48 protein-coding genes, 1 other RNA gene and 1 riboswitch (1 of these 50 only partly in view) are annotated in these 57,671 nt (G+C 60.0%); of the genes, 33 read left to right on the top strand and 16 right to left on the bottom strand.

From position 1 onward, the window contains the following. The first annotated feature begins 125 nt into the window (after nt 1-125). From ACDK93_RS09765 to ACDK93_RS09780, 4 genes are all read left to right on the top strand, one after another. Nucleotides 126-1,241, top strand: coding sequence for an alkene reductase (locus ACDK93_RS09765; protein WP_458068294.1), 1,116 nt, complete (start codon nt 126-128; stop codon nt 1,239-1,241). 201 nt (nt 1,242-1,442) lie between these two features. Next, nucleotides 1,443-2,330, top strand: a complete 888-nt coding sequence (locus tag ACDK93_RS09770) for an EthD domain-containing protein (RefSeq protein WP_458068295.1) — start codon at nt 1,443-1,445, stop codon at nt 2,328-2,330. Between the two features lie 65 nt (nt 2,331-2,395). Continuing rightward, nucleotides 2,396-3,151, top strand: a complete 756-nt coding sequence (locus ACDK93_RS09775; protein WP_458068296.1) for an alpha/beta fold hydrolase — start codon at nt 2,396-2,398, stop codon at nt 3,149-3,151. Between the two features lie 192 nt (nt 3,152-3,343). Then, nucleotides 3,344-6,370: an ATP-binding protein gene (locus ACDK93_RS09780; RefSeq protein ID WP_458068297.1), complete on the top strand. Its 3,027-nt coding sequence runs from the start codon at nt 3,344-3,346 to the stop codon at nt 6,368-6,370. A 477-nt stretch (nt 6,371-6,847) separates the two neighbouring features. Here ACDK93_RS09780 and ACDK93_RS09785 read toward each other — a convergent pair whose 3' ends face one another. Beyond that, nucleotides 6,848-8,692 carry an ATP-binding protein gene (locus ACDK93_RS09785; protein WP_458068298.1) on the bottom strand — a complete coding sequence of 615 codons (1,845 nt, stop codon included), beginning with the start codon at nt 8,690-8,692 and terminating at the stop codon, nt 6,848-6,850. Further along, the gene (locus ACDK93_RS09790; RefSeq protein ID WP_458068299.1) at nt 8,692-9,864 is read right to left on the bottom strand and encodes an SIR2 family protein; all 1,173 of its coding nucleotides are present in this window, start codon (nt 9,862-9,864) and stop codon (nt 8,692-8,694) included. Before ACDK93_RS09790 ends, ACDK93_RS09785 begins: the two co-directional genes overlap by 1 nt. Before the next feature lie 932 nt (nt 9,865-10,796). On the opposite strand from ACDK93_RS09790, the gene ACDK93_RS09795 reads away from it, so the two are divergent. From ACDK93_RS09795 to ACDK93_RS09830, 8 genes are all read left to right on the top strand, one after another. Beyond that, nucleotides 10,797-11,729 (top strand): hypothetical protein, encoded by a 933-nt coding sequence (locus tag ACDK93_RS09795; RefSeq protein WP_458068300.1) that lies wholly within the window; start codon nt 10,797-10,799, stop codon nt 11,727-11,729. 568 nt (nt 11,730-12,297) lie between these two features. Beyond that, a complete protein-coding gene (locus ACDK93_RS09800) occupies nt 12,298-13,047 on the top strand; it encodes a MobA/MobL family protein (protein WP_458068301.1) in 750 nt (249 codons plus the stop codon). A 198-nt stretch (nt 13,048-13,245) separates the two neighbouring features. Then, the gene (locus ACDK93_RS09805) at nt 13,246-14,163 is read left to right on the top strand and encodes a hypothetical protein (RefSeq protein ID WP_458068302.1); all 918 of its coding nucleotides are present in this window, start codon (nt 13,246-13,248) and stop codon (nt 14,161-14,163) included. A 255-nt stretch (nt 14,164-14,418) separates the two neighbouring features. Next, the gene (locus ACDK93_RS09810; protein ID WP_458068303.1) at nt 14,419-16,017 is read left to right on the top strand and encodes a DUF2130 domain-containing protein; all 1,599 of its coding nucleotides are present in this window, start codon (nt 14,419-14,421) and stop codon (nt 16,015-16,017) included. Nucleotides 16,018-16,307: 290 nt separating this feature from the next. After that, on the top strand, nt 16,308-17,309 hold the full coding sequence (locus tag ACDK93_RS09815) for a DUF4238 domain-containing protein (RefSeq protein ID WP_458068304.1): 1,002 nt from the start codon (nt 16,308-16,310) through the stop codon (nt 17,307-17,309). Nucleotides 17,310-18,269: 960 nt separating this feature from the next. Then, entirely contained in the window at nt 18,270-18,992 is a 723-nt protein-coding gene (locus tag ACDK93_RS09820) for a hypothetical protein (protein ID WP_458068305.1), read from the top strand. Nucleotides 18,993-20,107: 1,115 nt separating this feature from the next. Then, on the top strand, nt 20,108-20,419 hold the full coding sequence (locus ACDK93_RS09825) for a hypothetical protein (protein ID WP_458068306.1): 312 nt from the start codon (nt 20,108-20,110) through the stop codon (nt 20,417-20,419). Between the two features lie 175 nt (nt 20,420-20,594). Then, complete coding sequence (locus ACDK93_RS09830) at nt 20,595-21,248, top strand: response regulator (protein WP_458068307.1); 654 nt, start codon at nt 20,595-20,597, stop codon at nt 21,246-21,248. A gap of 74 nt (nt 21,249-21,322) precedes the next feature. Here the strand turns inward: ACDK93_RS09830 and ACDK93_RS09835 are convergent, their stop codons facing one another. Next, the gene (locus ACDK93_RS09835) at nt 21,323-24,496 is read right to left on the bottom strand and encodes an Rne/Rng family ribonuclease (protein WP_458068308.1); all 3,174 of its coding nucleotides are present in this window, start codon (nt 24,494-24,496) and stop codon (nt 21,323-21,325) included. A 337-nt stretch (nt 24,497-24,833) separates the two neighbouring features. On the opposite strand from ACDK93_RS09835, the gene ACDK93_RS09840 reads away from it, so the two are divergent. Then, nucleotides 24,834-25,832: an RluA family pseudouridine synthase gene (locus tag ACDK93_RS09840; RefSeq protein ID WP_458072414.1), complete on the top strand. Its 999-nt coding sequence runs from the start codon at nt 24,834-24,836 to the stop codon at nt 25,830-25,832. Here the strand turns inward: ACDK93_RS09840 and ACDK93_RS09845 are convergent, their stop codons facing one another. After that, a complete protein-coding gene (locus ACDK93_RS09845; protein WP_458068309.1) occupies nt 25,833-26,174 on the bottom strand; it encodes a 4a-hydroxytetrahydrobiopterin dehydratase in 342 nt (113 codons plus the stop codon). It abuts the gene before it with no gap. A gap of 149 nt (nt 26,175-26,323) precedes the next feature. On the opposite strand from ACDK93_RS09845, the gene ACDK93_RS09850 reads away from it, so the two are divergent. Beyond that, nucleotides 26,324-26,932 carry an NfuA family Fe-S biogenesis protein gene (locus ACDK93_RS09850; RefSeq protein ID WP_458068310.1) on the top strand — a complete coding sequence of 203 codons (609 nt, stop codon included), beginning with the start codon at nt 26,324-26,326 and terminating at the stop codon, nt 26,930-26,932. Between the two features lie 91 nt (nt 26,933-27,023). On the opposite strand, the gene ACDK93_RS09855 is transcribed toward ACDK93_RS09850, so the two are convergent. Both ACDK93_RS09855 and ACDK93_RS09860 read right to left on the bottom strand, forming a co-directional pair. Continuing rightward, on the bottom strand, nt 27,024-27,377 hold the full coding sequence (locus tag ACDK93_RS09855) for a c-type cytochrome (RefSeq protein ID WP_458068311.1): 354 nt from the start codon (nt 27,375-27,377) through the stop codon (nt 27,024-27,026). A gap of 18 nt (nt 27,378-27,395) precedes the next feature. Next, nucleotides 27,396-27,719 (bottom strand): c-type cytochrome, encoded by a 324-nt coding sequence (locus ACDK93_RS09860; RefSeq protein WP_179476699.1) that lies wholly within the window; start codon nt 27,717-27,719, stop codon nt 27,396-27,398. A 288-nt stretch (nt 27,720-28,007) separates the two neighbouring features. On the opposite strand from ACDK93_RS09860, the gene ssrA reads away from it, so the two are divergent. Further along, nucleotides 28,008-28,362: a transfer-messenger RNA gene (gene ssrA, locus ACDK93_RS09865) on the top strand. A gap of 151 nt (nt 28,363-28,513) precedes the next feature. Here ssrA and ACDK93_RS09870 read toward each other — a convergent pair. Continuing rightward, nucleotides 28,514-29,398, bottom strand: a complete 885-nt coding sequence (locus tag ACDK93_RS09870) for a metal-dependent hydrolase (protein WP_458068312.1) — start codon at nt 29,396-29,398, stop codon at nt 28,514-28,516. Between the two features lie 148 nt (nt 29,399-29,546). Between ACDK93_RS09870 and ACDK93_RS09875 the strand changes: the two genes are divergently transcribed. Then, nucleotides 29,547-30,590: a helix-turn-helix domain-containing protein gene (locus ACDK93_RS09875; protein WP_458068313.1), complete on the top strand. Its 1,044-nt coding sequence runs from the start codon at nt 29,547-29,549 to the stop codon at nt 30,588-30,590. 48 nt (nt 30,591-30,638) lie between these two features. Here ACDK93_RS09875 and smpB read toward each other — a convergent pair whose 3' ends face one another. Beyond that, on the bottom strand, nt 30,639-31,130 hold the full coding sequence (gene smpB / locus ACDK93_RS09880; protein WP_458068314.1) for an SsrA-binding protein SmpB: 492 nt from the start codon (nt 31,128-31,130) through the stop codon (nt 30,639-30,641). Between the two features lie 83 nt (nt 31,131-31,213). Here smpB and ACDK93_RS09885 point away from each other — a divergent pair, with 83 nt between their 5' ends. Then, a complete protein-coding gene (locus tag ACDK93_RS09885; protein WP_458068315.1) occupies nt 31,214-31,645 on the top strand; it encodes a type II toxin-antitoxin system RatA family toxin in 432 nt (143 codons plus the stop codon). Further along, nucleotides 31,638-31,916 (top strand): RnfH family protein, encoded by a 279-nt coding sequence (locus tag ACDK93_RS09890; RefSeq protein ID WP_458068316.1) that lies wholly within the window; start codon nt 31,638-31,640, stop codon nt 31,914-31,916. The genes ACDK93_RS09885 and ACDK93_RS09890 overlap by 8 nt, the downstream gene beginning before the upstream one ends. 22 nt (nt 31,917-31,938) lie before the next feature. Here ACDK93_RS09890 and ACDK93_RS09895 read toward each other — a convergent pair whose 3' ends face one another. After that, on the bottom strand, nt 31,939-32,439 hold the full coding sequence (locus tag ACDK93_RS09895; RefSeq protein ID WP_458068317.1) for an outer membrane protein assembly factor BamE: 501 nt from the start codon (nt 32,437-32,439) through the stop codon (nt 31,939-31,941). A 76-nt stretch (nt 32,440-32,515) separates the two neighbouring features. Between ACDK93_RS09895 and fur the strand changes: the two genes are divergently transcribed. Beyond that, nucleotides 32,516-32,938 carry a ferric iron uptake transcriptional regulator gene (gene fur / locus ACDK93_RS09900; RefSeq protein ID WP_458068318.1) on the top strand — a complete coding sequence of 141 codons (423 nt, stop codon included), beginning with the start codon at nt 32,516-32,518 and terminating at the stop codon, nt 32,936-32,938. Between the two features lie 278 nt (nt 32,939-33,216). Here fur and ACDK93_RS09905 read toward each other — a convergent pair whose 3' ends face one another. Beyond that, nucleotides 33,217-34,815 carry an MASE1 domain-containing sensor histidine kinase gene (locus ACDK93_RS09905; protein ID WP_458072415.1) on the bottom strand — a complete coding sequence of 533 codons (1,599 nt, stop codon included), beginning with the start codon at nt 34,813-34,815 and terminating at the stop codon, nt 33,217-33,219. A 105-nt stretch (nt 34,816-34,920) separates the two neighbouring features. On the opposite strand from ACDK93_RS09905, the gene ACDK93_RS09910 reads away from it, so the two are divergent. Continuing rightward, nucleotides 34,921-35,556 carry a response regulator gene (locus ACDK93_RS09910; protein ID WP_458068319.1) on the top strand — a complete coding sequence of 212 codons (636 nt, stop codon included), beginning with the start codon at nt 34,921-34,923 and terminating at the stop codon, nt 35,554-35,556. A 54-nt stretch (nt 35,557-35,610) separates the two neighbouring features. On the opposite strand, the gene recN is transcribed toward ACDK93_RS09910, so the two are convergent. Then, nucleotides 35,611-37,284, bottom strand: a complete 1,674-nt coding sequence (gene recN, locus ACDK93_RS09915) for a DNA repair protein RecN (RefSeq protein WP_458068320.1) — start codon at nt 37,282-37,284, stop codon at nt 35,611-35,613. A gap of 123 nt (nt 37,285-37,407) precedes the next feature. On the opposite strand from recN, the gene hrcA reads away from it, so the two are divergent. The 6 genes from hrcA (at nt 37,408) to ACDK93_RS09945 (ending at nt 44,674) form a co-directional block, all read left to right on the top strand. Continuing rightward, nucleotides 37,408-38,469: a heat-inducible transcriptional repressor HrcA gene (hrcA, locus tag ACDK93_RS09920; RefSeq protein WP_458068321.1), complete on the top strand. Its 1,062-nt coding sequence runs from the start codon at nt 37,408-37,410 to the stop codon at nt 38,467-38,469. A 91-nt stretch (nt 38,470-38,560) separates the two neighbouring features. After that, nucleotides 38,561-39,106, top strand: a complete 546-nt coding sequence (gene grpE, locus ACDK93_RS09925) for a nucleotide exchange factor GrpE (RefSeq protein ID WP_458068322.1) — start codon at nt 38,561-38,563, stop codon at nt 39,104-39,106. Between the two features lie 155 nt (nt 39,107-39,261). Then, the gene (dnaK, locus tag ACDK93_RS09930) at nt 39,262-41,181 is read left to right on the top strand and encodes a molecular chaperone DnaK (protein ID WP_458068323.1); all 1,920 of its coding nucleotides are present in this window, start codon (nt 39,262-39,264) and stop codon (nt 41,179-41,181) included. Between the two features lie 179 nt (nt 41,182-41,360). Then, complete coding sequence (gene dnaJ, locus ACDK93_RS09935) at nt 41,361-42,482, top strand: molecular chaperone DnaJ (RefSeq protein ID WP_458068324.1); 1,122 nt, start codon at nt 41,361-41,363, stop codon at nt 42,480-42,482. 105 nt (nt 42,483-42,587) lie between these two features. Then, the gene (gene dapB, locus ACDK93_RS09940) at nt 42,588-43,388 is read left to right on the top strand and encodes a 4-hydroxy-tetrahydrodipicolinate reductase (RefSeq protein ID WP_458068325.1); all 801 of its coding nucleotides are present in this window, start codon (nt 42,588-42,590) and stop codon (nt 43,386-43,388) included. Between the two features lie 64 nt (nt 43,389-43,452). Then, nucleotides 43,453-43,609, top strand: a riboswitch (yybP-ykoY riboswitch). 60 nt (nt 43,610-43,669) lie between these two features. Next, complete coding sequence (locus tag ACDK93_RS09945; protein ID WP_458068326.1) at nt 43,670-44,674, top strand: sodium:calcium antiporter; 1,005 nt, start codon at nt 43,670-43,672, stop codon at nt 44,672-44,674. 39 nt (nt 44,675-44,713) lie between these two features. On the opposite strand, the gene ACDK93_RS09950 is transcribed toward ACDK93_RS09945, so the two are convergent. Beyond that, nucleotides 44,714-45,409 (bottom strand): 2OG-Fe(II) oxygenase, encoded by a 696-nt coding sequence (locus ACDK93_RS09950; RefSeq protein WP_458068327.1) that lies wholly within the window; start codon nt 45,407-45,409, stop codon nt 44,714-44,716. A gap of 212 nt (nt 45,410-45,621) precedes the next feature. Between ACDK93_RS09950 and carA the strand changes: the two genes are divergently transcribed. From carA to greA, 3 genes are read left to right on the top strand one after another with little or no spacing between them, the layout of a single operon-like run. Further along, on the top strand, nt 45,622-46,749 hold the full coding sequence (gene carA / locus ACDK93_RS09955; protein ID WP_458068329.1) for a glutamine-hydrolyzing carbamoyl-phosphate synthase small subunit: 1,128 nt from the start codon (nt 45,622-45,624) through the stop codon (nt 46,747-46,749). A 1-nt stretch (nt 46,750) separates the two neighbouring features. Continuing rightward, a complete protein-coding gene (carB, locus tag ACDK93_RS09960; protein ID WP_458068330.1) occupies nt 46,751-49,978 on the top strand; it encodes a carbamoyl-phosphate synthase large subunit in 3,228 nt (1,075 codons plus the stop codon). Then, the gene (gene greA / locus ACDK93_RS09965; protein WP_458068331.1) at nt 49,975-50,451 is read left to right on the top strand and encodes a transcription elongation factor GreA; all 477 of its coding nucleotides are present in this window, start codon (nt 49,975-49,977) and stop codon (nt 50,449-50,451) included. The genes carB and greA overlap by 4 nt, the downstream gene beginning before the upstream one ends. Nucleotides 50,452-50,567: 116 nt before the next feature. Here the strand turns inward: greA and ykgO are convergent, their stop codons facing one another. The 4 genes from ykgO to ACDK93_RS09985 all read right to left on the bottom strand — a co-directional run bounded on the left by ykgO (nt 50,568) and on the right by ACDK93_RS09985 (nt 54,285). Then, the gene (gene ykgO, locus ACDK93_RS09970) at nt 50,568-50,693 is read right to left on the bottom strand and encodes a type B 50S ribosomal protein L36 (protein WP_007508267.1); all 126 of its coding nucleotides are present in this window, start codon (nt 50,691-50,693) and stop codon (nt 50,568-50,570) included. 60 nt (nt 50,694-50,753) lie between these two features. Beyond that, nucleotides 50,754-51,668, bottom strand: coding sequence for a LysR substrate-binding domain-containing protein (locus ACDK93_RS09975; protein WP_458068333.1), 915 nt, complete (start codon nt 51,666-51,668; stop codon nt 50,754-50,756). Between the two features lie 256 nt (nt 51,669-51,924). Next, nucleotides 51,925-53,943 (bottom strand): oxidoreductase, encoded by a 2,019-nt coding sequence (locus tag ACDK93_RS09980; RefSeq protein WP_458068335.1) that lies wholly within the window; start codon nt 53,941-53,943, stop codon nt 51,925-51,927. Nucleotides 53,944-54,027: 84 nt separating this feature from the next. Continuing rightward, the gene (locus ACDK93_RS09985; RefSeq protein WP_458068336.1) at nt 54,028-54,285 is read right to left on the bottom strand and encodes an acyl-CoA-binding protein; all 258 of its coding nucleotides are present in this window, start codon (nt 54,283-54,285) and stop codon (nt 54,028-54,030) included. 125 nt (nt 54,286-54,410) lie between these two features. Between ACDK93_RS09985 and cmk the strand changes: the two genes are divergently transcribed. From cmk to ACDK93_RS10005, 4 genes are all read left to right on the top strand, one after another. Then, entirely contained in the window at nt 54,411-55,091 is a 681-nt protein-coding gene (gene cmk, locus ACDK93_RS09990) for a (d)CMP kinase (protein WP_458068338.1), read from the top strand. Between the two features lie 197 nt (nt 55,092-55,288). Continuing rightward, nucleotides 55,289-56,968, top strand: coding sequence for a 30S ribosomal protein S1 (rpsA, locus tag ACDK93_RS09995; protein ID WP_458068339.1), 1,680 nt, complete (start codon nt 55,289-55,291; stop codon nt 56,966-56,968). 70 nt (nt 56,969-57,038) lie between these two features. Next, on the top strand, nt 57,039-57,338 hold the full coding sequence (locus ACDK93_RS10000; RefSeq protein WP_458068340.1) for an integration host factor subunit beta: 300 nt from the start codon (nt 57,039-57,041) through the stop codon (nt 57,336-57,338). A gap of 163 nt (nt 57,339-57,501) precedes the next feature. Further along, nucleotides 57,502-57,671, top strand: the 5' portion of a protein-coding gene (locus ACDK93_RS10005; protein ID WP_458068342.1) for a LapA family protein. Its footprint extends 88 nt past the window's final position; only the first 170 of its 258 coding nucleotides appear in the window; the start codon lies at nt 57,502-57,504; its stop codon lies off the right edge, out of view.

Below are 57,671 nucleotides of genomic sequence, written 5' to 3' on the forward strand. Positions count from 1 at the left end.
CGATTCTGCGGATCGACCGTCCGCACAGTCCGGCCTTCCAGAGCCATTCAAGCCGGCCTTGCCGCACCCATCTAATGAACCAATGTGGCCGAGCCGAACAGCGCCACGATCATGAGGTTTTTCACATGGACACTCCTGTCACTCCATCCCTTTTCTCGGGTTTCCGGCTTGGGCCGTACGAACTCGCGCATCGTGTCGTGCACGCACCGACCACCCGTCTGCGCGCCGAGCCTGACGAAACGCCCAGCGACATGATGGTGGAGTATTACCGCCAGCGCGCCTCCAAAGGCGGTCTGATCATCACCGAGTCCAGCCATCCCTCGTCGGACAGCCGCGGTTACTACGGCGCGCCGGGGATTCATGCCGATCGCCACGTGGAAGGGTGGGCACGGATTGTTGACGCCGTGCACCTGAAGGGTGGCCGCTTGTTCATGCAGATCTCGCACGATGGCCGGCAGTCGCACAGCGACCTCAGCGAGGGTCGAGCACCCATCGCTCCCTCGGTGGTTCCTTTCGAGGGACAGGCGCTCACCCAAAACGGATGGGTGCCGGTTTCCCCGCATCGCGCGCTCGAACCGCACGAGATACCGGCGCTGATCGATTCGTTCCGCATGGCCGCCGTGCGGGCAAAGGAAGCTGGCCTGGACGGCGTCGAGCTGCACGTGGCCAATGGCTACCTGATGGACGAGTTCCTGCAGGACGGCACCAACAAGCGCACGGATGCTTATGGCGGCACGGTGGCCAAGCGTGCGCGCTTGCCGCTGGAAGTCGTCGAGGCTTTTTCTTCCGTGTTCGGCGCGTCGCGTGTTGGTGTGCGCGTCTCGCCGAGTGGTCAGTGGGGTAGCATCTCCGACAGCGATCCGGAGGCCACGTTTGGCCACTTCGCCGACAAGCTCAATGATTTCGGGCTTGCCTACCTGCACGTCATCGAGCCGCGGGTGATGGGCGTGGAAACTCTGGATGAGCATCAGTTGCCAGTGGCCTCGCACTTTCTGCGTGGAGTGTTCAACGGCCCCATCATTGCCGCTGGTGGCTTCGCCCGTGCCGGGGCGGACGCTATTCTCGAAGCAGGCGACGCCGATCTCGTGGCATTCGGGCGGTTCTTCACCTCCAACCCGGACCTGCCCGAACGCCTGCGTCGCAACCTCCCACTGACGCCGTATGTGCGGGAAGCGTTCTGGGGTGGCACCGAGCTGCACTACACCGACTTCGAACCCTACCGCGAAAGGGTTTCAGCGTAACGACCAAGGGCGTCCTCAGGGGCGCCCTTTTTTTGTGTCTCACTGAAACGTCCACTCGCCCTGACGCGGGGTCCGTGCAAAAGACGGCGCTTTTGACCAAGTTTACGCATCAAGCGCAAGCGGTGATCCGGCCTCGCCTGCAATCCTCGCTTCATGCAAAGAGCTCCCGGCGGGTGAGCCATTCCATGCAGCGGAGGCATCATGAAAAACGCATTTGATTACGGCAGCCGGGATGCGGCCATTCGCACGCAGACCTATTCGGTGGTGCGCCGGCTAAGAGGCCTGCCGCACGCGCTGTTTGCCCAGTATTGGCGCGATGTGCACGGCCCCCTGTGTTCACGACTCCCGGGTCTCGGGTTCTACGTGCAACACCACTTCTCCAGCGAGCGAACCGCGCGTCTGTGGCCGGAAGGTGAGGGCGTGCGGCAGCTCGAGGTCGAGCTTGATGGTGCTGTGGAAATCGGCTTTGCCGACGGTGATGAAGCGGGACGCTTCATTGAAGCCAGCCCGTTGCTGTTCGGCGACGAAGTCAACGTGTTTGGCTGGGATGCTGCATTCAGCCTTCCAGAAGGCTCAAAAACCTTTGTTGATCAAGATCCCGATGGCGCCCCAAACGGAGTGGATCGTCTTTACCGCTTGCACGTGTACTTCAGCGAAAGGGCCGGCAAGCAGCTGGCGCCGTGGCTGACGCAATTCGCGGAAGCGTTGTCCGCACAGCGCGAGGTGGTGAAGTTGAGGCTGCATCTGCCCGAACGGTATGACAACGCGCATCCGCAACCGCCATCGCCGGTACCACACGAGGTGGTCGACGACATGCTGCGGATGGGCGTGATGGAGATCGGTTTCGCCTCCGCGATGGATGCACGCCGGCTGTTCGAGAGCGACGCATTTGCCAAAGCTGCCGCCGATCAAGCCGCGCATGTCCAGGCCTTGGCAGCTGTTCTGGTGACGCACGTCTACACCTTCGTGCGCGACGGTACTCCAACGATGGCCGGTCTTCGCGGCAGCAGCGTGGCGGAGGTCATCGCGTTGATCGGTGCGACCAACCATGCAAGCGACGCGGTCCAGCGGCTATTTGTGCGCGCGTGACTCTGAAACGGTCGCGCAGCCGCACGACCCTGAATTTCCCAACCACCACCTCTGAGGATATGCACATGAAGAACAAACTGGCTTTGGCCATCGCAATGATGGTCAGTGCGACGACAGCCTTTGCGGCGACACCCGCCGCAGGCATCAAGAATGTGGTGCTTGTCCACGGCGCGTTTGCGGATGGTTCGGGCTGGAAGCCGGTAGCCACGATGCTGATGCACAAGGGCTACAACGTATCCATCGTGCAGGAGCCGGAGACGTCGTTTGCCGAAGACGTGAAAGCGACCACGCGCGTCATCGACATGCAGAGCGGCCCGGTCGTGCTGGTCGGGCACAGCTACGGTGGCGCCATCATCACCGAAGCGGGCAACGACCCGAAGGTCGTCTCGCTTGTCTACATCGCCGCCCTGCAGCCAGATACCGGCGAAGTTCCGGGCGCGCTGCTGCAAAAAATGCCCGCTGCAGGCAAGGGTATCAAGCCCACGCCGGACGGTTTCCTGTACATCGACCCGGCATCCTTCGCCAGCGATTTTGCGGCCGACCTGCCCAAGGCGCAGACCGACTTCATGGCGCGCTCGCAGGTGTTCGTCAACGGCGGGGCCCTCGGTCAGCCCATTTCCAAAGCGGCCTGGAAGAACAAGCCGACGTGGGCAATGGTCGCGACGGAGGACCATTCGATCAATCCCGAGCTCGAGCGCTGGATGTACAAGCGGTCCAACAGCCACGTAACCGAAGTCCGGGGATCGCATGCGGTCTACATTTCGCATCCGGCTGAGGTGGTCAAGCTGATCGAGGCAGCGTCGGCAGCAACGGCCAAGTAAGAAAATCACTTGGCAAAGAACGGACGCTTTCGGGCGTCCGTTTTTATGAGGAACGTCTGCTGCGGAGGCCCAACTTGCCATTTACCAATTCAAGATTCTCCGGTTAATTGTCCTGTTGAAAATGCAGGGTTTAGTAATCGCTTGGGTGTAAGGTGTAGTTGCGTTACTGATGGAAGCACTCGGGGATCTATCGTGTTGGTAAAACCATTGAGGTTGCTTGGCCAGCTGCTGGTCATCGCGATTTTGGCCACCGGCGCTCCACCGGGAATGGTACTCGCGACTGATGTGCCTTCCTCGGCTCAGACTATTAAGTCTAGCTATCGCCACACGGCTTGGACTTCGAGGGAGGGGGCGCCCAACGACATTGAAAGTATCGCTCAGACGCGAGATGGCTGGCTGTGGCTTGGTGCCGGCACAGGGTTGTATCGATTTGACGGCGTTACCTTTGAGGCTGTCGATTTACGTCCAGCCAGTAGCACCGCTACGCGAGTTGTTGTTGCCGTGATGGTGGCTTCGAACGGTGATTTGTGGGTGGGCTATAACGACGGTGCGGTTATTGTCGCGCAAAAGGGGGATACCAAAGAGCTTGTCAGCTATCCAGGACTGAACGCTGAGACTTTGGCGTTTTTCTTTTACGAAGACGGCTCTGGCGACGTCTGGGCTCAGACTAACTTCGGTCTCCTCGTTCAAAGAGGGGGCAAATGGGTGAAGCCTGATATGTATCCGGGCTTCCCAACGGGCGACTTTACCGATTGCCTTCTGGATGATGGGCGCAATTTCTGGGTCGTTTCATCGTCTGGAGTTTCTGTGATGCGCAGAGGCACGCATCGGTTTGAAAAGGTGTCGAGCAACATTCGCCAAGGCGAGGACGTTGAACTGTTCACAGGCCGAGATGGCCGACCATGGGCAATCGCAAAAAACAGGGTTTTTCCGTTGATAAGCGACCAGGTTCCGATCGCTCCGCGCGGACCAATGCCGAAACAGGCTCGGCACGAAATACGGACGCACGACGGTAGCCTTTGGACAAATACGTGCGAGCCCGGGTTATGCAGAGCGCAAGATTTCGAGTCATCATTGCCCGGTGTTCAAGACCCGTTCGGATCCGACCGATTCACTCAGGCCGACGGAATGTCCTCCGACTTGCCGGTGGTGATCTTCGAAGATCGAGAGGGCACGGTTTGGGTCGCTACAACCACGGGTTTGGACAGCTTTCGACGAAACAACTTCACTAAGGTTTTGTTTCCTTACCCGGCCATAGATTTCAAGATGGCGCCGTCTGACGATGGAACCCTATGGGTTGGCACGGACGCAAACCTTCCCAGCGGCGACAATTATCTGTGGCACCTAACACCATCAATTGTGAAAATTGATGGGTACCGCAATGGCACTTCGAGCTTGCTACGCGAAAAAAATGGGGACTTACTCCTGAGTGTTCACCACGTCGGAATGATGCGGTATTCAGGAGGCAAGTTTAGCCCCGCAAATTTGCCTCCGACGCCGGTGACCGAAAATAGGCGCGCGTGGTTCTTGATGCGCGATGGCGAAGATAAGCTTTGGGCATCATTCGTCTCGCTTTGCCTTTATCGTCTCGATGGCCATGCGTGGATAAAAAATGGTGGCATCTCGGGACTCCCCGATATTGAGCCCACAACGATGTCTCTGGCTTCGGACGGCAAGCTTTGGCTCGGCTACCAAGATAATGACGTGCGTGTAGTCAGCCACGGCATTGTCGAGTTTATTACGGCAAAAAACGGACTGCAGGTTGGTATTGTTTCCTCGATCCTCACAGGCAAGACCGAGCTCATTGCGGGGGAGCTCGGTGTCAGTATTTTTTCTCAGGGGCGCTGGCACACCCTAAGGACTACTGATCCAAACGCACTCAAGGGTGTAACGGGTATCGAGCGAAGTAAGGACGGCGCGGTGTGGCTTAACGGGAGCGCGGGTGCCGTTCAAATTCAAAGCGACGACTTGAGCCGGGCTGAGATAGACCCGAATTTCGTTTTGCCCGTCAGAGTACTGACAGAGGACGATGGCTTGCCGGGCAGTGCCATGCCAATTTCGTCTAGTCTCGCTCAAACCACTGACGGCAAACTTTGGTTTTCCCAAGAGGGTGGTCTCGCATGGATCGATCCGAAAAATCTATTGCGGAACACTAACGTACCGGCAATATTCGTTCGTTCAATCAGTACTCCGACGATGACTGTCGCCCCAAGCCAACTCGTCACGCTTCCGCCAAAGACGACAAATTTGCACATTGCCTACACCGCATTGAGCATGGCCAATCCCGGCAGAAATCGCTTCAAAGTAAAACTTGACGGCATTGATGTGGGTTGGCGAGACATGGGGACACGGCGCGAAGTTGATTACACAAACCTCGGACCTGCCACCTACCGTTTCCATGTCAAAGGCTCAAATGGCGATGGTGTCTGGAATGAGGCCGGCACCGATATGGTTTTTCGCATTGAGCCAACATTCTTTCAGACGAGCTGGTTTCTTTGTTTCGAAGTCCTCGCATGCCTGTTCGCGCTCTACATCCTTTTCAGGTTTCAAATACGCCGCGCTGCAGCTCGTGAGCGGGAACGAGTGGAAATACGTCATAGCGAACGTGAGCGCCTCGCACGAGAACTCCACGACAGTTTTCTGCAGGTGCTGTCGTTCCTTCTTTTGCGGTTCGATCGTATTGGACAAGGCCTGGATCCCGGCGAGCGGGAACGACTCAAGGTAAATGAAACACTCGACCAAGCTGAGTTGGCACTTGCAGATGGCCGTGACAGGGTCAGCGCATTACGCGATAGCGTGACGGTTTTGACGGACATTGAGCTTTGCCTAGCAGAAGTAGGAAACGCACTATCGCAAGATTATCCAGTGATATTTTCAGTAGCTGTGCACGGTCGTGTTCGGCAAGTCCGCTCCGACGTCGCCGATGAAATATGCAAGATTGGGAGAGAGGCGTTGAACAATGCGTGTCGCCATGCGCACGCAACTCATGTGAGCGTTGAAATCGAATACAGTAGACGCCGTGTCGCGTTGGTCGTTCGGGACGATGGCGACGGCCTCCCTGACACTGTTCAACACGGTCAAAGGAGGGAGGGGCATTGGGGCTTGGTCGGAATGCGCGAAAGGGCAAAAACCATCGGGGCTGAGCTACAACTTCGGACCCATCCTGCAGGCGGCACGGAAGTTATTTTGAGGGTGTCCAAAGCCTACATTTATGGCTAGGGACGAGCTGTGTTGCAACCGAAACTCTTAATCTACGGCTCGCTAAGTCAATCTGTTTTGAAGACGTCGACGGGTTGTTTCGTTGAGCGCAGATGATCCAGAGGCCGTGTATTTGCACGGTATCGACCGCGACACTACCTTCTAGCTATTGGCTGCTGTACCAAAAATGTGTGGACTTTTATAAGTTATCGACCTGAAAGGGCAATTGAGTCGTTCTGTTCAAGGCAAGTACGGATCTCAACCGCCTTTAAGCTAGTCGGCGCGGGCAGTCGATCAGGGAGGGGTAGCCGGGGAAAGGGTAGGCGAGCGTCTGCTCCCGACCCATTTCTCCCGTCCGCGAACGACCGCTTTGCGGCCGGCATCTTAGGTGGCTGCCTATTCCTTGTTGGCCGGTCAGAGACCAGTGATCAGCGGCTGTTGCCCGATTGTCGGTGACCGAATCAGTAGCGGACCTTCGGATCCGCGACATCAGCGTATTTAGCTGCTCATCCGTTTTGCTATCTCGGCGAGTTCTACCTCAGTTAAGCGTGGACCGGACCAGCCTTCCGCAAACTTTGCGTTGTGAGATTGCGGCAGCTTTTCCTTACTCAAATTCATGATCCGAACTCGGGCGGGTAGCGCGGCACCTTCTCCAACAAAAATGGCTTCCTGCTGCCCGAGGTTTGGCAATGACTTGGTCATACCCGAAAGACCGTCTGGAAGGAATCTTGATACATGCTGCTGATCCGCTTGATTGGTGAGTCTTAGTACCAGCCAAGTTCCGCATTGAGCGATTACGGTGCTTTCAACATCAGCGGGTCGTTGACTGACGAGCATCAAGCCCAAACCGTATTTGCGCCCCTCTCGCGCAATGCGTCGGATGGCACCTTGGGCAGCCGCATACTCAGCCTCTCCACGGTCAGGAACGTAACGGTGCGCTTCCTCGCACACGAGCAAGACCGGGTCTTTCGCTCGCTCCTCTTTGGTCTGATACACCTTGTAGCGAAAAAGCAATCGCGCAAGTGCTGCAGTCATCGGCCCAGCAACTTCATTGGGTAAGCCTGAGATATCCAAAATGCGCAAATCACTTTCCGGCGCTTCGGCGATTCGGCCAACGAATTGACCCAGGATGCTCGCAAGAGTTGGCCCCGCCGGATCCCAATCTTTCATCATGAATTGGATGCGGGGATCACGACGAAGCACACCGATTTTATCGAGGATGGACTTGAAGTCTTTCGCAAATTCGCCTGCAGGGACGCTTTCAAGCACATTTCCTTTCGCTCGTGCTGCCTGAAGATAGAGGATGTGGTTTATCAACTCATCCAAATGAAAAGGTCGTGGTTTGTCTCGATCGAATGAGTCGAGCGCTGCTTGGTTGATGCCCACCTTCGAACGAGGAGTATCGGGTGCTCCTCCGTCTGCCGGTACGGGACCACCGTGAGCTGTAGGTGCTTTGTCGACAAGGCCTGCCGCTTGCATACGGGCATGAGTTAGAGCCTTATAGATGATGTTGTGTTGGCTTGTTGCCTCGTGCTCGGTCTTAGCAATGGTTAGAAGTCGAAATTCTTCAGCTGACATAAGCCAATAAGGCAAGTCGATGCTTAACCCTTCTGCCCCTTCATTGCCGATGGGGTCATACGCTCTGTAGACGGTGGCGCGACCACCAAACGAGGTGCCGTATTCCCCATGAGGGTCAATAACAATGATTCTCGGGTGGCAAGTGGTATCCGCTTTGGCCTTATGTGCAAGGATGCTATGCAAAATTGCTGCAACTGCGCCGGATTTGCCTGAGCCCGTGGATCCAAGCACTGCACAGTGCATGCTAAACATCTTGTCGATGTTCGCCCTGCATTGGGCGGCATCTGCACCTACGTAGGTTCCGAATGGAACGAGAGCATCGAACTCGTCACCTTCCCTTTGCCCTTCGGCTGCGGTGTATAGAGCGACTGCCTCATCACGAGTAAGAAGATAAACGCCTTGGCGAGGGAGCGGGAATGTCGTAACGCCTCGCGTGAACTTCAGTGCATGCTGAGGACCTTGCCAGACACCCTCTGAAAAAAGCTCAACTTCCATGATGCGTTGGTCGGCGTCGGGCGGTATGACGTGTCCCTGTTCTATGAGCTCTTCAGAACGCATCCTCAAAAGGGTGACGAATCCGAAGACAATTTGACGACCAAAATGGACCTTTACCACACTACCCATCTGGCCTATGGGGTAGACACGTCCGGCATGAGTACGGGATAGCTCCGTGACATCACCATCGAGCTCGACGCGGATTGAAGTTCCAGACACTTCAACAATGTGGCCGATGCGGAGATCTTTAACTACCTCGAAGTTGGACATCAGTGAGATCCTATCCCGCCGTCCTCAAGGAAACGTGTTGTTCCTTGGAACGTCCACCAGTCGTGTTCACCCTCATCCATTTGGTGAAGAGGTCCCTGCGTTCCCCAGTAGAGTCCACGCTGTGTAAGTACGTACACTCGTTCGCCCCACCGAGATTGCCGCCAACGCTCAAGGTCTTTGGGCAGCCCTTGCGCCGACTCCTTACAAAAAGCAATCAGTGTAGCTTTGCTCCGCGGCAAAGAAAGCGCAAGCTCAAGCTCTTCATTGATGTGCTCGTCACCAAAGCTGTATCCACAGACAGCAAAGACAAGTTCTGACGGGCTTCCCAGCAACTCGCGCAGCATCGAGAACTGCGCGGCGAATGGATCTCTTTGAGTGGCGACGTACTTTGTCGATTGTGGGTAGATCAGAACCGAACCATTCCGCTTGGGATAGAGGTCAGTGTCTCGCACCCTCCAGACATCACCTTCGTCGCCCAATATCCAGTCGATTGAGCCATGAAGCTTCATGACCTTCGCGCGTAGTCCCTCGTTGGGTGAAGCTCTTCCGAACTTCTGCTCCCGAAATGCAACCGCACCTCCAGTGAAGCCATCCCAGTAGCGATAACCACCCAACGCCAAGGCATCTTCCAGCAAAGTGTCGTAGTTGGTGGTGAAGAATTGGACCGGCTTTCTAGGTTCGCGCAATCCCGCCTGGCGCTTTTCAAAAAGTGCGTGTACGAAATTTGAGTGGTGTTCCACGGATACGATGCGATTTTCACGTCCACCGACTTTTTCTTCAGCATCGTCCGTTGCCTCGACATAGCCCCAACGAATTGTCTCTGCGATATCGTTGGTGATTGCCTTGTGTGCAGCGTCTAGCTCACCCACGAAGTAGGTATGCTTTTCAACGGTGACGCTGCTTACCTGTACACGGTTCGCGATGGCCGTGTAATCGCCTAGCTGGCTTAGCATGTGCTCGATGTGGGCAGAGTCGGGTAGCTCACTTTGCAAATCTTTAAGAATCTGCTCATGTGCCTGTCCTTCGGCAAGCTTGAAGACTTGTTTGGTCAGGGAAGCCATTAAAGGCAGACCCGCATCACAACTGACACCAGCCCCTAACAACCATGCCTGATTCGCGTGACTAAGATGCTGGTCGACTTGCTTCAGCAGGTCGTCAGTAGATGTGCTCATTGGTTGATCCCCTTTCCATGACAGGTAGATGCTAGGCGTAAACGCCGCGAACGGCAAAGCGGGTCCCGCCGCTGGTCGGTTGGCGACCATCAGTTGACGGCCCTTGCCCAACGACCACTGTGCGACCCGTTTCGGCCATAGCGAACGGTCGTTTTCCGGCAAGCATCATAGGTAGCAGACCGTCTCTTCTTGGCCGATGGTTCTCCTTGAGGAGCTGGTGACAGCCGCGCAAGCTGCGACGGGCGGAGGTCGACCCATAGCTGACGTTCGCACCCAGTCATTAGATATGTATTCGCAAGCTGCCGCACCGCAAACTCCGCACGCGGCGAGGCCATTTGATAGCCGCATAGTGCCGGAGGCCTTGCGTGAGTCTTGCGCTGACCATACGGTTTATTACTTCGTTTCCGGAGCTATAAAACTTATCACCCTGATCAGCGAGATAAGCAAAGGCCATCCTCGCTTCGCAGGTCGCTCCTGTCATCCAGTAAACGCATGGCTATCTGCAGGTTTTGTCCCCTTGACGGGCAGAGGCCTAACGCTGAACATCCATTGCATATGCCCCGATGTGGGTCTAATAAGCGCTCAACGGCACTAGCGCTGATCGCGCGCGTTGCATGGGGGTTTAGGCTGACATGATGAAATGGAGTCGCCTGATTGACAGCCTCTCGCAAAGATCGATACTCGGTAAGCGCCGTGCGCTGCCGGATAACTCTTGTTAATCCGGCAGCGCACGGCGCTTACCGATCTTCAGAAGCTTCTAGTCAGTCGCTTCGGGCCACTTCGCGAGATGCGGCACAAACGAGTTTGGCGGCTATCAGCACTATCGTCGTCGAACAGCGCGTTCAAGTTGACCGACCGAGCGCTGGCGCGAAAGTCGAGCTATGTCGCGCGGCAACTTAACTTATTAGCGTTAGATTTCACTGGACTTCCGCATGCCAACAACCACAACGTCAAGACTTCCTCCGCCAGAATCATGGGATGAGTTTGAAGATATATGCAAAAGCGCATTCTCATTGCGATGGGCCAATCCCAATCTGGCAAGGCATGGCCGCCTTGGACAGAAACAAGATGGAGTCGACATATACGGAATTGACTCCCTCCAAAACCTCGTTGGAGTTCAATGCAAGAACACAACAAAGGCAATAAGCGTTGACGTTATTGAAAGCGAGTGCTTGAAAGCAGAAAGCTTCAACCCTGCTCTTTCTGTGCTCTACATTGCAACAACAGCTGATCGAGATGCCAACATCCAATCATTTGTTAGAAAACTATCTGAATCCAGAAAAACTCAGAATAAATTTCCTGTTGACGTTGTGTTTTGGCCCGACGTTGTCCATGACCTGTCGAGAGACGAATCGGCGGTTCGCCAGCACTATCCCCAATTTTTCAACCGGCTCGCCAAAACACCCGAGCAGTTAAAGCGAGAAGCAGACATTGAAAACGTAACTTCCATTCTTAAGGTTGTTGATTTCAATTCGACGTTTGGGCATCTCAGGTGGGGAGCAAAATACATCCACAGCTCAATAGTAGATCAATTCAACAATATTGAGCTCGTGCGAAGTTATCCTTCTTTCAACTTACATAATCAGCTTCTAATCGATGCGACTAAATCTCTGGCGGAAGAATGGGGCAGCCTTTGCCGGCTAATCAGCAGCGCGCCGTATGATCTAATTCAAAATGACATGTTGCGCTTTAACATGCCCGGCGATTTTTGCAGGGACAAGCAAGAGAATGACTTGTATGAAGAAATAGACGCTCAAATTGAAGTCTTGGTGCGCTCAATTAGAGCATTCTGCAGTCTCATCAACACCAATTATCTTGAAATAAATATTGAGGCAGCGATGAGAAAGGCCCGGTCGCCCTACTAAAAATCTAACAATTCATTCAAGCCGACGCCGCTTCGCGGCGCGGCGCGGCCTAATTCGGGCGTTAGGCCCCTTATGGAAAAGATGTCGCACGCCGAGCACATCGAGCAACTACGGCAAGAGGCCGGCGACATCGCGGTGGCTGCCATCGCGGGCAAACTGGACGTTCTTGATGCATGTTGGTTTCTTGGGCCGCTTCTCGCGCGGGCTGAGATACCAGCTGGCGATCCTGACGCCAGGGCAATCGGCGAGGTTTGCTCAGAACTAGATGGTCTCCCTGTCGGCAACACTCGCCAACTTTGGTCGCTAGAGGCGCGCGAAAGGTTGGCACCTCAGCTAGAGTCACTCAAGAATTGGGCTTCACCGCTAGCTATGCCGGCCATACTATCGGTGGCCATGCGGTTCGGGCCAAACAACTCCGTAAGAGACTTCCCGTCCTTGCCGACCGCTTGAAAAGCGAAACCCACTATACGTTTCATGCTTGAAGCGACGGCTTAAAAATAACTTTGCTAACCAAGCAGCCAGTGGGTTTACCCCGCTGGCTTTTTATTGCGCGCGAAAGGATCAGACCATGAAACAGTTGCACTTCGAGATCGTATCCAAAGCACGTGGCACGACTGCCGATCACATCAGGCACATCATGCGAAGAGGGTCTTTCGCTGAGCGGGACGATTTCATCGGAGGCGATTACGGCAACATGCCTAATTGGGCACGGCATGATCCGGAAGCCTTCTTCATCGCATCAGACAAGTACGAGCGCAAGAATAGCCCCGCGTTCGTCGCTGTAACTTTTAGCTTGCCGAACTGCTTGAGTAAGGAGCAGAACCTCCATCTGGCATCTAAGAGCATGGATGCCTTGGCCAGAGGCATGCCGTACATGTTTGCGCTTCACGAACCGATCGCGTTCCTGTCGGGTGTCCCACATCCTCACGTACATGGGATGTTATCCGGCCGGGTGGATGACGGCATTGATCGCTCACCGGAGCAAACATTCCGACGGTACAACGACAAGTACCCGCGAATGGGTGGGTGCAAAAAGGTTGGCTGCGGTATACCGCCTGCCGAGATCAAGAACTCGACTATCGAGATGCGCCGTATCATCGCCGACGCAATCAATAGCGAGCTACGCACGCATGGCTTCAATCATCGTGTTGAACATCGCACGCTTCGTGAGCAAGGATTTTCCAGAGAACCGGTTCGCTACATGGGAGCCGCTCAGTTCCGTGCGATGCGGAAAAGCCAGATGGAAGGCGCCCGCAGCCGAGAGCATCACTCGGAAGGTGGCGCTTCATGGACGTCGTCGGAACCGTGGTGCATCTGAGCAGCCTGGTCGCCTTAGGCCTGCTGTGATGCAGACCAGCCTTGCCACGCTGCCCTTCGCTGGGTTTTACCGATCGTCGCTTGTTGCCGCATTTCCCAACCCGTGGATCGGGGATCACGTGTAACTAGGCTACCCGAGGCGACAGGTCCGTAGCGACGTCGCTATGGGTCGAATGCACGAAGGAACGTTATCCTCGCCTTGGCTCCCTTGAACTGTGATCCTACGACTCCCAAGTCGGATGAGGCGGCCGGCCCTTCCGGCCGGGACGCGAGGACGACTACGACGTTGGAACCCGAAGACTTCGAGCTGGAACTGCCGCAAACGTGGCCGGTTGGCGTGCACGATCTGGTGGAAAACAACCGCGAGGCGTTGATCGCCTACCAGCGCGAGCGCGGGCGTATCGATCGGCTCGGATGGACGGATGTCTGGGTGCGCATGGATCCGCCGGTCAACCCGCATCGCGCCGGCTATGACACGCTGCTCGCGCGCACCGAGGCATTGCTGCGTGGCCATCGCCTAGTGGGCTACCACTGTACGCGCTTGACGCCCGCGGAAGTGGACCGGGTTCGTCGCGAAGGGTTGCGCGCCTTGTCGCCCGACTTGGTGCGCGCGCGGCTCGAAGCGCTTGTCGACGCCGGCGAGATGAGCGCAGCGCAGTGCCGCTTCTTCCTCGACCATCCCATGCTGCACTCACACCTGGCCAATCGCCACGGTCGACGCACCGGCTTGGTGTGGCTGTGCCCCAATCGTTCGACGTTGCGCGGTGCGTCGGGGGTCTATCGGCTGTTCCGTTCGTGGGGAGGCGAAGCCTTGTATGCCGGCTTTGAAGACGACCCCGCAGTGACCGCGGTGCTGACGGCGCTCGGCCACCCGGCGATCGTGAAGTGTGCTCTTCCCTTGCCGACCGATGACTTGCACGGATGCCGCGCGGCGCACGTGTTGTCGAACGCGGTGCGCGATCAGATTGAACACTCCGAGCCGTCGCCGACCTTCGACTGGAGCGTGCAACGTGATCTGGCGCCATCCGAAGTACTCGACGTCATCACCATCGACGACCCAAGCTTCGAAGCGCTAACCGGCTATCGCGCTTGGGCGCCGGAGCATCGGATTGGCTGATTCCCCGGCCAGTGGGGTCTGCAAGTTGCGCGAGTTCTCACTGATGTTCGCTTCCGGCCGATAGTGTTGAAAAACTCGCTTCGAAAACTCGATATCGCTTAAAGCGGGAAAATCCGTCCGCGACAATCGCTTTCTGTCGGCCTGAATGTGTAAGTTCGTACAGAATCCAATTGTCGTCGCCGTCGCAATTCAATATTTGGACGTCTATTTGTTGAGTCGGAGTTTTTCAACAGAATCGACCCAAAAGAGACGGTCATGACCGTCCGCTTTGAGCAATGCTGCCGGGATGAATCGCCAATTGCCTACGCGGCTCGTGGTAGCTATTGCACGGCGCTCCACCGTTCACGGTTCTGGACTGAACAGCGTCATTACGCTGCGGTAATGGGAGGATTAGGAATAGGTTTTCGCTATGCTGCGTCAGAACGCGGCTCACGGAGTGAAGGAATGAACGAAATCATTTGTCCACATTGCACGAAGGCGTTCAAGATCGACGAAGCCGGCTACGCGGACATCGTAAAGCAGGTCCATGACCGCGAATTTGAGCGGCAATTGCACGATAGGCTTGAACTCGCCGAGAAGGACAAAGTCAGCGCCATAGAGCTTGCAACTACCAAGCTCGCGGGCGAACTGCAGAAGGACACTGCGGATAAAGAGGCTGAGATTCTGCGTCTGAACGCAAAGCTCGACGCCTACGATGTCGCCCAGCGTCTGGCCGTGGCAGAGGCTCTTGCTGCTGTCGAAAAGGAGCGTGACCGGCTGCTGAGCGACCTAGGGAAGGCGACCGATGAAAAGAATGCTGCGTCTGAGCTAGCCAGCGCGGTGCTTGACAGGGAACTGCATAAGCTCGCGTCCGCGAAAGACACTGAGATCCAGGAGCTGCGCGCCAAGCTCAGCACCCTCGAGGTGACTCAGAAGTTCGCTCTAACCGAGGCCGTCCACGTCGTCGAAAAGGAGCGCGACGATCTAAAAAACGGTATCGAGCAAGTGAAATCTGAGAAGCAGCTTGCCGTGCAGTCGCTCAAGGACCAGTACGAAATGCAGATCCGCGAAGGCGAGAAGACGATCGCGAACATGCGGGACATGAAGGCGCGTTTGTCGACCAAGATGATCGGCGAAACGCTAGAACAACACTGCGAGACTGAGTTCAACCGCATTCGAGCGACGGCCTTCCAGCAAGCGCACTTCGATAAGGACAATGACACGCGGACCGGCAGCAAGGGCGACTACATTTTTCGTGATGCAGACGAGGCCGGCACAAGCATCGTCTCGATCATGTTCGAGATGAAGAACGAGGCGGATCACACCGCGACGAAGCACAAGAACGAAGATTTCCTGAAGGAGCTCGACAGGGACCGTAACGAGAAAGGATGCGAATACGCCGTTCTGGTCTCCCTGCTTGAACCAGACAGTGAGCTTTACAACACCGGTATCGTCGACGTGTCCCACCGATACCCGAAAATGTATGTCATTCGTCCGCAGTTCTTCATCCCCATCATTTCGCTGCTGCGCAATGCGGCCATGAACGCGCTGAAGTACAAGTCAGAGCTTGCCCTTGTCAGAGCCCAGAACATCGACGTCACGAATTTCGAGAACAAGCTTGAGGATTTCAAGTCTGGGTTTGCTCGGAATTATGAACTTGCTTCGAAACAGTTCACTACGGCCATCGAAGAGATCGACAAGACCATCACTCATCTTCAGAAGACGAAAGATGCGCTCAACGCATCGGCGAACAACCTACGGCTTGCAAACACCAAGGCGCAGGACGTAACGATCAAGCGATTGACGCAAGGCAACCAGACGATGACCGCCAAGTTTGGCGAGGCCAATGCACAAGGTGCATCGGACGATGAATGAGTCGGGTCATTGGCGATGGGGTGCACGGGGCAACCTCCCACGCGAACTGCAGAGGTATCTCAACCAGTTGATGGCAACTTCGTATTGCCAACTAACTGACCACGCATTGTCATCACACCAGCGTCGCCAGCTAGCTGACCATCTGGCTGGCGGTCTCTTGTCGACCCAAAGCTGACATTGTGCTTGGCGCGCAATTACCATAGAACTTTGTAGGCGCGCCCGTATTTTTCGCTAACTATGTGCTCGCAAGGCGCGATAGAAGTTGGCGTGTAGTCAGGTGATGAACATCTATGCAGCAGTTGCACAAAGACAATCACTACGTGCCGCAAGTCTACCTTAGGCAGTGGGCAACCAACGGTACGATCCCGACCTACAGCCTTTTGGTTCCTCACCACAGAGTTCCGCTGTGGAAGCGCCACTCTTTGAAGGGGATCGCCTTTCATCAACATCTGTATACACAGATCGCGGGGGGAACAGAGACTGACGATCTAGAACGATGGCTGGATAGCGAGTTTGAAGCTCCTGCCGAACTAGCGATCACACGTGCGGTCACCGATCAACGACTAACTACCGATGACTGGAGGAAGTTGGTGCGCTTTGCAGTTGCACAAGACCTGAGAACGCCGACTGCATTGCGACAATTTCTGCTCAGGCAGACACAAGTAATGCCGCAAATACTCGATAAGACGATCCAGGATGCAGTAAACAAAGTCAGCCAAGGAAAATTGTCCGCTCGTCCAGTACAGTTTACGAATTCAAGTAGATTTCCTCTTAAGGTTTCGATAGACGATAAGGGAGACGGCCAAGCTGGTTTAAGGGTCGAGACTGTCTTAGGGCGCGCGCTGTGGCATTGGTCCTTGCGGTCTTTGCTGACCAGTACCATAACGAAGATACCCTACAAGGGGTGGGCAATTCTTAAGGCTGCACCTGGTTGTTCTTGGCCGACGTCCGACGATCCGCTAATCAGATTGAACCATATCGATGACGAGCGATATGACTTCGGCGGTGGGTGGGATGTGCAAAATGGGGATGTACTCCTACCACTTTCCCCAACCCATTTACTTCACCGTTGCGGTGGACGACGACCTCCCCGAGATCACCGGCTAGATCATGCCACCAGCGCAAGGGTTGGGCGTCTCATCATCGAACATGCTGATCGATATGTTTTTGCCAAAGAGATATTCGACATCCGTCAGGTTCGGGCAAGAACCGTTGATTCGGAGCTCCATAAGGCGGACCGGGAGGTTTGGTCAAACTGGCACGCCGAGCAAACCAAGGCCGAACAAACGTAGCGATGCTCACATGGACAGCTGCTCTTGCTTCCGATCCGGAGCGTGCACTCCCGAACCGAAAACCCGGGCCAGATGGACCGGACGTTCAAAAGTGCACGCTGACCAGCCACCAGCTGATACCAGCGGTTGCGCCCGTGCTCGCCGGATAACAACAAATGCATGTGGTCGGTCGACGATCCTTTTGAGCCTTCGCTGTGGCTCCGTCTGGCGGTATGCTGAGCTCCATGGAAGCCACAACGTCAGACGGAACGAAGCTAAAAAGCGCTCATAGCATGGGCAGCGTCAAAAAGCTCAGCCGCATCGAGCCACGTGAGCGCGTGGGTAACCACTCGTTCAAGGCGGACGGCTTCGCCGCCGCTTAACTCCAGCGTTAGCGCCCAGATGAGACATGCGGAATGATCGAGCGCCAATCGCCATACATCGCACACCAGCATCGTCTTGCGGACTTGATTGCTGCGATCCAAGTTATGGGTACTTATCGGTACTCGGGCCGAAAGGTCCAGTCATGGGCTAGGATTCTGGGGGAGAAGCCAAAGAGCGCTGACAGTTGGCTACTCGTGTTCAATGAACATCCAGAGTTCTTTCGGGCCGGAGTCGGTAATGCAGGCTTTCAAACTCTCGCGTTAAGACGTGCGCAGCCTCGCGTGTACAACACAAGAACTAGAGAAGAGATGACGCTTGAGCAGCTTCGAGCTGTTCCACGAGATCGCCGCAATCATATCTCGCGTCGCCCGCTTTCCTCAGAGCAAATTCTTTCATTGGTGGACGTGGCCGTTAAGTTGCACACTCAAGCAATTGCCAGAAGGCAAGAACTCCGCTGGTGGGCCGTCATGCTCATTGGCGTCGCATCTTCCTTTGTCGGTGCGCTCGTAGCGGTTCTCATAAAAGGTGCTAGTGGGCGCTAACAATTCGTTCAAGGCGGATGCCTCCGGCGCCGCTTAACTCCAGCGTTAGGCTCACATGAAAGCCATGCAGCGAATTCGACATTACAAAAGCGATATAGCCTTGCTGCTACTCGGTGTCGTAACAGCTGTGGTGATGCTCAAGACCAGTGATGACCCACTGATCCCTCAGCTGCGACACTCGCTGCTTGGAGACTGGCTTACCCAGCTACCCACCGGCAATCAAACCGTCTTTAATCTGTCTGCTGGCGTAGTTTCCGCAGTTTTCACCTACTTCTTGTTTGTTCGCCTGCCGGAAGAGCGAAAGAGACGGCGCGTCCTTGCTCATTTGGCCGAGACTTTCAGAGATACGAAGATCAACTTGATAAGAGCGTATCTCTCAATGGTTGTGCGTTCTTATGATGCGGGCCTTCCAGAAGAGCTCTTAAATCAGGGCGCATTTCGTTCATTCTTCGGTAATGACACCGCATCTGGGGACAGTCGCTGGTACGGCGTTGCAAATGGGCTCAATGAGTATTGGCTCAAAGAGATCGCCGCGGAGCTTGAGATCCTACATAACGAGCTGCAGTTTGCCCTCGCAGCAGTCGAGCCTCGCAATATGACTGGCTATTCCAGGCTTAAGTCTGTGGCGGCATGGATACTCCGTTCTAAAAACCTTGATGTGACCTCGGATGACTCAAAGCCATTCTTGCGCGCTCTTTGGCAGCTGCATACTGGGTTTAACTTCGTTGATGGCTACACTGGCCGAGACATCATTGCCGATAAGATTCAGTCGCTGTGAGCCTAACAATTCATTAAAGCCGAAATCGCTTCGCGGTTCTGCTTAATTCAGGTGTTAGTTTCTATGAAAATACGACGGATCGTACGAATCGCAATTCTCGCAATCACATTATTGCTGTTCGGCTGCGGTGTTGCTCCCGACCCACCAATTTGGTCCACCAAAGCTGCGTCTCCAAATGGCTAGGTCATTGCACTCGCGGAAACGAACGAAACTGGCGGTTTCGGGGCGGCGGCTAAGTGGACCGATTTAGCTTTGAAGCAACCAAGAGGACGTCGGCCAATTGTCATCTTAAGTTTCGAAGACAACGATGCACCATCTCTCCCTGGGGAAGATGCGGCGGTCGGACTAAATTGGCTGACCAACTCCAGTCTGTGCGTCAAGTATGGACCTAACGTGACGGTGCTCTTCCAAGCCGTCAAAGCATGGGGCTTAACTATTTCGATTCGTCAATTGATGCCAAGCCAGTCAACTAATCCATGTGTAGATCATGAAATTAAATAGCACCGCACCCTAACCATTCGTCCAAAGCAAACGGCTTCCTCGCCTCTAAACTCAGGCGTTCAACGTCCGCTTCTGGCCGATTTCGGACGCTAGGGCAGGGCGACTATTGAATTTTATCTGGGTGGGGCGTTGGTTGAGCAGGATGCAAGACGTGTCTCAAGTATTGCCGGTTCGATGCCCAAACACGGACTCACTTTCTTCGCAGTAGCGTGATCTTCGATACCGAGGTGAGCTCGCTGGGCAGCGCTTTGCTTTTGGGTACAAGCGTGGGTATAAATATTTCCTTTACGTACCTTATAACTATTTAAATCAATAACATATATATTTTATTGGGTCTCCTCTTGGCACCATTACACCGTCTCAGCGCGAACGCGCTGAGGCTAGAAAAAAAATCGCCTTGCGGCGATTTTTTTTGTGCAGAATTTGGTGCGGATGATTGAAGCTTACGTTTTACCAAGGAATCTGTCAGCCGAATAAGGCTCGAACCTGGTCGTATTCTGACGCGACGCGTCCACGGCTGGCGGCTTTGCTGTGCGCTTTAGCTGGTATTACCGGACGAAGCATGTGGGCTGCGGCCGACAGATCGTGGGCTTGGGACGTGGCACATTAAGTGCTTGAGTGACGAAGGCGAACGGCTTTGCGCCGTTTCTATTGAACTTGTCGGGGACGGGGTTGATGCAATGGTGATCATTTCGCTAAAGCCGGGGCGAACCGGCAATTGGAACGTCACCCGCGCGCACGTCACTTTGTTCAGTGATCTGCAGCTGGAGGCGGCTATTGCGCTGGCGAAGGAAGTAGCTCACGACGAACATCTGCGCAGTGGTCGCCCTCTCCGCGTGGAGATGCCCGGGCCGGCTTCTACGCTGGTGTTGGCCCGTTATCTTGATGCGCCAGAATCCCCGGCCAATGATGTCATGGCCGCCTGACCTTGAATCGCAGTGGCACGGCGCCGGATCATCGGCAAGCGTTGAACCATGAAACGTGGCTGAGAGCCCGCCGTCTGCAATATGGCGTTGTGGAGCAGACACAGGTGACGCCTGGGGCCAGGCGTGCCGGGCATCGTCAGAAGGGAAGCAGTCTAACTATTCAAGGAGCGATGACATGATCAATATTGTTCTAGTGGATGATCACGAGCTGGTACGCACCGGCTTTCGCATGATTCTTCAGCAGCATGCCGACATCAGCGTCGTTGGCGAAGCGAAAAATGCCGAAGAGGGGCTGCGCCTCATTCGGACGCTGGCGCCGGATATAGCCTTGGTCGACGTGCATATGCCGGGCATGAGCGGCGTGGAACTCACCGAGCGCGTGTGTCGCGGCAAGATGTCTACCCACGTGGTAATCGTTACGGTGGTGGACGATGCGCGCTTTCCAAAGCGGCTTCTTGATGCCGGCGCCCTGGGTTATCTGACCAAGGGATGCACCTCGGAGGAATTGGTTTCTGCGGTTCGCCAAGTGGCGGCCGGCAGGCGCTACCTCGCACCCTCCGTGGCGCAGCAGCTCGCGCTTGCCACACTGGATGGAAACACCTCGCCTTTCGATGTGCTTTCCAGCCGCGAGCTGGAAGTGGCCATGATGCTGGTGCGAGGCAAGCCGCTGACCACGATCGGTGAACAACTCAACCTGAGCCCAAAAACCGTGTCTACCTACAAGCAGCGCCTGATGGAGAAGCTTCGCGTCGACCACGTGCTGAGCCTCGCTCACCTGATGACCGTGCACGGCTTGCTCGATACGCCCGGTCAGCAAGCAGCCAGCTGAACCTGCTTCATTGTCCGAGGATGGGACAGAAAAAAACCGGGCCTTGGCCCGGTTTTTTTTGAACAACCTTTCGATCAGACGCTGGAGTCGTCCTTGGGTTCGTGCAGGTACGTATCCCTGGTCGGCTCAGCCTCGGACTTCTCGAAGCTCGTGGCATCGACGCGATGCGTGGTGTTCGCGAGCAGGTCGCCCTGCTTTGGCAGCGCGACTACGGGCTCATGGGCCTTGATATCGCTGGGAGCCTCCGTACGTACTTCGCCTGCGGCAGCGTTCGCAGCAATGGGCTGCGTCTCGTGCGAATGCGTAATCACCGATTCGGAATCTCTTGCCAGATTAACCGACGTGGCACGGTCGGTGTTTTCGTTGAGGTCGGCAAATGCGGCGGCCACCGGCGGATCGAGCACGGCATCGGCAAACGGCGCTGAAAGCGTGTTTGACTCTTCCGGCGCCTCATTACCCGGTGCCGAACGCAAGGCATAGGCTGCATCCGCCGGGGTGGGCTCTGGCTTCGCCGCGACGGTCACTTGGTGCGCGTGATTCACCAACTCGGAGGACGTGGCAGCACCCGTCTGCTCAGGAATCGGCGGAAGGGTGGGCAGATTGAAGCTGCTGCCTGTCGGCAGACTCGTGGGGGCCACGTCATCCATGAGGACATCGCTTTTTGGTGTCGCGAGCGCAACAGCCTCTGACGAGGCTGGAGCAATTGCCGTCTGGACATCATTCAGGCTGGCCGAGGCATATGCGCGCTCAGCGATCTGACCTGGCTCGCTCACGGCCTGAACAGCATGACTATGTCCAGCGACCGCCGGTGCAGCGGACGCGGGCCTGGCCTCGCGCGGAGCGGCCGGCCTCGGCAGTTCTGATTTCTCCGTCGGGTCGTTGCGATCTTCATCGTCGAGTCCGGCCGCTTCGGAGGTATCCAAGGATGTTCCCGCCGAGGCGGTTTCGTCATGCCGGCGCCGGCGACGACCGCCGCGACGGCCGCGGCGGCGGCGCGACTGGCTTCCGTCAGCGTCAAGTTCCTGCGCGCCGGACTCTGGCGCTGCGGACTGAATCGGGGTCGCGATCAGCTGGGCGTCTTTTGCGGCGGTTTCCGCTGCATCGGTGAGCGTTGTCGCCGTCGCTTCGTTCGATGCCTGCTCGGCCAGGACAGGGCGCGGCTGGAGCTCGGCTTTGGGCTGTTGAGACGGGTTGGGCTTGCGTTCGGCACGCGGCTGATTGCCGTCGACGCTGGCTGGCTTCGGCTGCCGCTCGGTCTTGGCGGCTTGTGATTGCGGCGGCGGCTGGCGCGACTGCTGGCCGTCGTTGTTGCGCTGACGGTTGTTTTTCGGCTGCTGCTGGGAGCCATTCTTCGGTGCGTTTTGCGGCGACGAATCGCGGCGCGGCTGCTGCTGGCGAGAGCCGCTCTGGCCGTTGTTGCCGCGCGCTGAGCGCTCGTCACGGCGGCCGTCGCGCGATGCGTCTTTGCCTTCTGGCCGCTGCTGGGGAGCCGGTGCGGGAGCGGGCGTTTCGGCACCACGAAACCAGCCAAGGACACGCGAGACAAGCCCCCCGGAGGCGGGCGCCGGCGCCGGTGCGACGCGGGGCTGCCGGACGGCGGCGGGCGCTTTGGCGACAGTGGTTTCGGCGACTTCCTCCCGCACCGGCGCGGGGCTGGCGGGCATGATGCCGCTCACGGCGGGCTGTTCGCTGCTGCCGAGCGTCTGGCCCATCTTTGGCAGTGCGGTCGACTCGACCGCGGTCAGGCGCTCGTAGCTTGGCTTGCTGTGCTCGCCCATGTCCGCTTCGCGGATGCGCTGGATCTCGATGTGCGGCGTCTGCAGCTTCTCATCGGCGATGATCATGACATGCACCTTGTGGCGCATTTCGATCTCGACCACGCTGGCGCGCTTTTCGTTGAGCAGGAAGTTGACGACGCTGGACGGCGCCTGCACCAGCACCTGGCCGGTGTTTTCCTTCATGGCGTGCTCTTCGATCAGGCGCAGGGTCGATAGCGCCAGCGACTCAACGCCGCGGATGTGGCCCTGGCCCTCGCAGCGCGGACAGACGATCTGCGACGCTTCACCAAGGCTGGGGCGCAGGCGCTGGCGCGACATTTCGAGCAGGCCGAAGCGCGAGATGCGGCCGACCTGCACGCGGGCGCGATCGTGCTTCAGTGCATCCTTGAGCTTGTCTTCCACGTCGCGCTGATGCTTCGGGCTGTCCATGTCGATCAGGTCGAGCACGATCAGGCCGCCGGCATCGCGAATACGCAGCTGGCGGGCGATTTCCACCACCGCCTCGCAGTTGGTATTGAACGCGGTTTCCTCGATGTCGCTGCCCTTGGTGGCCTTCGAGGAGTTGACGTCGACCGCGGTGAGCGCTTCGGTCTGATCGATGACGATGGAGCCACCGGAGGGCAGGCGCACCTGGCGATCGAAGGCGTTTTCGATCTGGGTTTCGATCTGGTAGCGGGTGAACAGCGGTGTGTCGTCTTTGTACAGCTTGAGCTTGCGCAGGGCGTTGGGCATCACCTGCTGCATGAAATCGCGGGCGTCGTTGTAGAGCGACTCCTCGTCGACCAGAATTTCGCCGATGTCCGTGCGCAGATAGTCGCGCAGCGCGCGAATGAACAGCTTGGACTCCTGATAGATCAGGAAAGGCGCTTTCTGCGACATGGCCGCCGTGGAGATCGATTTCCACAGCTGCAGCAGATAGTCCAGGTCCCACTGCAGCTCTTCGGCATCGCGGCCCAGGCCGGCGGTGCGAACGATCAGGCCGACGTCGTCGGGCACGGTGACGTGATCGAGCGCTTCTTTCAATGCCTGCCGGTCTTCGCCCTCGATCCGGCGCGAGACGCCGCCGGCTTTGGGGTTGTTCGGCATCAGCACCATGTAGCGGCCGGCCAGGCTGATGAAGGTGGTCAGCGCCGCGCCCTTGTTGCCGCGCTCTTCCTTCTCGACCTGGACGACGACTTCCTGGCCTTCCTTGATCAGCTCGCGGATGCTGGCCTTGTGCGGGTCCAGTCCGGTGGTGAAATAGTCGCGGGAAATTTCCTTGATCGGCAGAAAGCCGTGGCGTTCGGCGCCGTATTCGACGAAACAGGCTTCAAGTGATGCTTCAACGCGGGTGATGCGGCCCTTGTAAATATTGGATTTTTTCTGTTCCCGCGAAGGGATTTCGATATCAAGGTCGTACAGGTTCTGGCCATCGACAATGGCCACGCGCAACTCTTCACGCTGAGTCGCGTTGATCAACATACGTTTCATGGTGGTTTCCTCAGCCTTTCCGCGCGTCGCGCGCCCCGGTGGCGCCTGCGAATGGCGGCCTGCCGGGGATCGCGCCGCAGCGGTTAAGCGGCAAAAATGACCAGCGCCGATACCGGCGCCGGGATGATTCGGTCAACTACGCCTGCCGCCTCAATGCCCGATGGCACCGGACAACGGCAGCCCGAACCGTTACGATGAAAGGGAGTCGAGGCCGGATGCCAATCGGGCAACCGCCGCAATCCTCGCCGACGTGACGGGCCGTCATTCGACCCGATCCAGACATCGGTGGGCAAAATGTGGCGCCCGCCGAGTATCCTATTTCACCAGGTTTTTTTCAATGCAGACGGCAACTTCCCCCGACGCACCTCAAGGTGTACGTCAAGTAGCGATCGGTCCCGAGCGCGACGGCCAGCGGATCGACAACGCGCTGGTTACCCTGCTCAAGGGCGTGCCCAAGAGCATGATTTACCGGCTGCTCCGTACTGGCCAGGTGCGCGTGAACGGCAAGCGGGCCAAGCCCGATACCCGTCTCACCGACGGCGACATGCTGCGCATTCCGCCAGTCCGCGTGGCCGAGCGACCCGAGGGCAAGGGGCCTGCGACCGGCATGGTGGCGCAGGTGGCCGACGCCATCATTTTCGAGGACAAACACTTTCTGGTGATCGACAAGCCTGCCGGCATTGCCAGCCACGGCGGCAGCGGCGTGAGTCATGGCGCCATCGAGCTGCTTCGCGCTGCGCGGCCGCAGGAGCACCTTGAGCTGGTGCATCGGCTCGATCGCGACACCAGCGGTGTGCTGGTTTTCGCCAAGACTCGGTCGGGGCTGACCGGACTGCAGGCGCTGATCCGGGGTGGCGAGGTCACCAAGCAGTACCTTTGTTTGATGCTCGGTCACCCGTCAAAGGCCAAGTTTGACGTCAACGCGCCGTTGCTCAAGTCAGTCATGCAGGGCGGCGAGCGGATGGTGCGGGTAGCCGACAATGGCAAACCGTCACTGACGTTTTTCCGTGAAATGGAGCAATACCCGGCCGCGCGTCTGATGCAGGCGCAGCTGGGCACGGGGCGCACTCATCAGATTCGCGTCCACGCCGCCCATATCGGGCATCCGCTTGCGGGTGATCCCAAGTACGGCGATAAAGAGATGAACAAGCGGTTCAAGGACATGGGACTGAACCGGATGTTCCTGCACGCGGCCCACCTGAGCTTCGAGCTGGAGGATCGCTCATACAGTTTTTCCGCCCCGCTGCCGGACGACCTGAAGGACTTTCTCGACGTACTTGCGGTCAAAGGTAAGCGGTTGATCTATACCCTGCCCAAGTCCCGCACCGACTTTTAACTAGCGTGCGAGCAGCTGTTCGACCCGCGCCGCGCAGATAAAGTCGTTCAGCGACAGGCCGCCGACATCGTGCGTCGACCACAGCAACCGGCAGTGGCCGTAGCCGGCCTCAATGTCCGGATGGTGATCTTCATGGTTGGCCATGAAGCCCACTGCATTGATAAAGCCCAGGGTGCGATGGAAGTCCTCGAACTTGAAGTCCTTGATGATGGCTTGCTTGTTGTCGCTGAGTTTCCAGCCCGGCAGCTGCTTGAGCAGCGTAGCCACTTTTGCGGCGTCCAGTGTGTGTTCCTTGCCCTTCAGGGGCTGGCAATGCTGTGTGCTCAGATCGTTGGCTGTCATGGGTATCTCCTGGGACTGAAAGAGCTGCGAAGCGTTGAGTGTGAATGCCGGAAAGTCAAAGGCGCGCATCGGCGTCGAAACAGGACTAAAATGGTGCTGTTTCGCCTGTGCAACGACGGCGGGCGTTGATCGACATTTGCGGAGTAGACATGATCGAAATCTCAGAGCGCGCCCAACAGCATTTTCTGCGATTGCTCTCGCAGCAGGGCGGCGATGGCATGAGTATCCGGCTGCGCGTCACCCAGCCCGGCACGGCGGGAGCCAACTGCGAGCTCGAATTCTGCGAGCCGGCGGATCTGCAGGGTGGCGAGTGGACCATCGAGTGCAAAGGGTTTGATTTCCATATCGATGGCGACAGCGCCCGCTGGCTGGAAGGCGCCACGATCGATTTCGAGACCAATGCCACCGGCGGGCAGCTCAATATCCGCGCGCCCAAGATCAAGGGCGACATCCCGGGCGCCGAGTCGGGTCTGATTGAGCGCGTGCGCTACGTGCTCGAAGCGGAGATCAACCCGCAGCTGGCATCTCACGGCGGGCGCGTGACGCTGCTGGAAATCGATGCGGAAGGAGTGGTATTGCTGCAGTTCGGTGGCGGCTGCCACGGCTGCGGTATGGTCGACGTGACGCTCAAGCAGGGCGTGGAAAAGACCTTGCGCGAACGCGTGCCCGAAATCACGGCAGTGCGGGATGCCACCGATCACTCGGGTGGCGAAAAGCCGTACTACAGCAAGACCGAAGGCCGTTCTGCGCTTGGTTGAGTCATCCTTGCGGCATCGTTAGGAAGAGCTCCCAATGAAAAGGCCCGCAATCGCGGGCCTTTTCGATTTCGTCGCCCATCGACTGGCGCAATTATTTGTCGCCGCTGACGTGCCCCTGCAGGGTGTCCAGCTTGGTGGGAAGGCTTGAGAAATAAGCGGCGATGTCTTCGATATCCTGGTCGGACAGGGTCGCATCCATGCCTTTCATGATGGCGTTGTTGCGACGTCCGTCTTTGTACTCATGCAGCGCCTGCTGGATGTACTCGTCGTACTGACCGGCCAGGCGTGGGTACTGAGGATCGACCGCATTGCCGTCGACGCCGTGGCAGGCGAAGCAAGTACCGGCCTTCTTTTTGCCATTCTCGGCATTACCGCTGGCCAGCAGCTGCGTGGATGCAAACGCCAGGATGGCGCCGAAGGAGAGCAGGGTAAGCGCACGGTTCATGCGTAAAGTCCTTGGCGATTACTGGGCGAGACTGGAAAGATAAGCGGCAACGTTCTGAATGTCCGTGTCGGACAGACTCTGCGCCTGTGCCCCCATGGTCGGATGCGTGCGGTCACCGCTTTGATATCCGTGCAGGGCGTTGATGATGTACTGCTCATTCTGCCCCGCAATCTTCGGTACCGGATACTGCGGATACGCATTGCTATAGCCCGGGACGCCATGACATCCGGCGCAGGTGTAAACCAGTTTCTTGCCGGCGGCCTTATCACCCGCCGCATGAGCACCCGCGGTGGCAAGAAGAGCAGTGGCCGCGGCCAAGCTGAGTAGTTGCAGTCGAGTCATCGAGATCGGTCTCACGATTGCGGCGGAGTCGCGGTCATGTAAGCGGCCGAGTATAGAGGCTGCGTCGTGGCCCGAACAACAGTCCTGCGGGTTTCGCCGCATAGCCGATTGAAGTGCGCATGTTGTTTGCCTGCCTGGACGTGCGTAGGGGATAGATACACGCGCGTCGCCGCGAGAGCGGCGCTCTTTTTTCAGAGATTTTTACGCATCGGCTGCCCGGCCTACACCGATTCGATTGATGATCGAGCCATTGTCCCCATATAATCGAAAGGTTGAATCGTTTTCCCCGGGGGTGTTCTGGCTTCGACGGGGGTAGTGAGATGACTTGGTGCATGCCGAGGGGGCAGCTTTCCTCGTAAATCCAGCAGCAAACTTCTAGTTGCCAACGACGACAACTACGCTCTCGCCGCTTAAGGCGTAAGCCCCGAACCCACTTGTGCTCGTGCTTGTAGGTGTAGGGTCATTATCACGAGATCGCCGAACGCTGCCGCCTGGCGGTTCTAGGTCAAATCAATCAGGCTGGTTCCGCGGTGCGCTTTGCCCATCGTGCTTGTCGCGGAACGAGATCGAACGTTGAGCTAAGCATGTAGATCCGGGCGTTGAACGCTCTCGGACGCGGGTTCGACTCCCGCCACCTCCACCAACAACAGCCCCTAAGCGTTCGACGCGCTTAGGGGTTTTCTTTTTTGTTGCTCTTTGAACGGCGCGAATCGGATTCTATAAAGTGACGCTTTGGCGATGTTTACCGACATCAGGGGCAACGATGGTCCCGAAAATTCGTCGGTACGAAGCCTTCAAAGATAGGCAGCAGCGAGCAGAGCCTCGCAGGCAAGAGCCGGGCTGCCGGTCCGCTCGTAGGTATCCACCCAGCTGCGGTAGTTATGGATCACCGGTTGATCGTTCGGATGAAAGCCGGGTTTGAAGTAGGCCAGCAGTTTGGGCGTCAAAGCGCCGAAGACGCCTTTTCGGGGGCCATGGATCCATGCAATATTCTTTATATGCAGCCACAGCCGCTGCGGTCCGGTGTAACCGTCGGCCTTGAGCATGCGGTTGGTTATCGAATACGAGATGCCCAGGATGTCCTTGGTAAACACCACCATGGCGGCCACGCGCTTCCAGTAGCCGACTTTGGCGATCTTGCGCATGACATCGAAGGCTACTGACTTGTGCTCCATTTCCTCGATGGCATGCCAGGCCAGCATGGCACGCATGCGTGGATGCATTCCTTCGGTCGTCGACACCTTGGCGAAAAACGCCTCGGCCAGCATCGCGGTGAAGTGCTCGGCTGCCGCCGTCAGCGCCAGATTGAACTGCGGCGAGTAGATGCGCATGCGTCGCGCGATCAGAGCCTTGATTTGATCAAGCAAATTCTCGATCGGCAGGCCCTGCGCTTCCAGCAACTTGTTGTAGCGCGTATGCGCCATGCCGTGCTGGCCTTCCTGGCGGGTGAAGTCGCGCACGGCGACGCGCAGCGCCGGGTCTGTGATCTGGTCGCGGAACGCCCGCACGCAGGTAATGAAGTAGCGCTCGCCGTCGGGGAAGCTCAGTTGCACGGCATCCACGTAGCGCGATTTATAGGCGTCGCCGCGGTACCAGTATTTGGGGATGCTCGCATCCAGCCTGAAGTCGAGATTTTCGCGAGGCACGATGGTTTCGCTGTAGCTGACTTGCGCGCTCATGGCGGATTCTCCTCTGCTATTTCTCAGCGATAAGCCTAGGTGGTTGCTTACGACAGTACTATGCCACCAGACGCCAAAACGTGGCTTTTGGCGACAGTCGCGCTAGAGTCGATGCCCGCACACTCTGGTGCGGGCGAGGCAACGGACGATGGCAAACATCGACAAATCTTTCGAGAGTGGCGATCACAAGGCGGGCCGCTCCATTTCCCTTCGTGACGTTTCTCTGCTGGCAAGAGTCGCATCGCTTTGCGGCTTCGATATCGAGTCGGTGCTAGCGGACGTTGGCATTCGCACGTCGGACGTGCAGGACGAGGGCGATCCGGGCGATGTGCATCTGATAACCACGATGATGGATCTTGGCGTCCAGCGCTCCATCCGTGCCTATTTCCCCTTTGCCCTGGGCGAGCATTACGCCTTCGAGCATACGCCGGAGATACAGACGTTCCTGGCCACCTGCAGCTCCTTGCATGAGGCGCTGTGGCTGCTGGATTTTCTGCCGCATTTCATCCACCCCAGCATGACGGCGAGATACGAGATTGCCGCGGAGCGCTTCACCATCTTTTTCGAGCTTCACGATGCCTCAGGCGCTCTCGTCAGTTCTCCGGGACTGACCGAGACCGTGCTGGTCGTTCTGAACCGCGTGCTGCATCAACTGCTGGGACAGCATGCTTGTCCCGAGGTCACTTTCCGGCATCAACCGATGACAAACCTGGCGGCTTATGAAAAGCAGCTCGGTGCGCCTCCTCGCTTCGGCGGTACCTTCGACGGCGCCAGCCATCCGCTGGCATTGCTGGATCGCCCGATACCCGGCAGTTCACCGTCGCTGCACGCCAAGATTCGGCTGCTGCTAGACCAGCGGCTGCAGCGGCTGCAGGAAGCGGGCGGTCTCGAAAACACGCTTTCGAGCATGCTTCGGCGTTCGCCGGCGATGACCGTCGCGCAGGCGTCGTCGCGCCTGGGCATCCAGACGCGCACGCTGCAGCGCCGGCTCAAAAAAAGCGGCAGATCGTTCGCCGCCATCCAGGCGCAGGCGCGGTTTCAGGCGGCCAAGAGCATGCTTGCCGATCATGATCTGGACATCGACACGATTGCCCTGAAGCTGGGTTTTTCCGATCGCACGACTTTCAGCAAGTCGTTTTCAAAATGGTCGGGGCTGCCGCCGGCGACTTATCGCCGGGTACGCTCGAAATAGCGCGTCAACGCAGACGAGCCAGCGGGCATCGATCAGCACCGCTTTCGATCAGGCGCCGCGATTGTGCGAGCGCATCGTGCGCTGCTTTTCGATCTGCCAGTCGCGCTGTTTTTCGGTGTCGCGCTTGTCGTGCTCCTGCTTGCCCCGGGCCAGACCGATTTCGACCTTGACCTTGTTGCCCTTCCAGTACATGGCGGTGGGAACCAGGGTGTAGCCCTTGCGCTCGACGGCGCCGACCAGTTGATCGATTTCCTTGCGGTGGAGCAGCAGCTTGCGCGTGCGCCGGTCTTCGGCGATCACGTGAGTCGAGGCGCTGATGAGCGGCGGGATCGATGCGCCGACAAGAAAGACCTCGGCATTCTTGGCGACCGCGTAGCTCTCGCCGAAGTTGATGCGGCCCGCTCGCAGCGCTTTCAACTCCCAGCCCTGCAGCGCGATGCCCGCCTCGTAGCGCTGGTCGATGTGATATTCGAAACGCGAGCGTTTGTTGAGCGCGATGGTGCCGCCGCCCTTGCTGTCTTTGTCCTTCGCTTTAGCCATGTCCGTTAAACTCGGGCCTAGTTGCCCTGATGCCGGATCGACCGCATATCGGGTCGAATCCTGCGTGATATGAAGAGGCTGCCATGATCGAAATTCGCCGCAGCGCCCTGGTGAATTATTCGCCGGCGCAGATGTTCGACCTGGTCAATGACGTTGAAGCATACCCAAAGCGGTTCCCCTGGTGTGCGAGTGCCGAAGTTCTCGAGCGTGGCAATGATGTGCTGGTGGCCAGGCTCGATCTCAAGTTTGCCGGGTTCCGCCAGAGCTTCACCACGCGCAACGCCATCACGCCACCGACTCGCCTGCATATGAGCCTGGTGGACGGTCCGTTTCGCAGCCTCGATGGGGTTTGGGAGTTCATGGCCCTTGGCAACGCGGGCTGCAAGATCAGTTTCGCGCTGGACTTCGATTACGCGGGCCGGCTTGGCGGTGGGGCGATCAAGCTGGGATTTCAGGGCCTGGCGAACCGCATGGTGGACGACTTCTGCCGCGAGGCGGAGCGGGTCTATGGCTGAGCGAGTGATCTCGGTACAGGTGGTTTATGCCGGCACCGACACACAGACTCTGCGATGCGTCGACGTTGTCGAAGGCAGCACGGCGCTCGAAGTGATCGAAGCCTGTGGTATCGCCGAAGCCATACCTGCCGGTGCTATCCACCCCGAGAGGCTGGGGATTTTTTCCAGGCGCGTGTCGGCCGATCACGTCGTACAGCAAGGCGACCGGATTGAAATCTACCGGCCGCTGGTCCTGGATCCGATGGAGGCACGCCGAAAGCGCGCCCGCTGATCCGGGCGCGCTGGTCGGAATATCAGTGCCCGTTGTTGCCGCCGCTCGTCGGCGAAGGCTGCGTGTCGTTGCCCGAATCCGTGCCCGAGCCGAAAGTGCCGTCGTCCTTCTTGTCTTCGGCAGAGGTATTTTTGTCGCCCTTGGTTTCATTTACCGGATAGCTGGCGTGATACTTCTTGCTGTCCTTGACGAGCTGCTGGGCGTCCTGCGCAAAAAAGTCGCCCTGGGTGCCTACAAGCGTGTCGTTGTTGAAGGTCAGCGTGAAGGTGCGCAGCTTGATCGGGCCGCCGCGATGCTGCTGCGTCGACACATAGTCCCACCGGCTGGCGTTGAAAGGCGTGCTGACCGACGGCGTACCCATTAGCACCAGAACCTGGCGCTTTGTCATGCCTGGTTTGAGCTGGCTAACCATATCCTTATCCAGCAGATTGCCTTGCTGCACGTCCGGGGTGTAGACGAGGTGGCAGCCGGCCATCGATAGCGCCAGCACGGCGAAAACCAGCAGGGTGATCAGCTTTTGCATGCGTCTTGCGTCCAGATCGTAAAGGTGTCGGATGATACACTACAGGCTTGGCGGCGCCGCGTGCGAAGGGTGGGTTATGGAACAGGAAACCAGAGAATTGCGGCGGGTAGGCCTCAAGGTCACCCACCCACGGATGCGGATTCTGCAAATATTCGACGAGGAGGGCGTACAGCACCTCACCGCCGAAGACGTCTACAAGAAACTGCTCGCCCACCAGGAAGACATCGGTCTGGCCACCGTTTACCGGGTGCTGACCCAGTTCGAAGCGGCCGGCATCATCGTCAAACATAATTTTGAAGGTGGTCAGGCCGTCTACGAGCTGGATCGCGGCAAGCATCACGATCACATGATTGACGTAGACAGCGGAACCGTAATCGAGTTCGTCAGTGAGGAGATCGAGCGGCTGCAGCGTGAGATCGCCGACAAGCACGGTTACGTGATCGAGGATCACAGCCTGGTTATCTACGTGCGCCCAAAAAATCGTCCCCGGAAAAGCTGAGAGGGGTAAGCCGAGTTGGACGAACAGCGCGCATAAAAAAGCCGTGAAGAGGACTCCTGTCCACCCACGGCTGCTCCACTATCCTGACTCATGACCGGCTGAGGCACCGCGTGCCATCACCGAGGCTCGTCGCCGAATAGCGGCGAAACAGCATCCTGCCGTTTTTCAGAACCACCGTCCCCACGGTAGCCCTGATCCACCATCTTGCAATGGTGGCTCCCCCACATCGATGACTTGATCGTAACGAAGTCTTTACGTTCCAGGTATAAGAAAAATTCCTAGCCGATCCGGGCGGGATCGGGCAAACCGCTGTTGCTGCGCAACAAAATGCGCAGGTGCACGCCGGCATGGTCGGCGCGCAGCCGAAACTGGCCGCCTAGCGAAGTGACCCGGTCGCGCATCCCTTGCAGGCCACGGCCGCCGCGTGGCATGCGGCTGGGCAGGCCGGTGCCGTTATCGCGCAGATCGAGCAGCGCCAGCACCATGCCCTGGCGTTCGCCGATACGCAGACGCACCCTGAATTCGCTGGCTTGGGCGTGCTTGACCGTATTGGTCGCGCTTTCCTGGGTCAGTCGGTAGATTGCCGTTCGCGTGTCGTCATCGAGAAGGCGGGGGTCGCCGTGGAGTTCGGTGAAATACGCGATGTCGGCCGCCTGCAGCAGGTCGCGGATCGGCCCCTCGTCCAGCGCGCGAATCAGTCCGAATTCGTCAAGAACGGCCGGGCGCAGATCATCCAGCAGCCGATGCAGCGCGCGGCGCATGTGCCCCAGGATGGTGTTGATCGAGGCGCTGATGTCCTCCATGCCGGCGTCTCGCAGGCGGCTCTGCGCCAGCTTCACGTGGGTCTGGATGGCGGTGATGTTCTGGCCCAGCTCGTCATGCAGCTCGGCCGCCAGGTAGCGGCGCTGGTTTTCATCGGCCTGCAGGTTGCCGCGCGCGGCGCTGCGCAGCTGCTGGGCCAGCTGATCGAGCCGTCGGTTCACCGCGCCGAGATAGACGTTCTGCTCGGCCACTCTTGCGCTGCTGCGGCGCAGGGCGTCGGTCGCCGAACCGAGCATGATCGCGCCGGTACCGGCCACCGCTAGAAACAGATACGCCGCCGCAGTCGACGGCGCATGCCCAAGATGCTGCTCGACCAGATTCATGCCGAAACTCGAAATGATCATCGCCATGCTGGCACCGCGCCAGCCGTGGCGAAAAGCGAAAAACAGCACCGGCGCCAGCGACAGCACGCGGGCAAACTGCGGCTGCGGCGCGGCCTGTTCGGAGAGCACCAGCAGAATCATCATTGAGGGAAACATCACCAGCAGGCCGTCCATCGACAGGCTGGCCAGCGAGCGATGATCGAAGCGCGTGCGCAGCAGCAGAATCATCAACGGCACGATCAGCAGAATGCCCAGATAGTGGCTGAGCAGCTCTTCGCCGAGGATGCTGATGATCAGGTCCGGCGAGCCCGATTCGTGGATCAGGTCGAGCAGGGCGGCGTCGACGGCGGTGGTTGCGGCTACGACGAACACGACCGAGAGCAGCAACCGCGTCACTTCCTGTGGACTGTTCAAACTGGCGTGCAGGTTGAAACGACGCAGCAACCATAACGCCAGCGCCATTACCAGGGGCTCCGGCAGCTCGGTGATCAGGAATCCGTTCCAGCCCAACGGCATGCCATGTGCCATGGCGATGCCTGCTGTAACCGCAAGCTCTGCACCAAGCAGCCAGCCCCAGCGGCGTATGGGCGTGAGCAGCAGCGCGCCGAACCGCAATCCGTACGGCAGCATCCAGTACGGCTGCACGGTCAGCCACAGCAGCAGCCATAGCGAGACATAGACGATCGCCAGCAGCGGGCCGGAATCCGGCAGACGGAGTGATTTCAAGCGCATGCGGGGATGGTACATGCGCGTCCGGCGGTAAGCGGACATCGCAGCCTTCGGCGACAGGCACGGCTGCATCTGCCTAACTCGCCATGCACTGTGTAAAGTAATGCTATGCATACCATCGTTCTGGTCGATGACCACGCTATCGTTCGTGAGGGATTCAAGCGGCTGATCGAGCTCGAGCCCGATCTGGACGTAGTGGCCGAGTGTCGCAATGCCGACGACGCGGTCGAGGCGGTGAGCCAGTGGCGCCCCGACCTGGTGGCGCTGGATCTCTCGCTACCGGACGGCAGCGGCTTGCCCTTGATCGAACACCTGCTCAGCGTGTCGAGTGACACGCGCATCGTGGTGCTCAGCATGCACGACGGCGATCCCTACGTTTCCGAAGCGCTTCGTCGCGGCGCCAAGGGATACGTAACCAAGGGCGTGGCGCCGGAAGAACTGGTCGCCGGCCTGCGCGCGGTCATGAACGGCGACATCTTTCTCAGCTCCGATCTGCAAGAGCGCCGCGCCGGCCGCTCGAACGCCGGACTTGATCCGATCAGCCGGCTGACGGCCCGCGAGCGCGAGGTGTTTCTGCTGCTGGCCGGCGGCCTGACGCCGAAACAGGTCGCGGCGGAACTGGGCATCGGCCAGAAAACCGTTTACATCCACCGCGCCAGCCTGATGGGGAAACTGGGCGCGGGTTCGGAGCTCGACCTTTATCGCATGGCCACAGATCGCGGGCTGCTGCCAGTCAATACCTGACGTATCGTCGGTTGTTCCGGCGGGCAAGAGTCCTTCGGAAAATTGACAGGGGCATCAGCTGCTTTGCGCGCGTTCCAGCATCTGCTTCGCGTGGGCGCGCGTTTCGCGGGTGATCTCGACGCCGCCGAGCATGCGTGCCAGCTCATCGCGGCGGCCGGCGGCATCGAGCGTCTCGATATGCGTGCGCGTCGCATCGCCGTCGGTCTGCTTGCTCACCCTGAGATGCGCGTGGCCCTGGGCGGCGACCTGCGGCAGATGGGTAACGCACAGTACCTGCCGCTGAGAGCCCAGCGCGCGCAGCTTCTGTCCGACCACCTCGGCAACGGCGCCACCGATGCCGGTGTCGACCTCGTCGAAGACCATGCTGCCGACGGTGTCCTTGCCCAGCGTCGCCACTTCGATGGCCAGGCTGATGCGCGCCAGTTCGCCACCGGAGGCCACCTTGCGCAACGGACGCGGCGGCTGGCCCGGATTGGCGCTGACCAGCAGTTCGCAGCGTTCCTTGCCTTGGGGATCGGGTTCATCGCCATCGATCGATTCGAGCTCGATGCGCAGGACGCCGCCGGCCATGCCGAGCTCGCTCATCAGGGCGCTTACCTCGGTGGCGAGTCTGGCGGCGGCCGCGGTACGCGCCTCGCGGAGCTCAGCCGCGGCAGTGTCGTAATGCTTCTGCAGACGCTCGCGCTGCGCGGCCAGATTTTCCAGCGCTTCGCCCGCGCCCTCGAGTTCGGCCAGCTCGGTGCGCAGGGCGTCGAGCTTTTCGTACAGCTCGGCGACGGGTAGCCGATGGCGTCGTGACAATTCGTGCAGACGCGCCAGATGCGTGTCGACTTCCTCGAAACGCTCGGGGTCGAGATCCACATCCTGCGCGTAGCGGCCCAGGCCATCGACCGCCTCGCCCAGCTGAATCTCGGCGTTGTCGAGCAGCTCCAGCAGCGGCGCCAGCCGATCGTCGATCGCGGTGAGTTTGCCGAGTTCGGCATGCGCACGGCCGAGCGCCCGTCGCAGCGCGAATTCGCCGTCCCCGTCGAGCAGTTCGACCACACCCGATGCGCCTTCAGCCAACCGCCCGGCGTTGGCTAGGCGCTTGTGGCTGGATTCCAGTTCGGCCAGCTCGGCCGGTGCCAGCGCCCATTTTTCCAGCTCGCCCAGCTCATGGCTCAAGAGTTCAATGCGCTGGTCGCGATCGTCACCGCCGCTGAGTTTGCGCACGCGTGCGCCCAGCTCGCGCCACTGCAGCGCGCTGTCGCGGACCGTGGCCAGCAGCGCATCGTGGCCGGCGTAGGCATCCAGCAACGCCATCTGGTGCGAGCGCGAAAGCAGCGCCTGATGCTCGTGCTGGCCGTGAATTTCCACCAGCAGCGACGCCAGCTCGCCGAGCTGGCGTGCGTTTGCCGGGCGTCCGTTGATCCAGGCTTTGGAGCTGCCTTCGGCCCGAATGACGCGGCGCAGCTGGCACTGGCCGTCTTCGTCCAGCTCTTCGTGCTGCAGCCAGTCGCGCGCCTCGGGCAGATCGCTCAGATCGAACTCGGCGGTGAGGTCGGCCCGATCGCTGCCAGCGCGAACCATGCCGCTATCTGCACGGGCGCCGGCCAGCAGCATCAGCGCATCGACCAGCAGCGATTTGCCCGCGCCGGTTTCGCCGCTGACCACGGTCAGGCCCGGGCCGAAGGCGATCTCGGCGCCTTCGACTACCGCAAAATGACGAACATAAAGCGAAGTAAGCATGGGGGAGACAATGATGAGGTCGGTGGATTGTAGCGGCACGTTGCCGGTGCGAAATAAGCCTTGGTCTTGCAAGCGAGCCGTGCAGACCTTATTTCTGTGCAGTCTCAAGGACTGCTACAGCCCATGACTAATCCGCACGGCCCCGATCTCGACGCCCGCACGCGACGCCTGCTGCGTACGCTGATTGCCCAGTATCTGGTCAACGGCGAGCCGGTGGGGTCGCGCACGCTATCGCGTTCGTCGGGGCTGGACGTGAGCCCGGCGACTATTCGCAACATCATGGCCGACCTTGAGGATGCTGGCCTGGTGTCTTCGCCGCATACCTCGGCCGGGCGCGTGCCCACGCCGCGCGGGCTGCGCCTGTTCGTCGACAGTCTGATCGAACTGCAGCCGCTGCCGCAGGAGGAAATGGCGCGCCTGCAGCGCGAGCTGCCGCCCGGCCCGACCAACACGTTGGACCTGCTCGGCAATGCTTCGACTCTGCTGTCGGCGATGACGCATTTCGCGGGCGTGGTTACGGTACCGCGCCAGGCCGATTTTCCGCTGCGCCATATCGATTTCGTTCCGCTGCCGGATGCGCGCGTGCTGGTGATTCTGGTGTTTTCCGATAATCAGGTGCAGAACCGTATCGTGCAGCTGGCCAAGCCGCTGGACAGTCGCGAACTGGAGCAGGCGGCCAACTACCTCAACGCGCAATTTGTCGGTTTTCGGGTGGACGACATCCGCGCGCACCTGCTGGCCGAACTGCGCGAGGCCGGCAGTGAGCTCAATCGCCTGTTGTCCAGCACGATGGAACTGGCCACCGCATCGTTCGCGCCGCAGGCCGGTGGCAGCGACGTGTTGGTCAGCGGCCAGACCAATCTGATGGCGTACTCGGAGCTGTCGAACCTGCAGCGCCTGCGCGAGCTGTTTGAAGCGTTCCAGCAAAAAAACGAGCTGCTGCAGTTGATGGAGGTGTGCGCCCGTGCGCCGGGCGTGCGGCTCTTCATCGGCGAGGAATCGGGTTTCACCGCGCTCGACGGCTGCAGCGTGGTCACCGCCAGCTACGGCGCGCAGGGGCGCGTGCTGGGTGCGGTTGGCGTCATTGGCCCAACGCGCATGGCCTACGATCGGGTGATCCCGGTCGTGCAGGCAACAGCCACTTTGCTCAGTGACGCCTTGAATCGCGCCACGACGGCCTTATAACCGCAGCGGGAGATACGGGTTTCCCGCCAATTGTCGAAGGTCGGCGATCCGCAGTGGCGCCGGCCATGGAAAAGTCTGGGAGTGTTTTTCAATGCATAACAATGATCCGCACGCGTCCAACGACGCGCAGGATGGCCATGAAGATATTGCGGGCGAATCGGCGCCGGAAACCGCCGAGCTGGAGGCACTGCAAAGCCAGCTGAAAACGCTGGAAGCCAGCCACGCCGAGCTGCGCGAAACCGTGTTGCGCGAGCGGGCCGAGCTGGAAAACCAGCGCCGCCGCATGCACCGCGATCTGGAGCAGGCGCGCCGTTTCGCCAACGAAAAACTGCTCAACGAGCTGCTGCCGGTTTACGACGGTCTCGAAGGCGGCCTGGCGGTGGAGGGCGGCGATCTGGCGTCGATGCGCGAAGGTCTCAGCCTCACCTTGAAGGCACTGTTGAAGGTCGGCGAGAACAACGGCATGGCGCAGATCGATCCGCTCGGCCAGCCGCTCGATCCGGAGCGTCACCACGCGGTGAGCATGGTCGAGGCGCCGGGCAAGGCACCGGGCACGGTCGTGACCGTGCTGCAGAAAGGTTACGTGTTGAACGATCGTCTGCTGCGTCCGGCGCTGGTCGCCGTGGCGAAGGACTAGGACTTATCCGGCTGGCGCCTGGCTGAATGACGCGCTGGCAAACGGATCGAAATCGCATTGAGGGCGTTGCTGGCATTGAATCGCCGGGCCACACCCCCACCTGATAAACAGTCGCGGCCGCGGGGGCCGCTAGTAAAAATATCGGAGTAACAGACATGGGCAAGATCATTGGTATCGACTTGGGCACCACCAACTCGTGCGTCTCCGTCATGGAAGGCGGCACGGCCAAGGTCATCGAAAATTCGGAAGGCGATCGCACCACGCCCTCCATCGTCGCCTTCAATAAGGACGGCGAAGTGCTGGTGGGCGCCTCGGCCAAGCGCCAAAGTGTGACCAATCCCAAGAACACCTTCTACGCGGTGAAGCGCCTGATCGGCCGCAAATTTTCCGACGCGGAAGTCCAGAAGGATCTGAACATTGTTCCTTACGCCATCGTGGCGCACGACAACGGCGACGCGTGGGTACAGACCTCTGACGGCAAGAAGATGGCGCCGCAGGAGATCGCGGCGAAAGTGCTGATGAAGATGAAGAAGACCGCCGAGGATTATCTGGGCGAGTCCGTCACCGAAGCCGTGATCACCGTGCCGGCCTACTTCAACGACAGCCAGCGCCAGGCGACCAAGGACGCCGGCAAGATCGCCGGCCTCGACGTCAAGCGCATCATCAACGAGCCGACGGCGGCCGCGCTGGCGTACGGCATGGACAAGAAGGGCGGTGACCGCAAGATCGTGGTCTACGACCTCGGCGGCGGCACGTTCGACGTATCGATCATCGAGATCGCCGAAGTCGACGGCGAGAAGCAGTTCGAAGTGCTGGCCACCAACGGCGATACCTTCCTCGGCGGCGAAGATTTCGACATGCGCGTCATCGACTACCTCGTCGACGAGTTCAACAAAGAGCAGGGCATCGACCTGCGCAAGGATCCGCTCGCCCTGCAGCGTCTGAAGGATGCCGCCGAGCGCGCCAAGATCGAGCTGTCGTCCAACCATCAGACCGACGTCAATCTGCCCTACGTCACGGCCGATGCGTCCGGTCCGAAGCATCTCAACATCAAGCTGACCCGCGCCAAGCTGGAGTCGCTCGTCGAAGAGCTGATCAAGCGCACCATCGACCCGTGCCGCACCGCGTTGAACGACGCCGGTCTGCGCGTGTCCGACATCAACGAGGTCATCCTCGTCGGTGGCCAGACCCGCATGCCGAAAGTGCAGGAGTCGGTGAAGGAGTTCTTTGGCAAGGACCCGCGCAAGGACGTCAACCCGGACGAGGCCGTCGCTGTCGGCGCTGCCATCCAGGGTGGCGTGCTGGGCGGTACCGTAAAAGACGTGCTGCTGCTGGACGTGACCCCGCTGTCGCTCGGCATCGAGACGATGGGGGGCGTGATGACCAAGCTGATCGAGAAGAACACGACGGTGCCGACCAAGGCTGCGCAGACGTTCTCCACGGCCGACGACAACCAGACCGCCGTGACCGTGCACGTCTTGCAGGGCGAGCGCGAGCGCGCCAGCGCGAACAAGTCGCTGGGCAAGTTCGACCTGTCCGGTATCGACCCGGCGCCGCGCGGCATGCCGCAGATCGAGGTCACCTTCGACATCGACGCCAACGGGATCCTGCACGTGTCGGCCAAGGACAAGAAGACCGGCAAGGAGCAGAAGATCGAAATCAAGGCCGGCTCGGGTCTGTCCGAGGACGAGATCCAGCGCATGGTGGCCGACGCTGAGGCGAATAAGGAAGAGGACAAGCGCTTCCACGAACTGGTCGCCACCCGCAACAAGGCCGACCAGCTGGTGCACTCGACTCGCAGCGCGCTGAAGGAGCACGGCGGCAAGATTCCGGCCGACCAGCTCAGCACGATCGAAGGCGCACTGTCCGATCTGGAAAAGGTCAAGGACGGCGAGGACAAGGCGGCGATCGACGCCAAGGTCGAGAAGCTGGAGCAGGCGGCGCAGGCGCTGCAGGCCGCAGCGCAGGCAGGCGGCAATGCCGACGCCGGTTCGCAGTCGGCGCCGGGCGGCTCGGCTCAGCCGGACGACGTGGTCGACGCCGAGTTCACCGAAGTGAAAGACGAGAAGAAATAAGAAATAATCGGCAGCCGTCCATCACGATAAAAGATGCGGCAGGGTCGACAACACCAGCCCGTGCCGGGATCATCCCGTCGCGGGCTTCGTGTTGAAGGGGCAAGGCATTGATGACACGGGGATCTGGAGCGGTATCGCCCGATCTCTACCGGCAAGCGGCAAGCAGTGTGGATGCATGAATGAGCAAGCGTGATTACTACGAAGTGCTGAGCGTCGAGCGCAGCGTCACCGACGTCGAGCTGAAGAAGTCCTTCCGCCGGCTCGCGATGAAATATCACCCGGACCGCAATCCGGATGATCCGGGCGCGCAGGAGAAATTCAAGGAGGCCAAGGAGGCCTACGAAGTGCTGTGCGATCCCCAGAAACGCGCCATCTACGACCAGTACGGCCACGCTGGACTCGAGCAGGGTGCCGGTGGCCGCGGCGGCGCGGGCTTCGGCGACGTGGGCGATATCTTCGGTGACATTTTCGGCGACATTTTCGGTCGCAACAGCGGCGGTCGTCAGCGTCGCGGTGCGGATCTTCGCTACATCATCGAGCTGGATCTGGAGGAAGCCGTGTTCGGCGTCAGCCGGCAAATCGAAGTGCCGACCCAGGTCAACTGCCACCACTGCAACGGCAGCGGCTCGGAAGACGGCAAGGTCGTGCAGTGCAAAACCTGCCGCGGTCATGGCCAGGTGCGTATGCAGAACGGCATCTTCTCGGTGCAGCAGGCGTGTCCGCACTGCGGCGGCAGCGGCAAGGCGATCGAGAAGCCCTGCAAGAAATGCCATGGCGAAGGTCGTATCGAGGAGTCGCGCACGTTGTCCGTGCAGATTCCGGCGGGCGTGGACAACGGCGACCGCATCCGTTTGAGCGGGCAAGGTGAAGCGGGCCCGGGCGGCACGCCGGCCGGTGATCTTTACGTGGAGGTGCGGGTGCGCGAGCACGCGATCTTCCAGCGCGAAGGCAACGACTTGTATTGCGAGCTGCCGATCCGATTCACGCAGGCGGCGTTGGGCGTGGAGCTGCCGGTACCGACGCTGGAAGGCGAGGTGCCGATCAGCATTCCGGCCGAGACGCAGACTGGTACGCAGTTCCGCCTGCGCGGGCGCGGCGTCAAGTCGGTGCGCAGCACGCGGCATGGCGACCTCATCTGTCGTGTGGTGGTTGAAACGCCGGTGCGCTTGACCAAGGCGCAGCGTGAGCTGTTCGAGGCGCTTGAGGCCACCTTCGAAGAAAGCGACGGCGATCGGCATACGCCGCGGGCCAAAGGCTGGATCGATGGCGTCAAGGAATTCTGGTCGCGGGTCACCGCCTAACTGCGGCGCTCCATGGAGGCATCGCAAGCATTGGGTCGGCAATTCTTGCTGACGGTGCCGCCCGCGCTACGATGGATCGCTCAACACATGAACGGGAGCGCGCTGGTGACTCAATCTCTTCGCCTCGGCATCAGTGGTGCGTCCGGCCGCATGGGCGAGGCCCTGCGTGGATTGCTCGAGCGTGACAAGCGATTCGAGCTGGTCCACGCCGTGGTGTCCGCCGCATCGGCCCATGCGGGAAAGCCGGTTTTTTACGATGTAACGCATTCGCTGCGTTATGCGCAGGATTGGTCTGCCGCTCCGGCCCTCGATGTCATCATCGATTTCAGCGGTCCGCACGGCCTGAGCGCAACGCTCGATTATTGCCTCGCCAACGGCACGCCGCTGGTCACGGGCACCACGGGCATGGACTCGGCTCTTGAGGCGCGCCTGCTGAAATCCGCGGAAAGCATCGCGCTGCTGCGGGCGGCCAATTTCAGCCTCGGCGTCGCCGTGCTCAGCCACTTATTGCGCGAAGCGGCAGCGAGCTTGCCGGACTGGGACATCGAAATCGTGGAAGCCCACCACGGCCGCAAGCAGGATGCGCCATCGGGTACCGCACTGGCTCTGGGCCATGCCGCGGCGGCGGCGCGAAAGACGACGCTGGACGCGGTAGCCGTCTATTCGCGCGAAGGCTGCACCGGTGAACGCGTCGATGGCTCGATCGGCTTTGCTGTGGTGCGCGGCGGCGACATTGTCGGCGAGCACACGGCGATGATGATCGGGCAGGGTGAGCGGCTGGAGCTGTCGCATCGGGCCACGGATCGCTCAATTTTTGCTCGCGGCGCGTTGCAGGCGGCGCTGTGGTTGCGCGGTCGTGCGACCGGGCTGTGGCAGCTCGAGGACGTTATCGCCACGCCGCGTTGAATGGCTTGTCGCTGACAGCAGGCACGTCATGCCTTGCGGTTCGCGCCCGGTGTCGTTAGCATCGCCGGCTTGTCATTGGGGAGTAGCCAGCCTCGTACCCAGAGGCGTTCGCATCAACACAATTGGAACCGGACCTCCCGGAACCATGGTGCGATCAGCAAGCCGTCGCTTCGCGTGATGGTTGTGCCCGGCGAGACCTTTGGCCATCGACATGCTTACCCGGCCGGGCGAGCGGTGTCGATGAGCCATCGGTTTCCGCTCGCCCGGCCCTCGTGTATTTCATGCTGATTACTTTCGCGTTATTCATCGGCTCCGCGGTGGCGATTTATCTCGCCTGCGAGTATTTCGTCAATGGCGTCGAATGGTTCGGACGCAAGCTCAAGCTGAGTTCAACCGCCACCGGTACCGTACTGGCCGCCTTCGGCACGGCCTTGCCCGAGAGTGCAGTCACCTTCGTTGCGGTGATCTTTGGCAAGACGCCGGAAGCGCGCGATATCGGCGTCGGCGCCGCGCTAGGCGGCCCGCTGGTATTGGCCACGATCGCTTACGCTGTCGTCGGTGGCGCACTGTGGCTGCACCTGCGCCGACTGAAGCGGGCCGACCGGCTGATTCGCGTCGACAGCAAACGACTGGCGCGCGATCAGTCCTGGTTTCTCGCGATTTTCGTGGTCAAGTTCGGGCTCGGTTTGGTCGCCTTCGCCATCAAGCCCTGGCTTGGCATCGTGTTTCTCGCCGCCTACGGCATGTACGTCTGGCGCGAGATGCGCAGCGGCGACAGCACCCCGGAGGAGGAAGAGCTTGAGCCGCTGAAGTTTCGTCCGCGCCAGCTCGACCCGGCCATGCGCTGGGTTGCGGCGCAAACCTTTATCGCGCTGGCGGTTATCGCCGCCGCGTCGCGATTGTTTGTCGGTCAGCTGGAAGCGATCGGTGCCCTGTTCTCGCTACCCGCGCATCTGGTGGCGCTGGTGCTGAGTCCGGTGGCGACGGAACTGCCCGAAACCGTCAATGCACTGATCTGGGTGCGCCAGGGGAAGGAGCGGTTGGCGCTGGCGAATATTTCCGGCTCGATGATGATTCAGGCCACTATTCCCAGTTCGCTGGCTCTGTTCGCCACGCCGTGGCTGTTCGACCCCCCGCTTGTGGCAGCCGGCGTGCTCACCATGATGGCGATAGGTTATTTGTGGTGGCTGTTCCAGCGAGGCCGGGTCGACGCTCGCTGGCTGCTGCCGGTGGGCGCGTTGTATGGCGTGTTCGCTGCGTTCGTGGGCTGGTATTTCAATCGATGACCAGCATCGCAAATACCGGGGAGACTTGCGCGAGCTTGCCTAGTCCGGGTGAGAAGCGTTGCGGTCGCGGCCGGCGCCCAGTTTGGTATCCAGGCTGCCGAAAAGTTTCTTGAACACGCGCGAGAATTTGCCGCGCTTGGTCTTGCGCAGTTTCTCTTCTTCGCTGGTCAGCCATGCCACCTGGATGACGCGCCGCTCACCCTCGAATGGCAGGTGGCCGTGAAAAGAGTTATCGCAACGCTTGAACACCGCAAATTCGCCATACAGAGGCGTCAGCTCCGGCACCACGATGCTGTCGATGTCGTCTATCTTGTGCAGAAAGCGCAGGCAGCCGTCGCTGGTGTCCGGCCACTGCGTGTTGAGGTAGATCAGCGCGGTGGCGACCTTGGACTTGCTGTCGGTGTGAATGGTGCCATGGCGCTTGTTGAGCAGCCGGCACAGCGTGACCAGGGTCGGATATTGGCCGAGATCGTCGATGCCAAGGCGCTCGCCGACGGCCCGGGCGAACGCTGGGGAGGTCATGTTGCCGATCAGCGCGTTGACGCTGGGGCCGCAGTCGCTGGGATCGTAGGGGAAAAACCCGGCGCTGGGGTAACGCGGAAAGTCCTTCTCCAGCTCGCTGCGCGCCTCATCCGGCAATTGACCGTGCGCAACCATGAAAGGAAACGGATCATGCGTAACCGTAGTATCCGGACGATCAAGTCGTGCGGGATCGAGCAGAACGGCGGCGCTCATGACGGCTGGCTCCCTAAAAAATATCGGCTAGTTTAGCGCCCGGCCGCCCGGAAATAGCGTGAGTTCACTGCATGGTTCATGCTTTGTAAGGTGGACAGAAAGGGCGCTGCGTCTTATCATTTCTACCCGCCCAGATACTTTCCCTCACGAGCTCCACAAGCCAGCCACGGCGCGGCTTGCGGGTCTTGCTGCATCAAAAAGGCGGACACCTCATGCATATTTCCGCTCTGCTTGCCCTTGAAGACGGCAGCGTGTTTCACGGTTACGCCGTGGGCGCGACTGGCGACACTGTCGGCGAAGTGGTTTTCAATACGGCGATGACCGGCTATCAGGAGATCCTCACCGATCCCTCCTACGCACGCCAGATCGTCACGCTGACCTATCCCCATATCGGCAACACCGGCGTCAATGCCGAGGATGTCGAGTCCAGCGCGGTGCACGCGGCCGGCCTGATCGTTCGCGAGGTTCCCCGCCGTGCCAGCAACTGGCGCAGCACCGAAAGCCTGCCGGATTACCTGAAGCGCCACGGTACGGTGGCCATTGCCGGCCTCGACACGCGCCGGCTCACGCGCCTCCTACGTGACAAGGGCGCCCTGTCCGGCTGCATCATGGCCGGCGAGCAGGTGGATGCGGAAGCAGCGCTGGCCAAGGCCCGCGCGTTTCCCGGCCTCAACGGCATGGATCTGGCCAAGGTGGTCAGCGTCACCAAGCCGTACGTGTGGAACGAGGGTATCTATGACCTCGACAACACCCGCTTCAACCAGCCGGCCAAGCGCTTCACGGTTGTCGCTTACGACTTCGGCACCAAGCTCAACATCCTGCGCCTGCTGGCCGAGCAGGGCTGTGAGGTCACCGTGGTGCCGGCGCAAACCTCTGCCGCCGACGTATTGGCAATGAAGCCCGACGGCGTATTTCTGTCCAATGGTCCGGGCGACCCGGCGGCGTGTGATTACGCCGTTGCCGCCACGCGCGAATTTCTTGAGGCGAAGATCCCGCTGTTCGGCATCTGCCTTGGGCATCAGATCATGGGTCTGGCGGTCGGTGCCTCGACGCTGAAAATGAAGTTCGGTCATCACGGCGCCAACCATCCGGTGAAAGACCACGACAACGGTCGCGTGCTGATCACCTCGCAGAACCACGGTTTCGCGGTCGATCCCGCTACGCTGCCGGCCAACGTACGCGTCACCCATACGTCGCTGTTCGACGGGTCGCTGCAGGGCTTTGCGCTGACCGATCGTCCCGCGTTCTGCTTCCAGGGTCACCCGGAGGCGAGCCCGGGGCCGCTCGATATCGGCTACCTGTTCGATCGTTTTGCAGCACTCATGCAGGAGGCCCGCTGAGATGGCCAAGCGTACTGATATAAAAAGCATCCTCATCATCGGCGCCGGCCCGATCGTCATCGGCCAGGCCTGCGAGTTCGACTACTCCGGCGCCCAGGCCTGCAAGGCGCTGAAGGAAGAGGGCTACCGGGTGATCCTGGTGAACTCCAATCCCGCCACGATCATGACCGACCCGGAAACCGCCGACGCGGTCTACATCGAGCCGATCAACTGGCAGACGGTGGAGCGCATCATCGCCAAGGAGCGCCCCGACGCGGTGCTGCCCACGATGGGTGGTCAGACCGGCCTCAACTGCGCGCTCGATCTGGCCGATAACGGCGTGCTGGAGAAGTACAACGTTGAACTGATCGGCGCCAAGCGCGAAGCGATTCGCATGGCCGAAGATCGCGAGCTGTTCCGCGTGGCCATGGGCGAAATCGGGCTCGAATGCCCGAAGGCCGAGATCGCGCGCACGTTCGAGCAGGCGCTGGCGACGCAGGCCAAGGTCGGCTATCCGACGGTGATCCGGCCCAGCTTCACGCTCGGCGGCTCCGGCGGCGGCATCGCCTACAATCGCGAAGAATTTGAGGAGATCGTGAAACGCGGTCTCGAGCTTTCACCGACGAGCGAGGTTCTGATTGAAGAGTCGGTGCTGGGCTGGAAGGAGTTCGAGATGGAGGTGGTTCGCGATACGGCGGACAACTGCATCATCGTGTGCTCGATCGAGAACATCGATCCGATGGGCGTACACACCGGCGACTCGATCACTGTGGCGCCGGCGCAGACGCTGACCGACAAGGAATACCAGCGCCTGCGCGACGCCTCGATCGCGGTGCTGCGCAAGATTGGCGTGGATACCGGCGGCTCCAACGTGCAGTTCGGCATCAATGCCGAGAACGGCCGCGTGGTCGTCATCGAAATGAATCCGCGCGTCTCGCGTTCGTCGGCGCTGGCGTCGAAGGCGACCGGTTTTCCGATCGCCAAGATCGCGGCCAAGCTCGCCGTCGGCTACACGCTGGACGAACTGAAGAACGACATCACCGGTGGCCTCACGCCGGCGTCGTTCGAGCCGTCGATCGATTACGTGGTAACCAAGATCCCGCGCTTTGCGTTCGAGAAATTCCCCTCCGCCGACGCGCGCCTGACCACGCAGATGAAATCGGTGGGCGAGGTGATGGCGATCGGCCGCACCTTCCACGAGTCGCTGCAGAAGGCGCTGCGCGGTCTGGAGATCGGCAAGACCGGTCTCAATCCGACCGGCCTGGATATCAGCACCGACGACGGCCTGGCCGTGCTCAAGCGCGAGCTGCGCGAGCCGCGGCCGGACCGCGTCTTCCATCTGGCCGATGCGTTCCGTGCCGGCCTGTCGCTGGAAGAAGTGCACAACCTCAGCCGCGTCGATCCATGGTTTCTCGCCGCGTTCGAGGACATCGTGCTGACCGAGAAGGAGATTGCCGAGCAGGGGCTCAGCGCGATCGACGAGCCGCGCATGCGCGAGCTGAAGCGCCTCGGCTTCTCCGATGCGCGCGTGGCCGAACTGCTCCATACCGACGAGGCGGCGGTACGCCATTTGCGTCACACGCTGGGCGTGCGGCCGGTCTACAAGCGCGTGGATTCCTGTGCGGCCGAGTTCGCCACCAGCACGGCCTACATGTACTCGACCTACGAGGAAGAGTGCGAGGCCGCGCCGACCAGTCGCGACAAGATCATGGTGCTGGGCGGTGGCCCTAATCGCATCGGTCAGGGTATCGAGTTCGATTACTGCTGCGTGCATGCGTCGCTGGCCCTGCGCGAGGACGGCTACGAGACCATCATGGTCAACTGCAATCCGGAAACCGTCTCGACCGACTACGACACCTCCGATCGCCTGTATTTTGAATCGCTGACGCTGGAAGACGTGCTCGAAATCGTGCACATCGAAAAGCCCAAGGGCGTGATCGTGCAGTACGGCGGCCAGACGCCGCTGAAGCTGGCGCGCGCGCTCGAGGCGGCCGGCGTGCCGATCATCGGCACCAGCCCGGACAGCATCGATCTGGCCGAGGATCGCGAACGCTTCCAGCACATGATCGAAAAGATCGGGCTGAAGCAGCCGCCGAACCGCACCGCGCGTAACGCCGACGAGGCGCTAGCCCTGGCGCGCGAAATCGGTTACCCGCTGGTGGTGCGCCCGAGCTACGTGCTCGGCGGTCGCGCGATGGAAGTGGTGCATGACGATGCCGATCTTTCGCGCTACATCCGCGATGCGGTGCAGGTGTCCAACGATTCGCCGGTGCTGCTGGATCGCTTCCTCGATCACGCGGTCGAAGTGGATGTCGACATCATCGCCGATGCCGAAGGCAACGTGCTGATCGGCGGCATCATGGAGCACATCGAGGAGGCGGGCGTGCATTCGGGCGATTCGTCCTGCTCGCTGCCGCCGTATTCGCTCAGTGCCGAGATCCAGGACGAGATGCGTCGCCAGGTCACCATGATGGCGCGCGAACTCAAGGTCATTGGCCTGATGAATACGCAGTTCGCCATTCAGGGCGAGACGGTGTTCATTCTGGAAGTGAATCCGCGCGCGTCGCGCACCGTGCCGTTCGTTTCCAAGGCGATCGGTGTGCCGCTGGCCAAGATCGCTGCACGCGTTATGGCCGGCCGAACGCTGGCAAGTCTCGGCGCCACGCACGAAGTGATCCCGTCGTACTACTCAGTGAAAGAGGCAATCTTCCCGTTCCTGAAATTCCAGAACGTCGATCCGATCCTTGGTCCCGAGATGCGTTCGACCGGTGAAGTCATGGGCGTGGGCCGCAGCTTTGGCGCAGCCTTTGCGCGAGGTCACGAAGCGGCCGGCATCAAGCCGCCGAAGGTAGGCAAGGTTTTCCTGTCGGTCCGCGACAGCGACAAGGAGCGCCTGCTGCACGTGGCCAAGGAGGTGGTCGCACGCGGTTTCAACCTGGTGGCAACCTCGGGCACAGCCAGCTATCTGGCCGAACACGGCGTGATCTGCGAGCGCATCAACAAGGTGCTCGAGGGCCGACCGCATATCGTCGATCTGATCAAGAACGGCGAGATCGTCTACATCGTCAATACGACCGAGGGCAAACAGGCGATCGCCGATTCGTTCTCGATCCGGCGTGAGGCTCTGCAGCATCGCGTCACGTATTCCACCACCGTGGCAGGCGCCCGCGCGCTCGTGCATTCGCTGGATTTCCGCAGCGACGGCGACGTGCACAGCCTGCAGGAACTGCACAAGGAACTCGGCGCATGAGTCGTCCACCGATTACCAAGGCGGGCGCCGAGCGCCTGCGCGGCGAGCTGGAGAAGCTGAAGTTCGTCGACCGGCCGCGGATCATCGCGGCTATCGCCGAGGCGCGCGCGCACGGTGACCTGAAGGAAAACGCCGAGTACCACGCGGCGCGCGAGCAGCAGAGTTTTGCCGAAGGGCGCATCGCCCAACTGGAATCCCTGTTGTCGAACGCCGAAGTGATCGACGTGACGCAGCTCAATCCGGGCAGCCGCGTGGTGTTCGGTGCGATCGTCGATCTGGAGGACGAAGACACCGGAGCGGCGGTGACCTACCAGATCGTTGGCGATCTGGAGGCGGACATCAAGCTGCACATGATCGCGGTATCGTCACCGATTGCGCGCGCGCTGATCGGCAAGAACGAGGGCGACAGCTTCGAGTTCACCGCGCCCAACGGCGTCAAGCGTTACGAAATCACCGGCGTTCGCTACAGCTGAAACTTGCCTGGTGAGATGCAACCGCGTCTCGCCAGGCAAACCATTTCGATGGGCACAAAAAAGGCCGCTTGCGCGGCCCTTTTTTTTGCATCGCCAACGTGTGTGCCCAAATGGACTCAGCGCTGGCGAGCCTTGAAACGGGGGTTGCTCTTGCAGATCACGAACACCTTGCCGCGACGGCGAACGACCTTGCAGTCACGGTGCCGCGCCTTGGCGGACTTCAAAGAGTTAAGCACCTTCACGGCCAGCTCCTGACACTATTCAAAAGTTAAGTCCGCAAGTGTAACGGGGTGACGTGGTTATCACAAGCCTTGCACGGCGGTCGCCGCATCGGCCACGGTGGCCATGAACTGCTTGAGGGCAGGGGAGTCGTCGTCGATACGGCAAGCCACCGCAAGCAGCAGGTAGGCATCGGAGTCTTCCAGTGCCAGATAGCTCACTCCAGCGAGCCGCACCGCGCGCATGCTGGCCGGCACCAGCGCCATGCCCAGTCCTGCGGCGACCAGTGCCAGCAAGCCATTGATCTGCTGAGCCTGCTGGATGATAAACGGTTCGAAACCCGCTTTCATCGCCAGTTTGACCAGACTGTCGTACAGCGTGGCGGCAAGCTCGCGCGGCTGGGAAATAAACGCATCAGCGGCGACTTCGATCAGACGCAGACTTTTTCGGCCGGCCAGCCGGTGGCCGATCGGCACGGCAAGCACCAGGGGCTCGCGGTCGATCACGCGCAGCCGCAAATTGCGCGCGTCCTGGGCGTGCAGCGGCTCATCGCGGACAAAACCGACGTCGATGTGACCGGCGAGCAGCGCGGCGAACTGGGGCTCGGTGTACATCTCGCTTAACTGCAGGCGCACGTTCGGCGCAATTTGCCCGTAACGCAACAGCGTCTGCGGCAGCGCTGGGTGGAAAGAGACGGACGTCGTATAGGCCAGGCGCAGTTGTCCGCTGTGGCCTTCTGCTGCTGCGACGACATGGCTGCGCGCTTCGTCTGCCTTGGCCAGAATCTGCCGCGCCTCTTCCAGAAAAATCTTGCCGGGTTCGGTCAGGGCGACGTTGCGCTTGTTGCGCTCTAGCAGACGCACGCCCAGATCCTGCTCCAGCGACTGGATCTGCTGCGACAACGGCGGTTGCGACAGGTGCAGCCGTATCGCCGCGCGAGTGAAGCTCAGCTCCTCGGCGACAGCCACAAAATAACGCAACTGGCGAAAATCAAACATGTCGGCGCATCGCGGATATATAGCGTTGTCAAATAAGTAAGGTCCTAAATATATATTGGATACTTAGATGGGTTGATCACATACTTCCACCCGTCCCGCCGCTTCCCCCTCCCCCTGGCGGCGGTGACCCTCGCCCCGCGGTAACGCTAAATACGACATCCGGTCATCTCCCCCCTGACCCATGTTGATGCGTTGCAAACGCGGGGCGTTCTTTTTTGTATCGGCGCCTGGCTCCAGCTTTCGAGCGACCAGGCGGCTATAGCTCGCTGGCGACCTTGGTTCCCTGGGCGATAGCGCGCTTTGCATCGAGTTCAGCCGCCACATCGGCACCGCCAATGACGTGAACCTTGACGCCGGCAGCGATCAAGTCGTCGGCCAGCTGGCGGTTCGGCTCCTGACCGGCGCAAATCACAATGTTGTCGACCGGCAGGATCTGCGATTGACCGTCGACGGTGATGTGCAGGCCCTGTTCGTCGAAGCGCTCGTAGCTGACGCCGCCGAGCATCTGAACCCGCTTGGCCTTTAACGTCGCGCGGTGGACCCAGCCGCTGGTTTTGTTCAGGCGTCCACCGGGCCGCCCCTCGCTGCGCTGAAGTAGCCAGACTTGCCGGACCGGCGCTTCGGGCTGCGGTTTCTGCAGGCCGCCGCGGTGCGCCAGCTGCATGTCCACGCCCCATTCGTGGGTCCAGCGCGCCACGTCGGTGGCGGCCGAGGGAGCGTTTTCCACGAGAAACTCGGCCACGTCAAATCCGATGCCGCCGGCACCGATCACGGCGACCTTCGCGCCGACCGGCGCGTGGCGAGCCAAAACATCCAGGTAGCTCAGAACGCGAGCGTCGTCGCTGCCTGGAAAACTCACCGCGCGCGGCGTGATGCCTGTGGCGATCACCACCTCATCGTAGCCGCCGGCGACCAGCGACACTGCGTCCGCCGTCTGGCCGAGTTGCACGTCGACGCCGTGGTCGGTCAGCTGATGACCGAAGTAGCGCAGGGTTTCATAAAACTCTTCCTTGCCTGGGATCTGCTTGGCGTAATTGAACTGGCCGCCGATTTCCTGCGCTTTTTCGATCAGCGTCACGGCATGGCCGCGCTGGCCCAGCGTGCTGGAGCAGGCCAGGCCCGCGGGACCTGCGCCAACGACGGCAATGCGCTTGCGCTTTGAGGCCGGGGCAATGACCAGCTCGGTCTCGTGGCAGGCCCGCGGATTGACCAGGCAACTAGCGCGTTTGCTCTGAAAGACGTGATCGAGACAGGCCTGATTGCAGGCGATGCAGGTATTGATGCGGTCGCCGCGTCCGGCTTTGGCCTTTACCGCCCACTCGGGGTCGGCCAGCAGCGGCCGCGCCATCGAGACCATATCGGCCGCGCCGTCGGCAAGAATGCCTTCCGCCACGTCGGGCATGTTGATGCGGTTAGTGGTGATCAGCGGGATCGCCACTTCGGCCTTGAGCTTCTTCGTGACCCAGGCGAAGCCGCCGCGCGGCACGCTGGTGACGATGGTTGGTACGCGCGCTTCATGCCAGCCGATGCCGGTGTTGATGATGCTGGCGCCCGCCGCTTCGATACCCTTGGCCAGGGTGACGATTTCATCCCAGTCCTGACCGCCCTCGACCAAGTCCAGCATCGACAGGCGATAGATGATGATGAAATTCTTGCCCACTGCTTCGCGCGTGCGGCGAACGATTTCAATCGGCAGGCGCATGCGCCGCGCGGCGTCGCCGCCCCAGGCGTCGCTGCGTTGATTGGTACGCGCGGCGATAAACTGGTTGATCAGATAGCCTTCCGAACCCATGACCTCGACGCCGTCGTAGCCGGCCTCTTGCGCCAGCTCGGCGCAGCGCACGAAGTCCCTCACGGTCTGTTCAACCCCGCGCGTGCTGAGCGCGCTCGGCGTGAACGGCGTGATCGGCGATTTGATCTTCGAGGGCGCCACCGACAATGGGTGATAGCCGTAGCGGCCGGCGTGCAGTATCTGCATGCAGATGAGCCCGCCCTCGGCGTGCACGGCATCGGTCAGCTTGCGGTGGCGCGGCTTGTGCCACGGCATCGACAGGCGACCGCCGAACGGTTTCAGCCAGCCGCGGATGCTCGGGGCGATGCCGCCGGTCACCATCAGACCCACGCCGCCGCGGGCGCGCTCGGCGAAGTACGCGGCCAATTTATCGTAATCGCTGGCCTTGTCCTCCAGCCCGGTATGCATCGAGCCCATCAAGATGCGGTTGGGCAGGGTGACGTGGCCCAGATTCAGCGGGGCAAACAGGTGCGGATAGTTCATTCGATCACGGCCGGTTCAAACAATCGTATGAATGTGCCGGTGTTTGAGGACGGAATGCAAGCGTTGTATTTGGCGCTGCGCTTTTCAGACCAGCAGTTGATGCACAAGGTCGATATAGCGGCGCATCGCCTCTTCCCTAGGCAAGCCCTGCAGCTTGGCCCACGCCTCGTGTTTGGCGGTTCCTATGAAATCGAAGAAGCCAGGCGGCGCGCTGCGGAGGTCGCCTTCCGATCCCTGCTTGTATAGCGCGTACAGCTTGAGCAAGGTGTCGTTGTCAGGGCGCTGGCCGTGTTGCTGGATGTCCTCGGCAGCCTGTTCGAACTCGCGGCGAAGATCGGTCATGAGAAGGGTCGGAAAAGCTTGCGAACCAAGCGCAGCATGGTGATATCACGCGACTTGTTCGAGGTCAACGAGACGGTGCACGCGCTAAACTGGCGGCCCGCTTTTCTTCGAACCAGGATTCCTCCATGAGCCACGCCACGCCCGCGCCCGTTCTGACCATTGATGGGCCATCGGGATCGGGCAAGGGCACGATCAGTGCGCTGGTGGCGGGGCATCTGGGCTGGCGGTTGCTCGATTCGGGTGCGCTTTACCGCGCGGTGGGCTACGCCGCCGGCATGGAGGGGCTGGATCTGTCCGACGTGGATGCGGTAACCCGCTGCGCGCACAGCACCCGCATCAAGTTCAGTGCTGCAGCCGATGGCGGTGAAACTCGCGTGATCGTCAACGGGCATGACGCCACGGACGAGCTGCGCACGGAAACGGCCGGTGCGGCGGCCTCAGCGATTGCCTCGGTGCCGTCGGTGCGCGAAGCCCTGGTGGCGCTGCAGCTGGGCTTTCGCAAAGCCCCGGGGCTGGTGGCCGACGGGCGCGATATGGGCACGGTGATCTTCCCGGATGCGGGCTTCAAGGTGTTTCTTACCGCCAGCGCCGCGGAAAGGGCGAAAAGACGCTATAAGCAGTTGAAGGAAAAGGGACTTAGCGTTACACTTTCTGGTCTCCAGCGCGAAATTGAAGCGCGTGACAGCCGCGATGCCTCGCGCGCAGTCGCGCCGCTCAAGCCTGCCGATGATGCCTTGCTGATTGATACCACCGGCATGGGCATTGACGAGGTCGTCGCGAAAGTTCTCGCCGTCGTGCAGCCGTAAAACGCGGCACGACGGTTTTCTCGTCCCGGTCAAAGCTTCCCGTTGGAGGCGATGTCGGGATTTTGGCCAACGGCGACAAGGGTTGTTGTTCCTGCGGGAACCACCCGGACTTGCCCTCAACCGGTGGACCGGCCGGTACGTGCGCAACCTCAAGCAAGGCGCAGCGAGCCGCGGTCTTTTCCCACTATGGAATCAACATGACTGAAAGTTTTGCCGAACTGTTTGAACAGAGCCAGCAGGCCATCTCCAAGCTGAAGCCTGGCGCCATCGTCACCGGTATCGTTGTGGAAATCCGCAACGACGTCGTCGTGATCAACGCCGGCCTGAAGAGCGAAGGCATCGTCCCCATCGAGCAGTTCCGCGATGAGCAGGGCGTGCTGGAGGTGCAGGTAGGCGACGAGGTGAAGGTTGCCCTCGAAGCTTTGGAAGACGGTTTCGGCGAAACCAAGCTGTCGCGCGAGAAAGCCAAGCGCTCGATGGTGTGGGACGATCTGGAGCACGCGTTCGACAAGGAAGAGACCATCGTTGGTCTCATCTCCGGCAAGGTCAAGGGTGGCTTCACGGTCGACATCAAGGATGTCCGCGCGTTCCTGCCGGGCTCGCTGGTAGACGTGCGCCCGGTGCGTGACCCGGTTTTCCTCGAGGGCAAGGAACTCGAGTTCAAGATCATCAAGCTCGACCGCAAGCGCAACAACGTGGTCGTCAGCCGCCGTGCCGTGGTCGAGACCGAGTTCTCCGCCGAGCGCGAGCAGCTGCTGGAGCGCCTGACCGAGGGTGCCGTGGTCAAGGGTGTGGTGAAGAACCTCACCGACTACGGCGCATTCGTGGACCTGGGCGGTATCGATGGCCTTCTGCACATCACCGACATGGCGTGGAAGCGCGTTCGTCATCCGTCCGAAGTGGTCAACGTCGGCGACGAGCTCGATGTGCGCGTGCTGAAGTACGACAAGGAGCGCAACCGCGTTTCGCTGGGCCTGAAGCAGCTGGGCGACGACCCGTGGGTGGCCATTGCCCGCCGCTACCCGGTCGGCAGCCGCCTGTTCGGCAAGGTCTCCAACGTCACCGATTACGGCTGCTTCGTCGAGATCGAGCCGGGCGTGGAAGGCCTGGTGCACGTCTCCGAAATGGACTGGACCAACAAGAACGTCAACCCGGCCAAGGTGGTTCAGGTCGGTGACGAGACCGAAGTGACCGTGCTGGACGTGGATGAGGAGCGTCGCCGCATCTCGCTGGGTATCAAGCAGACCCGCTCGAACCCGTGGGAAGCCTTCGCCGCCATGCACAAGAAGGGCGACAAGGTCTCCGGTCAGATCAAGTCGATCACCGACTTTGGCGTGTTCATCGGCCTGGACGGCGGCATCGATGGCCTGGTCCATCTGTCCGACATCTCCTGGCAGGTCACCGGCGAAGAGCTGGTACGCAACTTCAAGAAGGGCGACGAGATCGAGGCCGTGGTGCTGGCCGTTGATCCGGAGCGCGAGCGCATCTCGCTGGGCATCAAGCAGATGGAGCAGGACCCGTTTGGCCAGTTCATGGCGGCGAACCCGCGCGGCACGATCGTCAATGGCGTGGTGAAGGAAGTTGACGCCAAGGGTGCGCTGATCGATCTGGGCGAGGGCGTCGAGGGTTACCTGCGTGCCAGCGACATCGCCAAGGAGCGCGTCGACGATGCCACCGAGCATCTGAAGGTCGGCGACAACGTCGAAGCCAAGTTCACCGGTATGGATCGCAAGGGTCGCCAGCTGGCGCTTTCGATTCGCGCCAAGGACGAGGCCGATCTGCCGGAAGAGCCGACTGCCGTCGATTACGCCTCGGCCTCTACCGGCACGACCAAGCTGGGCGCGCTGCTGAAGGAACAGTTCGACAAGGCGGATTGATCGCTGTTTGAGCACGACACGGGGCGGCACACGCCGCCCCGTTGTTTAACGTCACGGACATTGGGGTCCCATGACCAAATCTGAATTGATCGAGGCGCTGGCAAGGCGTCAGACCCATCTTGCGTTTGCAGACGTCGAATTGGCCGTCAAAAGCGTGATCGAACAGATGAGTCATGCCCTTGCTCACGGTGAACGTATTGAAGTGCGTGGCTTTGGAAGCTTCGCTCTGCACTACCGGCCGCCGCGCATGGGCCGTAATCCGAAGTCGGGCGACGCCGTGGCGCTGCCGGGCAAGCACGTACCGCATTTCAAACCCGGCAAGGAACTGCGCGAACGGGTCAATCAGCACTTGGAGCAGACCAGCAGTTGATTGCATAAGCAAAACACGGTTATCGAGGCAGGCGACCAGAGGTCGATCCTGCCTTTTTTATGTCTGTCATTGTTGGAGCCGCGCAAGCATCGCAAGTTGCCGGCCGCGACGGGCTCCGTATCGGTATCTGTGCCAGTCACGGTCAATCGGGTAAAGTCACGGCATGCGATTACTAGTCATCCTTATTCTTTTGGTTTTTGCCGCTGCGGGTATTGTGGTCGGCGCACTGAACGCCGACATGGTCAGCTATGACCTGGTGCTTGCACGAGTGCATATGCCCAAGGGTGCGGCACTGCTGTGTGCGCTGGTGATTGGCTGGCTGCTCGGCGGGCT

The organism is Rhodanobacter sp. BL-MT-08 (assembly GCF_054161255.1).

Coding starts and splice junctions, on each gene's coding strand:
- greA (WP_458068331.1), top strand. CDS start 49,975: ATGAGTCGTCCACCGATTACCAAGGCGGGCGCCGAGCGCCTGCGCGGC.
- ACDK93_RS09810 (WP_458068303.1), top strand. CDS start 14,419: ATGACCGTCCGCTTTGAGCAATGCTGCCGGGATGAATCGCCAATTGCC.
- ACDK93_RS09885 (WP_458068315.1), top strand. CDS start 31,214: ATGATCGAAATTCGCCGCAGCGCCCTGGTGAATTATTCGCCGGCGCAG.
- ACDK93_RS09830 (WP_458068307.1), top strand. CDS start 20,595: ATGATCAATATTGTTCTAGTGGATGATCACGAGCTGGTACGCACCGGC.
- cmk (WP_458068338.1), top strand. CDS start 54,411: ATGAGCCACGCCACGCCCGCGCCCGTTCTGACCATTGATGGGCCATCG.
- ACDK93_RS09765 (WP_458068294.1), top strand. CDS start 126: ATGGACACTCCTGTCACTCCATCCCTTTTCTCGGGTTTCCGGCTTGGG.
- ACDK93_RS09840 (WP_458072414.1), top strand. CDS start 24,834: ATGCAGACGGCAACTTCCCCCGACGCACCTCAAGGTGTACGTCAAGTA.
- ACDK93_RS09895 (WP_458068317.1), bottom strand. CDS start 32,439: ATGCAAAAGCTGATCACCCTGCTGGTTTTCGCCGTGCTGGCGCTATCG.
- ACDK93_RS09860 (WP_179476699.1), bottom strand. CDS start 27,719: ATGACTCGACTGCAACTACTCAGCTTGGCCGCGGCCACTGCTCTTCTT.
- ACDK93_RS09850 (WP_458068310.1), top strand. CDS start 26,324: ATGATCGAAATCTCAGAGCGCGCCCAACAGCATTTTCTGCGATTGCTC.
- ACDK93_RS09790 (WP_458068299.1), bottom strand. CDS start 9,864: ATGAGCACATCTACTGACGACCTGCTGAAGCAAGTCGACCAGCATCTT.
- ACDK93_RS09820 (WP_458068305.1), top strand. CDS start 18,270: ATGAAAGCCATGCAGCGAATTCGACATTACAAAAGCGATATAGCCTTG.
- ACDK93_RS09795 (WP_458068300.1), top strand. CDS start 10,797: ATGCCAACAACCACAACGTCAAGACTTCCTCCGCCAGAATCATGGGAT.
- ACDK93_RS09905 (WP_458072415.1), bottom strand. CDS start 34,815: ATGCGCTTGAAATCACTCCGTCTGCCGGATTCCGGCCCGCTGCTGGCG.
- ACDK93_RS09785 (WP_458068298.1), bottom strand. CDS start 8,692: ATGTCCAACTTCGAGGTAGTTAAAGATCTCCGCATCGGCCACATTGTT.
- ACDK93_RS09950 (WP_458068327.1), bottom strand. CDS start 45,409: ATGAGCGCCGCCGTTCTGCTCGATCCCGCACGACTTGATCGTCCGGAT.
- ACDK93_RS09835 (WP_458068308.1), bottom strand. CDS start 24,496: ATGAAACGTATGTTGATCAACGCGACTCAGCGTGAAGAGTTGCGCGTG.
- fur (WP_458068318.1), top strand. CDS start 32,516: ATGGAACAGGAAACCAGAGAATTGCGGCGGGTAGGCCTCAAGGTCACC.
- ACDK93_RS09800 (WP_458068301.1), top strand. CDS start 12,298: ATGAAACAGTTGCACTTCGAGATCGTATCCAAAGCACGTGGCACGACT.
- ACDK93_RS09870 (WP_458068312.1), bottom strand. CDS start 29,398: ATGAGCGCGCAAGTCAGCTACAGCGAAACCATCGTGCCTCGCGAAAAT.
- recN (WP_458068320.1), bottom strand. CDS start 37,284: ATGCTTACTTCGCTTTATGTTCGTCATTTTGCGGTAGTCGAAGGCGCC.
- ACDK93_RS09775 (WP_458068296.1), top strand. CDS start 2,396: ATGAAGAACAAACTGGCTTTGGCCATCGCAATGATGGTCAGTGCGACG.
- dnaJ (WP_458068324.1), top strand. CDS start 41,361: ATGAGCAAGCGTGATTACTACGAAGTGCTGAGCGTCGAGCGCAGCGTC.
- ACDK93_RS09875 (WP_458068313.1), top strand. CDS start 29,547: ATGGCAAACATCGACAAATCTTTCGAGAGTGGCGATCACAAGGCGGGC.
- ACDK93_RS09945 (WP_458068326.1), top strand. CDS start 43,670: ATGCTGATTACTTTCGCGTTATTCATCGGCTCCGCGGTGGCGATTTAT.
- ACDK93_RS09980 (WP_458068335.1), bottom strand. CDS start 53,943: ATGAACTATCCGCACCTGTTTGCCCCGCTGAATCTGGGCCACGTCACC.
- ACDK93_RS09975 (WP_458068333.1), bottom strand. CDS start 51,668: ATGTTTGATTTTCGCCAGTTGCGTTATTTTGTGGCTGTCGCCGAGGAG.
- rpsA (WP_458068339.1), top strand. CDS start 55,289: ATGACTGAAAGTTTTGCCGAACTGTTTGAACAGAGCCAGCAGGCCATC.
- ACDK93_RS09890 (WP_458068316.1), top strand. CDS start 31,638: ATGGCTGAGCGAGTGATCTCGGTACAGGTGGTTTATGCCGGCACCGAC.
- ACDK93_RS09845 (WP_458068309.1), bottom strand. CDS start 26,174: ATGACAGCCAACGATCTGAGCACACAGCATTGCCAGCCCCTGAAGGGC.
- ACDK93_RS10000 (WP_458068340.1), top strand. CDS start 57,039: ATGACCAAATCTGAATTGATCGAGGCGCTGGCAAGGCGTCAGACCCAT.
- ACDK93_RS09910 (WP_458068319.1), top strand. CDS start 34,921: ATGCATACCATCGTTCTGGTCGATGACCACGCTATCGTTCGTGAGGGA.
- grpE (WP_458068322.1), top strand. CDS start 38,561: ATGCATAACAATGATCCGCACGCGTCCAACGACGCGCAGGATGGCCAT.
- smpB (WP_458068314.1), bottom strand. CDS start 31,130: ATGGCTAAAGCGAAGGACAAAGACAGCAAGGGCGGCGGCACCATCGCG.
- ACDK93_RS09770 (WP_458068295.1), top strand. CDS start 1,443: ATGAAAAACGCATTTGATTACGGCAGCCGGGATGCGGCCATTCGCACG.
- ACDK93_RS09985 (WP_458068336.1), bottom strand. CDS start 54,285: ATGACCGATCTTCGCCGCGAGTTCGAACAGGCTGCCGAGGACATCCAG.
- ACDK93_RS09815 (WP_458068304.1), top strand. CDS start 16,308: ATGCAGCAGTTGCACAAAGACAATCACTACGTGCCGCAAGTCTACCTT.
- ACDK93_RS09855 (WP_458068311.1), bottom strand. CDS start 27,377: ATGAACCGTGCGCTTACCCTGCTCTCCTTCGGCGCCATCCTGGCGTTT.
- carA (WP_458068329.1), top strand. CDS start 45,622: ATGCATATTTCCGCTCTGCTTGCCCTTGAAGACGGCAGCGTGTTTCAC.
- carB (WP_458068330.1), top strand. CDS start 46,751: ATGGCCAAGCGTACTGATATAAAAAGCATCCTCATCATCGGCGCCGGC.
- hrcA (WP_458068321.1), top strand. CDS start 37,408: ATGACTAATCCGCACGGCCCCGATCTCGACGCCCGCACGCGACGCCTG.
- dnaK (WP_458068323.1), top strand. CDS start 39,262: ATGGGCAAGATCATTGGTATCGACTTGGGCACCACCAACTCGTGCGTC.